The organism is Comamonas terrae, assembly GCF_001544075.1.
GTDB classification, from domain to species: Bacteria; Pseudomonadota; Gammaproteobacteria; order Burkholderiales; family Burkholderiaceae_C; genus Comamonas; species Comamonas terrae.
Genome location: NZ_BCNT01000011.1, coordinates 56,788 through 114,004, shown reverse-complemented (window position 1 = coordinate 114,004; position 57,217 = coordinate 56,788). Strand labels below are relative to the sequence as shown.

The window sequence follows — 57,217 nt, the reverse complement described above, 5'->3', positions numbered from 1 at the left end:
CTGGGCCTGAAGGAAGCCAAGGATCTGGTGGACGGCGCTCCCAAGACCGTGAAGGAAGCCGCTCCCAAGGCTGACGCTGAAGCCGCTGTGAAGAAGCTGGTCGAAGCCGGTGCCAAGGCTGAACTGAAGTAATTCAGTTGTTTCAAGGGCTGGAGACTCTTTCGGGGTCTCCAGCCTTTGGCGCTTGTGGGACGCGCTGAAAGAACACACCAAAAAGCAGGTTTCCAAGGGAGTCTGCTTTTTAGTGTCTTCTGACAATCCGACAGCAGAAGATGCCTTGGTTCGGGCGATGTGCAACGCATCGCCGTCAGCCATGGTTGGTAGTGGCCAACCGCCAAGCCCGCAGGGAGCTTCCCATGTGGGGCAGTCGTCGCAGACCCAGGACTCATGTCTTTGCCCGGAGATCTCATGGCCTATTCTTACACCGAACGCAAGCGAATCCGCAAAAGCTTCGGGAGCCGCGAAAGCGTGCTCGAAGTGCCTTATCTGCTGCAGATGCAAAAAGATGCCTACACAGCATTCTTGCAGGCAGATGTACCCCCCAAAAAACGCACCAATGACGGCCTGCAAGCGGCCTTCAATTCCGCTTTCCCCATCGTCTCGCACAATGGCTTTGTGGAGATGAAGTTTGTCGAGTACAACCTCGCCAAGCCTGCTTTCGACGTCCGTGAATGCCAGACCCGTGGCCTGACCTTTGCCTCGGCCGTGCGCGCCAAGGTCCAGCTGATCATCTACGACCGTGAATCGTCCACGGCGCAGTCCAAGGTGGTCAAGGAAGTCAAGGAGCAAGAGGTCTACATGGGCGAAGTGCCCCTGATGACCGACAAGGGCTCGTTCATCATCAACGGTACCGAGCGCGTGATCGTGTCTCAGCTGCATCGTTCGCCCGGCGTGTTCTTCGAGCACGACAAGGGCAAGACCCACAGCTCGGGCAAGCTGCTGTTCTCGGCGCGCATCATTCCCTACCGCGGCTCCTGGCTGGACTTCGAGTTCGACCCCAAGGACCTGCTGTTCTTCCGTGTCGACCGCCGCCGCAAGATGCCGGTCACGATTCTGCTGAAGGCCATCGGCCTGACGCCCGAGTCCATCCTGGCCAACTTCTTCGTCAACGACAATTTCCGCCTGATGGACAGCGGCGCCCAGATGGAATTCGTGGGCGAACGCCTGAAGGGCGAAGTGGCACGCTTCGACATCACCGACAAGGCCGGCAAGGTCGTGGTGGCCAAGGACAAGCGCGTCACGGCCCGCCACACCCGCGAACTCGAGCAATCGGGCACCAAGTACATCAGCGTGCCGGAAGACTTCCTGATCGGCCGCGTAGTGGCCAAGAACATCGTTGATCCCGACACCGGCGAAATCATCGCCAAGGCCAACGACGAACTGACCGAAGCCCTGCTCAAGAAGCTGCGCAGCGCCGGCGTGCAAGAGCTGCAGTGCATCTACACCAACGAGCTCGACCAGGGCGCCTATATCTCGCAGACCCTGCGCACCGATGAAACCGTGGACGAGTTCGCCGCCCGCGTGGCCATCTACCGCATGATGCGCCCCGGCGAGCCGCCGACCGAAGATGCCGTGCAGGCCCTGTTCCAGCGCCTGTTCTACAACCCGGACACGTACGACCTGTCGCGCGTGGGCCGCATGAAGTTCAACGCCAAGGTCGGCCGCGACGAGCCTACGGGCCCGATGGTGCTGTCCAACGAAGACATTCTGGCCGTGGTCAAGATCCTCGTGGACCTGCGCAACGGCAAGGGCGAGGTGGACGACATCGACCACCTGGGCAACCGCCGCGTGCGCTGCGTGGGCGAGCTGGCCGAGAACCAGTACCGCACCGGTCTGGCGCGTATCGAAAAGGCTGTGAAGGAGCGTCTGGGCCAGGCCGAGCAAGAGCCGCTGATGCCCCATGACCTGATCAACTCCAAGCCGATCTCGGCTGCCCTGAAGGAGTTCTTCGGTGCCTCGCAGCTGTCGCAGTTCATGGACCAGACCAACCCCCTGGCCGAGATCACGCACAAGCGCCGCGTCTCGGCCCTGGGCCCGGGCGGTCTGACCCGCGAACGCGCCGGCTTCGAAGTGCGCGACGTGCACGTGACCCACTACGGCCGCGTCTGCCCCATCGAAACGCCTGAAGGCCCGAACATCGGCCTGATCAACTCGCTGGCCCTGTATGCCCGCCTGAACGAGTACGGCTTCATCGAAACCCCGTACCGCCGCGTGGTGGACGGCAAGGTGACCGACCAGATCGACTACCTGTCCGCCATCGAGGAAGGCAAGTACGTGATCGCCCAGGCCAACGCCGAGCTGGATGCCGAAGGCCGCCTGACCGGCGATCTGGTGTCGGCCCGTGAAGCCGGTGAATCGACCCTGGTGTCGGCCGAGCGCATCCAGTACATGGACGTGTCGCCTGCGCAGATCGTGTCGGTGGCCGCTTCGCTGATTCCGTTCCTGGAACACGACGACGCGAACCGCGCGCTGATGGGCGCCAACATGTCGCGCCAGGCCGTGCCTGTGCTGCGTCCTGAAAAGCCCATGGTCGGTACCGGCATCGAGCGCGTGGCCGCCGTCGACTCCGGCACCGTGGTGACGGCCAAGCGCGGCGGTATCGTCGACTATGTCGACGCGACCCGCATCGTGGTGCGCGTGAACGACGACGAGGCCGTGGCCGGCGAAGTCGGCGTGGACATCTACAACCTCATCAAGTACCAGCGTTCCAACCAGAACACCAACATCCACCAGCGTCCCATCGTCAAGCGCGGCGACAAGCTGGCCAAGGGTGACGTGGTGGCCGACGGTGCGTCGACCGACCTGGGTGAAATCGCCATCGGCCAGAACATGCTGATCGCGTTCATGCCCTGGAACGGCTACAACTTCGAGGACTCGATCCTGATCAACGAACGTGTGGTGGCCGAAGACCGCTACACCTCGATCCACATCGAGGAACTCGTGGTCATGGCCCGCGACACCAAGCTGGGCCCCGAGGAAATCACGCGCGACATCCCGAACCTGTCCGAGCAGCAGCTCAACCGCCTGGACGAATCCGGCATCATCTACGTGGGCGCCGAAGTGCAACCCGGCGACGTGCTGGTGGGCAAGGTCACGCCCAAGGGCGAGACCACGCTGACACCTGAAGAGAAGCTGCTGCGCGCCATCTTCGGCGAGAAGGCTTCCGACGTGAAGGACACCTCGCTGCGCGTGGACCAGGGCTCGCAAGGTACCGTGATCGACGTGCAGGTCTTCACGCGCGAAGGCATCCAGCGCGACAAGCGCGCCCAGCAGATCATCGACGATGAACTCAAGCGCTTCCGCCTGGACCTGAACGACCAGCTGCGTATCGTGGAGGCCGACGCCTTCGACCGTATCGAGAAGCTGCTGACCGGCCGCGTGGCCAACGGTGGCCCGCAAAAGCTCGCCAAGGGCGCCAAGATCGACAAGGCCTATCTGGACGGCGTGGAGAAGTTCCACTGGTTCGATATCCGCCCCGCCGAAGACGACGTGGCAGCGCAGCTGGAGTCCATCAAGAACTCCATCGAGCAGCAGCGCCACAACTTCGATCTGGCCTTCGAGGAAAAGCGCAAGAAGCTCACGCAGGGCGACGAGCTGCCCGCCGGCGTGCTCAAGATGGTCAAGGTTTACCTGGCCGTCAAGCGCCGCCTGCAGCCCGGCGACAAGATGGCCGGCCGCCACGGCAACAAGGGCGTGGTCTCCAAGATCACGCCCGTGGAAGACATGCCTTTCCTGGCCGACGGCACCACTGCCGACATCGTGCTGAACCCGCTGGGCGTGCCTTCGCGCATGAACATCGGCCAGGTGCTGGAAGTCCACCTGGGCTGGGCCGGCAAGGGCCTGGGCCAGCGCATCGGCGACATGCTGCAAAAGGAAGCCCGTGCTGCCGAAGTGCGCGCCTTCCTGGAGGAGATCTACAACTCGCGTGGCCGCAAGGAGGATCTGCAGCAGCTGGACGACAGCGAAGTCATGTTCATGGCCAAGGAACTGACCACCGGCGTGCCTTTTGCAACGCCCGTGTTCGACGGCGCTTCCGAAGCCGAGATCAAGGACATGCTGAAGCTGGCCTATCCGGACGAGGTCGCCCAGGCCAAGGGCCTGACCGAAAGCCGCACGCAGGCCTACCTGTATGACGGCCGTACCGGCGAGCGCTTCGAGCGCCCGACCACCATCGGCTACATGCACTACCTGAAGCTGCACCACCTGGTCGACGACAAGATGCACGCCCGCTCCACCGGTCCGTACTCGCTGGTGACGCAGCAGCCGCTGGGCGGCAAGGCCCAGTTCGGCGGCCAGCGTTTCGGCGAGATGGAAGTGTGGGCGCTGGAAGCCTATGGCGCCGCCTACGTGCTGCAGGAAATGCTGACCGTGAAGTCCGACGACGTGCAGGGCCGTACCAAGGTGTACGAGTCCATCGTCAAGGGTGAGCATTCCATCGAGGCAGGCATGCCCGAGTCGTTCAACGTGCTGGTCAAGGAAATCCGTTCCCTGGGCCTGGACATCGAACTCGAACGTTCTTAATTTGAAAAGGGAAAGAGTCCATGAAATCGCTACTCGACCTGTTCAAGCAATTCACGCCTGATGAGCATTTCGATGCCATCAAGATCGGTCTGGCCTCTCCCGAAAAGATCCGTTCGTGGTCTTTTGGTGAGGTCAAGAAGCCCGAAACCATCAACTACCGCACGTTCAAGCCCGAGCGCGACGGCCTGTTCTGCGCCAAGATCTTCGGTCCGATCAAGGACTACGAGTGCCTGTGCGGCAAGTACAAGCGCCTCAAGCACCGCGGCGTGATCTGCGAGAAGTGCGGCGTCGAAGTCACGCAGACCAAGGTGCGCCGCGAGCGCATGGGCCACATCGACCTGGCCGCGCCCTGCGCCCACATCTGGTTCCTGAAGTCCCTGCCTTCGCGCCTGGGCCTGGTGCTGGACATGACGCTGCGCGACATCGAGCGCGTGCTGTACTTCGAAGCCTATGTGGTGACCGATCCCGGCATGACTCCGCTGAAGAAGTTCAGCATCATGAGCGAGGACGACTACGACGCCAAGTGCGCCGAATACGGCTATGACGAGTTCACGGCCAAGATGGGCGCCGAAGGCATCAAGGACCTGCTGGAAGGCATCGACATCGATGTCGAGATCGAGCGCCTGCGCAACGATCTGACCGGCTCCGAAGTCAAGGTCAAGAAGAACGCCAAGCGCCTGAAGCTGCTGGAAGCATTCAAGAAGTCGGGCATCAAGCCCGAGTGGATGGTCATGGAAGTGCTGCCCGTGCTGCCTCCGGACCTGCGTCCCCTGGTGCCCCTGGACGGCGGCCGCTTCGCGACCTCCGACCTCAACGACCTGTACCGCCGCGTCATCAACCGCAACTCGCGCCTGCGCCGCCTGCTGGAGCTGAAGGCTCCCGAGATCATCGCGCGCAACGAAAAGCGCATGCTGCAGGAAGCCGTGGACTCGCTGCTGGACAACGGCCGCCGCGGCAAGGCCATGACCGGCGCCAACAAGCGCGCGCTGAAGTCGCTGGCCGACATGATCAAGGGCAAGAGCGGCCGCTTCCGCCAGAATCTGCTGGGCAAGCGCGTGGACTACTCCGGTCGTTCCGTGATTACCGTGGGTCCTTACCTCAAGCTGCACCAGTGCGGCCTGCCCAAGCTGATGGCGCTGGAGCTGTTCAAGCCCTTCATCTTCGCCCAGCTCGAGCAGCGCGGCATTGCCACGACCATCAAGGCGGCCAAGAAGGAAGTGGAATCCGGCACGCCCGTGGTGTGGGACATCCTGGAAGAGGTGATCAAGGAACACCCGATCATGCTCAACCGTGCGCCTACGCTGCACCGTCTGGGCATCCAGGCCTTCGAGCCCATCCTGATCGAAGGCAAGGCGCTGCAGCTGCACCCGCTGGTCTGCGCGGCCTTCAACGCCGACTTCGACGGTGACCAGATGGCCGTTCACGTGCCTCTGTCCGTGGAAGCGCAGATGGAAGCCCGCACGCTGATGCTGGCCTCCAACAACGTGCTGTTCCCGGCATCGGGCGAACCCTCCATCGTGCCTTCGCAGGACGTGGTGCTGGGTCTGTACCATGCGACCCGCGAGCGCATCAATGGCAAGGGCGAAGGCATGGTGTTTGCCGACCTGGCGGAAGTGCAGCGCGCACTGGACGCCGGCGAGGCCGAGCTGCAAGCCAAGATCAGCGTGCGCCTGACCGAGTGGAACAAGAACAAGGAAACGGGTGAATTCGAGCCCGAGACCAAGCTCGTGGAAACCACCGTCGGCCGTGCGCTGCTGTCCGAGATCCTGCCCAAGGGCCTGCCGTTCAGCAACATGAACAAGGCGCTGAAGAAGAAGGAAATCTCCAAGCTGATCAATGCCTCGTTCCGCCGCTGCGGCCTGAAGGCCACCGTGGTGTTTGCCGACAAGCTGCTGCAGAACGGCTTCCGCCTGTCGACGCACGCCGGTATCTCCATCGCCATCGGCGACATGCTGGTGCCGCCGCAGAAGGCCGAGATCATCGGCCGCGCCGAAGCCGAAGTGAAGGAGATCGAGCAGCAGTACGTCTCCGGTCTGGTGACGGCTGGCGAGCGCTACAACAAGGTGGTGGACATCTGGGGCAAGGCCGGTGACGAAGTCTCCAAGGTCATGATGGCCCAGCTGGCCAAGGAAAAGGTCGTCGACCGCCACGGCAAGGAAGTCGAGCAGGAATCGTTCAACGCGATTTACATGATGGCCGACTCCGGCGCCCGCGGCTCCGCAGCCCAGATCCGCCAGCTGGCCGGCATGCGCGGCCTGATGGCCAAGCCCGACGGCTCCATCATCGAGACGCCCATCACCGCGAACTTCCGCGAAGGCCTCAACGTGCTGCAGTACTTCATCTCCACGCACGGTGCCCGAAAGGGTCTGGCCGACACGGCGCTGAAGACGGCCAACTCGGGTTACCTGACCCGTCGTCTGGTGGACGTGACGCAGGACCTCGTGGTGAACGAGGAAGACTGCGGCACCTCCAACGGCACGGTGATGCGCGCCATCGTCGAAGGCGGTGAAGTGATCGAGTCCCTGCGCGACCGCGTGCTGGGCCGCACGACCGCCGAGGAAGTGCTGCATCCCGAAACCCGCGACGTGCTGCTCGAAGCCGGTGCCCTGCTCAACGAAGACACGATCGAAGAGCTGGAAGCCCAGGGCGTGGACGAGATCAAGGTGCGTACGGCCCTGACCTGCGAAACCCGCTTCGGCCTGTGCGCCAAGTGCTACGGCCGCGACCTGGGGCGCGGCGGCCTGATCAACCTCGGCGAGGCCGTGGGTGTGATCGCCGCCCAGTCCATCGGCGAACCCGGCACGCAGCTGACCATGCGTACCTTCCACATCGGTGGCGCCGCTTCGCGCGCCGCCGTGGCCTCGAGCGTGGAAGCCAAGTCCAACGGCAGCATCAGCTTCAACAGCACGATGCGCTATGTGACCAACACCAAGGGCGAGCTGGTCGTGATTTCCCGTTCCGGCGAAATCATCATCAGCGACAACGGCCGCGAGCGCGAGCGCCACAAGGTGCCTTACGGCGCCGTGCTGACGATCAAGCCCGACGAAGCCATCAAGGCCGGCAAGATCCTGGCCAACTGGGACCCGCTGACCCGACCCATCATTACCGAATACGCCGGCCGGGTGTCGTTCGAGAACGTGGAAGAGGGCCTGACGGTGGCCAAGCAGGTCGACGAAGTGACCGGCCTGTCCACGCTGGTGGTGATCGACCCCAAGCGCCGCGGTTCCGCCAAGGTCGTGCGCCCGCAGGTCAAGCTGATCGACGCCAACAACCAGGAAGTCAAGATCCCCGGCACCGACCACTCGGTGACCATCGGCTTCCAGGTGGGCGCGCTGATCCAGGTGCGCGACGGCCAGGACGTGGGCCCCGGCGAAGTGCTGGCCCGTATCCCCGTGGAAGGCCAGAAGACCCGCGACATTACCGGCGGTCTGCCGCGTGTGGCCGAGCTGTTCGAAGCCCGTACGCCCAAGGACAAGGGCACGCTGGCCGAGATGACCGGCACCATCTCCTTCGGCAAGGAAACCAAGGGCAAGGTGCGCCTGCAGATCACCGATCTGGAAGGCAAGGTCTGGGAAGAGCTGGTGCCCAAGGAGCGCAACATCCTGGTGCACGAAGGCCAGGTGGTGAACAAGGGCGAACTGATCGTCGACGGCCCGGCCGACCCGCAGGACATCCTGCGTCTGCTGGGCATCGAGGAACTGTCGCGCTACATCGTCGATGAAGTGCAGGACGTGTACCGCCTGCAGGGCGTGAAGATCAACGACAAGCACATCGAGGTGATCGTTCGCCAGATGCTGCGCCGCGTCGTGGTCGAGAATCCTGGCGATACCACCTACATCCAGGGCGAGCAGGTGGAGCGCTCGGAGATCCTCAACACCAACGAAGCCGTGCAGAAGGAAGGCAAGATTCCTGCCACCTACTCGAACGTGCTGCTGGGCATCACCAAGGCTTCGCTGTCGACCGACTCCTTCATCTCGGCCGCTTCCTTCCAGGAAACGACCCGCGTGCTGACCGAGGCTGCCATCATGGGCAAGCGCGACGAGCTGCGCGGCCTGAAGGAGAACGTGATCGTGGGTCGCCTGATCCCCGCCGGTACCGGTCTGGCCTACCACCAGGCGCGCAAGGCCAAGGATGCGATGGACGAGGCCGAGCGCCGCGCCATTGCCGAGGCCGAAGCTGCCGAGCTGGCCGGCGTGACTGCCGACGACGAAGTCGAAGCCGCTGCCGGCGACGCTTCTGCCGACTAAGCTGCACATTCTTCCGGGGCGGGTCACCGCTCCGGAGCGAAAACAGCTCCACGCTCCCGCTCTGCCCAGCGCAGACGGGAGCGTTTTTCTTTTCCTGCGACTTGCGCAAACCGGTTCGGGCATAGCCCTTGCCCTTCGCCAAGGCTCTTGGCACTTTCCTGTTTGCGTCCGTCCTGTTTCTGTTTTTTCGAGATCGCCTTTATTCCAGAGGCCTGCCGCCCATGAGCCAACCGTCCGAGAAAAAATCGTCGCCAGCCGCCGCTGCGCATTCCGCTGCCGCGCCTGCCCTATGGCAGCAGCTGGAGGCCGCGGCCCAGGCCTTGCACGGCATCCTGGGCGGACAGTCCAGCAAGGCGGTGCTGGCCCAGGTGCCGCAGCGCCTGCGCCCCGGCGTGCAGGCCCTGCTGTTCCAGGTGCTGCGCCAGCTGGGGCGCGCGCAGGCGCTGCAAAAGCAGCTGGCGCCGCGTGCGCCTGCGCCCAGGGTCAGTGCCTTGCTGTGCACGGCGCTGGCGCTGGCCTGGGACGAGGCGCAGGCGCCTTATCCGCCTTTCACCTTGGTCAACCAGGCCGTGGAGGCCGCCAAGCGCGGCGCGGCACGAGCCCAGTCCGGCTTCATCAATGCCTGCCTGCGCCGCTTTCTGCGCGAGCGCGATGCATTGGTGGCCGCCACCGAAGCCGACCCCGTGGCCGTCTGGAACCATCCGGCCTGGTGGATTGAGCGCCTGAAGAAGGACCATCCGCAGGACTGGCAGCGCATTCTCGCGGCCAACAATGCCCAGCCGCCCATGACCTTGCGCGTGAATCGGCAAAAAGCGACGCAAACCCAATATCAATCGGCGCTGGCTGCTATCGAATTGAATTCCCTGACGGTGGCCGACATGGGGTTGCAGCTGGAGCGGGCCGTGGCGGTACAGGCCTTGCCGCATTTCGGGCAGGGCTGGGCCTCGGTGCAGGATGCCGCAGCGCAGGCCGCGGCGCCGCTGCTGCTGGACGGGTTGGCGCCGGCCACGCAGCCCTTGCGCGTGCTGGACGCCTGCGCGGCGCCGGGCGGCAAGACGGCCCATCTGCTCGAATACGCGCAGCCGGGTGCGCTGCAGGTCACGGCGCTGGAGATCGATGCCGAGCGCGCGGAGCGCATCAAGGACACGCTGGGCCGCCTGGGCCTGCAGGCCCAGGTGCTGGTGGCCGATGCGTCCCGGCCCGAGGACTGGTTCGCGCAGCAATGCGGCGGGCAGCCGTTCGACGCCATCTTGCTCGATGCGCCCTGCACGGCTTCGGGCATTGTGCGGCGCCAGCCCGATGTGCGCTGGCTGCGCCGCGAAAGCGATGTGGCCCAGCTGGCCGGGATCCAGTCGCGCCTGCTCGACACGCTGTGGCCGCTGCTCAAGCCCGGCGGCCGCATGGTGTACTGCACCTGCTCGGTCTTCAAGGCCGAGGGCGATGCCCAGGTGCAAGCGTTTCTTGCACGCAACACTACGGCCCGAAGCTTGCCCGCACCGGGCCATTTAATTCCCGGCAAAGCCGATAAACCGGGTTGCGTGGCCGACAATGCTCTGGGTGACCACGACGGCTTTTTTTACGCTCTGCTGGAAAAAACGCGCTAACGCCCTGGCGTCGGGCCTGTGGCGTGTGGTTCTGCTGTGGGGCCTGGTGTCGGGCTTGTGCGGCATGGTCCCCATGCCGGCCCATGCCGATATCGCGCCGCCCGATATCAGCAGCATGCAGGTGGAGCGCACGGACGAGGGCGTCTTTCTCTCGGCCAACCTGCAGTTCGAGCTGCCTGCGCAGGTCGACGACGCCCTGCGCCAGGGCATTCCCATGTATTTCGTGGCCGAGGCCCAGGTGCAGCGCGAGCGCTGGTACTGGTCCGACCAGCATCTGGGCACGGCCAGCCGTTATTACCGCCTGAGCCACCAGCCCTTGACGCGGCGCTGGCGCCTGCATATTTCCAACACCTCCTTCACCAGTGCCGGGCTGGGCCTGGCCCTGGGCCAGACCTATGAGCACCTGGAGGACGCGATGGCCGCCATCCAGCGCATATCGCGCTGGAAGATCCTGGAGCCCGGCCAGCTGAGCTCGACCTCGGGTGTCTCGGTGCAACTGCGCTTTCGCATGGACCTGTCCGCGCTGCCCCGCCCCCTGCAGATCGGCGCGCTGGGGCGCTCGGGCTGGAACCTGCAGCTGTCGCGCACCCAGAATCTGGAGCCTGCGCCCTGATGCCCGAATTCAAGGACCTGGACGGCGAAGCCTCGATTCCCAGCGCGGAGCGCTGGTCGCGGTCCACGCGCTGGGCCGTGGGCACCGGCGTGGCGCTGATGGCCGTGGTCGGCGTACTGCTGCTGTTCATGCTCACGCTGGCCACCAACAACCGCCTGGCCTATGAACGCAACTACAACTGGCTGCTGGCGGCCAACATCCTGGTTTCGGGCATGCTGCTGTGCGTTCTGGTCTGGGGCGGGCTGCGCCTTGCGCTGCGCCTCAAGCGCGGGCGCTTCGGCAGCAAGCTGCTGCTCAAGCTGGCCGGTATCTTCACGCTGGTGGGCCTGGTGCCGGGGCTGCTGATCTATGTGGTGTCCTACCAGTTCGTCTCGCGCTCGATCGAGAGCTGGTTCGACGTCAAGGTGGAGGGCGCGCTGTCGGCCGGCGTGAGCCTGGCCAGCGCCACGCTGGACACCGTGGCCAACGACATGGCCAACAACACGCGCACGGCCGGGGCGCAGCTGTCCCAGGTTTCCGAAGCCGGCGCGGCGCTGATGCTGGAGCGCATACGCGATCAGCTCGGGGCCACCGATGCCGTGCTGTGGAGCGCTGCCGGGCGTGCCATTGCCAGCGTGGGCAAATCCCAGTTCGACCTCAAGCCCGAAAAGCCCGGTGCCCAGATGCTGCGCAACCTGCGCGAACAGGGCGAGCCGCGGGCTGTGGCCAGCATCGAAGGGCTGGACGACGACAGCAGCGATGCCCAGCCTGCCGATGCAGCCGCCAATGCACGTGTGCGCATACTCGCGCTGATACCGAATCCCACGGTGGGGCTGCTGGCAGAGCCGCGCTACCTGCAGGTCACGATTCCGCTGCCGACCACCCTGGTGACCAATGCGCTGGCAGTGCAGGCCGCCAACCGCGAATACCAGGAGCGGGCGCTGGCGCGCGGTGGCCTGCAGCGCATGTACATCGGCACGCTGACGCTGGCGCTGTTCCTAGCCGTCTTCGGCGCCGTGGTGCTGGCCGTGGTGCTGGGCAACCAGCTGGCCAAGCCCCTGCTGCTGCTGGCGCAGGGCATGCGCGATGTGGCGCGCGGCGACCTGCGGCCCAAGCCGGCCCTGCAGAGCAAGGACGAGATCGGCGGCCTCACGCGCTCCTTCGCCCTCATGACCCAGCAGCTGGCCGATGCGCGCGCCGATGCCAACCGCAACCTGCTGCAGCTCGACGCAGCCCGCGGCAATCTGCAGACCATCCTGGACAACCTGACCTCGGGCGTGATCGTGCTCGACAAGAACGGCCGCATCGTGCTCAGCAACCCGGGCGCGACGCGCATTCTGCGCGCGCCCATGGCGGTGTTCCGCGGCAAGAAGCTGGCCGATGTCTCGGGCCTGCAGGATTTCGGCCGCGTGGTGCAGGAGCAGTTCGAGCTGTTCCTCGGCGACCAGGCGGCCACCCAGGGGCGTGACCGCTGGCAGCAGGTATACGAGCTCGATGCCGGCGACGGCGGCGTGGTGCAAAACACCACCAGCCTCGTCATGCGCGGCGCGGAGCTGCCCGACGCCCAGCGGCTGCTGGTGTTCGACGATATTTCCGAGATCGTCTCGGCCCAGCGTGCCCAGGCCTGGGGCGAGGTGGCGCGGCGCGTGGCCCACGAGATCAAGAATCCGCTCACCCCCATCCAGCTGTCGGCCGAGCGCCTGGCCATGAAGCTGACCGACAAGCTGCAGCCCGCGGAACAGGCGCTGCTGGCCAAATCGGTCAAGACCATCGTCGACCAGGTCGGCGCCATGAAGCGCCTGGTCGAAGAGTTCCGCGAATATGCGCGCCTGCCGGCGGCCAATCTGCAGCCGCTGGACCTCAATGCCCTGATCACCGAAGTGCTGCAGCTGTATGGCGAGGAGAACGCGACCGTGGTCGTCAACGCCTCGCTGGACCCCGAGTGCCCGCAGATCCGCGGCGACAGCCAGCAGCTGCGCCAGGTCATCCACAATCTTTTGCAAAATGCCCAGGATGCCACGGCCCAGAAGGCCCAGGAAACAGGGCAGACTCCGGGGCCGGTATTCATCGAAACCCGCTGGAATGCCGCAGCGCAGCGCGTGCGCATGAACATCTGCGACAGCGGCACGGGCTTTGCCCCCAATATCCTGCAACGGGCGTTCGAGCCCTATGTCACCACCAAGGCCCGAGGCACGGGATTGGGGCTGGCCGTGGTGAAAAAGATTGCCGACGAGCACCATGCTCGGGTTGATCTGGGCAATCGAGAGGAAGACGGGGTGGTTCAAGGCGCGCAAGTGTCGCTATCATTTGCGCCTAATGACCGTGCATAACGGCCTGGCAACGTTTTGCACTCAGTACAGCAATAGGCTTTTAGACACATGGCAAACATACTGGTGGTCGACGACGAACTGGGGATCAGGGATCTGTTGTCGGAAATCCTCAACGACGAAGGTCATAGTGTGGACCTGGCCGAGAACGCCAACCAGGCACGTATTGCCCGTGGCTCCAGCAACTACGACCTGGTGCTGCTGGACATCTGGATGCCCGACACCGACGGCGTGACCTTGCTCAAGGAATGGGCCTCGGCCGGGCAGCTGACCATGCCCGTCATCATGATGAGCGGCCATGCCACCATCGAGACCGCGGTGGAGGCCACGCGCATCGGCGCGCTGTCCTTTCTCGAAAAGCCCATCACCATGCAGAAGCTGCTCAAGGCCGTGGAACAGGGCCTGAGCCGCAACGCCTCCAGCTCCTCGTCCGAGTCGCCGGCTGCCGCTGCGGAAGGTGGCTCCGCCCCCGCGCCTGCCGCAAGCATCACCGCGCAGTCGGCCGAAGACAGCCTGCCGCATTCGCACCAGGGCTTCGACCTGGACCGTCCGCTGCGCGAGGCGCGCGACGGCTTCGAGAAAGCCTATTTCGAATTCCACCTGGCCCGCGAAGGCGGTTCCATGACCCGCGTGGCCGAGAAGACCGGCCTGGAGCGCACCCACCTGTACCGCAAGCTGCGCCAGCTGGGCGTGGACCTCGGACGCAATCGCCGCGGCTGATTTCGCAAAAAATTTGCGAATTTCCATTTGAGGTCGAAAAGTATGCCTATAATCACGGCTTCAGCGCAACAACGCTAGGCCCGGTAGCTCAGTCGGTAGAGCAGAGGATTGAAAATCCTTGTGTCGGCGGTTCGATTCCGTCCCAGGCCACCAGATTCAAAACCCCAGCACTGCAAGGTGCCGGGGTTTTTTGTTTTGCCTACCGGCTCATGCGGCTGCTGGTGGGGGCATTGCCACTGCCACGGGCCTCGGCTCATGCCCCTTGTGTTTCATGGGATGCTCGCCAGATACATTCTGGGCGGAAGCAGGCGCAGGAAGGAGTCGCGATGGGCACCGATGAACTATGTACCGAGGAAGAAGTGGTCCGCCTGGTGCATGCGTTCTATGCGCGTGTGCGCCAGGACGAGATCCTGGGGCCCATCTGCGATGCGCACATCGACGACTGGGACCGCCATCTGGCCAGGCTGGTGGATTTCTGGTCGGCCATCTTGCGGCGCACGGCGCGCTTTTCGGGTGCGCCCATGCCCAGGCATGCGGCACTGCCGGGGCTGAGCATGGAATTGTTCGAGCGCTGGCTGGGCCTGTTCGAGGCCACGCTGGCCGATCAGCCCAACCGCGCCCTGGCCGAGCAGGCGGGGCGGGCTGCCCGCCGCATTGCGCAAAGCCTGTGGTCGGGCTACCAGATGAGCCGAGACCCGAAGGCGCTGCCGCCGCTGGTGGGGCGTGCCTGAGCTGCCGCAGACACGAGCACGGACACGGGTCATGGCCAGCGGATCACGCTGCACCTGCGCGTGTTCCTCCATGTGCCGGCCGGCGCCCAAGGCCATGTTCTGCTGCATGCTGCAGAGTTCATAGCTGCCTGCGCTTGAAGGATGGTGGTTTTGATGGTTTTCCTTTTTGAATCCATTGTCTGGAAGGCGCTGAAAGCTACCAATATGGAAGCGACAGGGTTTGCGCAGCCGCGCGCCCTAGTCGCGTTAAGCTCGCCGCTGGCGTGGCATGCAATACAGGAGGGCGCGGGTGGCAGCGCATTGGCAACCGGGGCTGATCGCCCTGCACGGAAACCGCACGGAAGTGCTGGCCGATACGGTGCTGGCCTGGCTGGCCGCGCACCCGCTGGATGCGCTGGAGCCCGAGACCGTGCTCGTGCAGAGCAACGGCATGGCCGAGTGGTTCAAGATGCGCATGGCCGAGCGCCAGGGCGTGTGCGCGGCCGCGCGCGTGGAACTGCCGGCGCGCTTCGTCTGGCGCAGCTACCGCCACATCCTCGGCAAGAGCGAGGTGCCTCGCGCATCGCCGCTGGACAAGACGCCCATGATCTGGCGCCTCATGCGCCTGCTGCCGCAGTGCCTGGCCGAGCCCGCGCTGGCGCAGCGGTTCGCGCCGATCGCCAGCTTTCTGCGCCCCGGCGAGCCCCAGCGTCTGCTGCAGCTGGCCGAGCGCCTGGCCGACCTGTTCGACCAGTACCAGATCTACCGCGCCGACTGGCTGGGGGCCTGGGCGCGCGGCGAGGATGTGCTGCGCACGCCAGGCCGGCCCGATGTGCCCGTGCCCGAAGGGCAGCTGTGGCAGCCCGCGCTGTGGCGCCGGGTGCTGGCCGAGCTCGATGAACAGGAGCGCGCGGCCACGCGCCCGGCGCTGCTGGAGCGCGTGCTGGCGGCGCTGCAGTCGGGCCAGCCGCCCGTGAGCCCTCTGGCGCGCCGCGTGGTGGTGTTCGGCATGAGCCAGATGCCGCTGTCGCTGATGCAGTTTCTGAGCGGCATTGCACGCCACAGCCAGGTGCTGATCGCCGTGCCCAACCCCTGCCGCTTCCACTGGGCCGATGCCATCGACGGACGCGAGCTGCTGCGCCAGCAGCGCCGCCGCCATCCGCTCAAGGGCGGGCGGGACCTGGCGCAGGTTCCGCTCGAAGCCATGCATGCCCATGCCCATCCGCTGCTGGCGGCCTGGGGCCGGCAAAGCCGCGACTATGTGCGCCAGCTCGATGCCTTCGACACCACGGACGAGACGGCGGCCCAGTGGCGCTGGCCGCGTGTCGATGTGTACGAGGAAGCCGATGCCGGGGAGCTGGCCGAGGCACCGCTGCTGGCGCAGGTCCAGCAGCGCATCCGCGACCTGGTGCCGCTGGCCGAGCATCCGCGGCTGCAGGTGCCGGCCCGCGACCGCTCCATCGTCTTCCACAAGGCGCACAGCCTGGTGCGCGAGCTCGAAGTGCTGCACGACCAGCTGCTGCAGCTGCTGGCCCAGCCCGTGGCGCCCGGCGAAGCGGCACTGGCGCCGCGCGACATCGTGGTCATGCTGCCGGCCATCGAGGAGGCCGCGCCATCGATACGCGCCGTGTTCGGCCAGTACGGCCGCCATGATGCGCGCCACATCCCGTTCGACATTGCCGACCTGGGCGCGCGCACCAGCAGTCCGCTGGTGGCCGCGCTGCAATGGCTGCTCAAGCTGCCGCAGCAGCGCTGCCGGCTCAGCGAGCTGTGCGACCTGCTCGACGTGCCGGCCGTGGCCGCGCGCGTGGGGCTGGCGGCCGAGGACCTGCCCCAGCTCACGCGCTGGATGGCGGGCGCCGGCATACGCTGGGGCCTGAGCGGCGCGCAGCGCGCCCAGCTGGGACTGGCGGCCTGCGGCGACCCCAACAGCGCCTGGTTCGGCCTGCAGCGCATGCTGCTCGGCTATGCCAGCGGACCCCTGTCCGACCTGCATGCCGATGCGCGCGCGTTTGCCGACATCGAACCCTACGACGAAGTGGGCGGCCTGGGCGCCGAGCTGGCCGGCAGCCTGGCCAGCCTGCTGCAGTGCATGCTGCAGTGGTGGCAGACCGCCAACGGCCCGGCCACGCCCGATGTGTGGGCCCAGCGCTTTCGCGGACTGCTCGATGATTTCTTCGCCAGCCAGGGCGACGAGGACCAGGCGCTGCTGTCGGCGCTCGACGCGGCGCTGGACCTGTGGCAAAGCGCTTGCGAACAGGCCGGTTTCGCCGCCAACCTGCCGCTGGAGGTGGCGCAGGAGGCCTGGCTGCAGGCGCTCAGCGAGCCGGCGCTGAACCAGCGCTTTCGCGCGGGCGGCGTGACCTTCTGCACGCTCATGCCCATGCGCGCGATTCCGTTCGAGGTGGTGTGCCTGCTGGGCATGAACGACGGCGACTATCCGCGCCGCGCCAGCCGCTCCGACTTCGACCTGATGGCTTGGCCCGGCCAGCAGCGCCCGGGCGACCGCGCGCGCCGCGACGACGACCGCCAGCTCATGCTCGATGCCCTGCTGTCGGCCCGGCGCCAGCTCTACATCAGCTGGGCGGGCCGCCATGTGCGCGACAACAGCGAGCAGCCGCCCTCGGTGCTGGTTTCGCAGCTGCGCGACTATCTGGCGGCAGGCTGGATGGGCGAGGATGGCGCAGACCTGCTGGCCCAGCGCACGCAGCAGCATCCGCTGCAGCCCTTCAGCCGGCGCTATTTCGAGCCGCAGTCCGGGCTGCAAACCTATGCGCGCGAATGGCGTGCGGCCCATGAGGAGGAGGCGGCCGGCCTGCCGGCCGTGCCTGCCGCCGCGCCCTTCGAACCCGATCCCGCCGCGCCGCTGACGCTGGCGCGGCTCACCGACTTCTGGCGCCATCCGGCGCGCGCCTATCTGCGCAACCGGCTGCTGGTGCGCCTCGAGCAGGACCGCGAGATCCTGGCCGACGACGAGCTGTTCCAGGTCGACGGCCTGGTGGCCTACGGCCTGGTGCAGCAGCTGCAGCAGGATGTGGCCGCGCGGCTGGCGCAGTCCGCCACGGCCGGTGTGGCGCAGCAGGTGGACCAGCAGGTGCGCCGCCTGGCGCGCGCGGGCATGCTGCCGCTGGCCGGACTGGGCCGGCGCGAGGCGCAGGGCCTGCAGCGCCAGGTGGCGCCTTCGCTGCTGGCCTGGCAGCAGCTGATGCAGGACTGGCCGCAGAGCGCGCCGCGCGAGCGCCTGCTGTTGACAAGCGGCGCGTTGCTGCTGGACGACTGGATCGACGGGCTGCGCGAGCGCTTCGATGCCGTGACGGTTGGCGAGAGTGACGAAGGCGAGGGAGCCGGCCGCTACACGCGCAGCTGGTTCGCCATGGACCCGCGCACGCTGCTGGACCGCGAAGGGCAGCTGCGGGCCGACAAGCTGCTGTCCGCCTATGTGCGCAGCCTGGCGCTGTCGGCCACGGGTGCCCGGGCCCTGGGCTGCGTGGTGGCGCGCGACATCCAGCTCTGGATCCTGCCCATGGCGCAGGCCGAGGCGAGGGAGCGCCTGCAGGTGCTGATGCAGGGCTGGCTGGCGGGGCAGGATGCGCCGCTGCCCGTGCCGCTGTGCACCGCGGTGGCCGCGGCCGAAGGCGACCTGCGCGCGGCGGTGACGGCCTATGAAGGCGGGCATCTGCGCTCCGGCGAATGCGAGGATGCCAGCTGGGCGCGCTGCTATCCGGACTGGAATGCCCTGGTGGCCGGCGGCCATTTCGAGCGCTGGGCACAGTCCGTGTACGGGCCCTTGCTGGACTGGAAGAACCATTACCTGCGGCCTGAGTCCCTGCCGGCCCTGCAAGAGGTGAACGAATGACGGCAGCGCTGCCAGGAACTTCCGCTGCCAGCCATGTGCTGGACGCGCTGCATTTCCCGCTGTGGGGCTCGCGCCTGATCGAGGCCAGCGCCGGCACGGGCAAGACCTGGACGATCGCGGCCCTGTACCTGCGCCTGGTGCTCGGCCATGGCGGCGAAGAAGGCTTCGCGCGGCCCCTGATGCCGCCCGACATCCTGGTCATGACCTTCACGCGCGCCGCCACGCGCGAGCTGTCGGACCGCATCCGCGCGCGGCTTATCGAGGCCAGGCAGTGCTTTCGCGGCGAGGCCGAGCCCGCGGCGCACGACGGCTTTCTGCGCGCGCTGCGCGATGCCTATCCCGAAGGCGCGGCGCGCGAGCAGGCCGCATGGCGGCTGGACATGGCGGCGCAGTGCATGGACGACGCGGCCATCCACACCATCGACGCCTGGTGCCAGCGCATGCTGCGCGAGCATGCGTTCGACAGCGGCAACCTGTTCGACGAAACCCTGGAGCCCGACGAAAGCCAGCGCCAGATCGAGGCCGCGCAGGATTACTGGCGCCAGCAGTGCTACCCGCTGTCGGGCGAGGTGCTGGAGCAGGTGCTGGGCATCTGGCCCCATGTGGGCGCGCTGGTGGCCGACATGCAGTCGCTGCTGCGCGAAAGCGTGCCGGCCGCGGCCGGGGAAGGCACGCTGGGTGAATGCGTGCAGCAGGCGCTGCAGCAGCAGGCCGGCATGCTGCAAGGCCTGGCCCGGGGCTGGCTGGACAAGGCGCAGCGCCTGGAAGACTGGCTGGACGGGCAACTGGCCCACAACAAGTCCGCGTGGAACGGCGCCAAGCTCAAGCCGGCCCATTACAAGAGCTGGCTGGCGGCCCTGCGCGGATGGGCGGCCGCTCCGCACCCCGACCTGGCGGCCATGCTCAAGACCGGCGCCACCCGCTTGACGCCCGCGGGGCTGGACGATGCGCGCAAGGGCGATGTTCCGGTGGCGCTGCCGCCCGAATCGCAGGCGCTGGAGGGCGTGCTGCAGCAGCTGGCGCAGCTGCCCAGCTTTGCGAGCCGGCTGCGTTTGCATGCGGCGGCCCGGGTGCAGCAGCGCCTGCAGTGGCTCAAGCGCCAGGCCGGCACCTTCGGCTTTGCCGACATGCTGCAGCGCCTGGATGCCGCGCTGGCCGGCGAGAACAGCGAGGCGCTGCGCGCCAGCATCCTGGCCCAGTACCCGGTGGCGCTGATCGACGAGTTCCAGGACACCTCGCCGCTGCAGTACCGCCTGTTCGACCGGATCTACCGCACGGCCGACAACGCCGCGGACAGCGCCCTGCTGCTGATCGGCGACCCTAAGCAGTCCATCTACGGTTTCCGCGGCGCCGACATCTACAGTTATCTGCAGGCGCGCGCGGCCACCGAGGGGCGCCACTATGTGCTGGGCACCAATTACCGCTCCACCGGAGCGCTGGTGAGCGCCGTCAACCACTGGTTCGACACGGCCGAAAAGCGGCCGGGCGAGGGGGCCTTCATGTTCCGCCAGGGCTCGGGCAACCCGCTGCCGTTCGAGCCCGTGGCCGCCCAGGGCCGCAGCGAGGTGCTGATGGACGGCGGCGCGGCCATGCCGGCGCTGACCATTGCCTGGGATGGGAGCTGGGGTGCAGAGGGCGGCGACGAGCCGCTGAGCAGCGAGGTGATCCGCAGCCGCTGTGCCGAGCACTGCGCAAGCCAGATCGTGCAATGGCTGATGGATGAAGGCACCGGCTTTGCCAGCGCGGACGGGCCGCTGCAGCGCCTGCGCCCGGCTGACATTGCCGTGCTGGTGCGCACGGGCAGGGAGGCCGCGGCCGTGCGCCAGGCACTGGCCCGGCGCGCCGTGGCTTCGGTGTATCTGTCCGACCAGGATTCGGTGTTTGCCAGCGCCGAGGCGCAGGACCTGCTGTACTGGCTGCGCGCCGTGGCAGCGCCGCTGGATGCGCTGGCCGTGCGCGCCGGGCTGGCGACGCGGCTCATGGGCCTGTCGTTCGACGAGCTGGCCTGGCTGGCCAGCGACGAGGAGGCGTTCGACGCCCGCAGCGAGCAGCTGCGCGAGCTGCACGGCATCTGGCTGCGCCAGGGCGTGCTGGCCATGCTGCGCCAGACGCTGTACCGCTTCAACCTGCCCACGCGCTGGCTGGCCGGGATCGGCGGCGAGCGCCGGCTGACCAACTATCTGCACCTGGCCGAGCTGCTGCAGACGGCCAGCGCCCAGGTCGAAGGCGAGCAGGCGCTGATCCGCTGGCTGGCCATGCAGATCGAGGCACCGGGAAGCGGCAGCGGCGGGGGCGAGGCGCAGATCGTGCGGCTGGAGTCCGATGCCGACCTGGTCAAGGTCGTGACCGTCCACAAGAGCAAGGGCCTGGAATATCCGGTGGTCTGCCTGCCGTTCGCGGGCAGCTTCCGCGCCCTGGAGCGGCGCACGACGGCCTATCTGTCGCTGCCGGCCCATGCGGGCGAAGGCCTGGCGGAGGGGCGCGAACTGCTGCTGGACTATGATAACGCGCAGCTGGAGCAGGCCGACCGCGAGCGCCTGCGCGAGGACCTGCGCCTGTTCTATGTGGCCCTCACCCGCGCGCGCCATGCGCTGTGGATGGCACTGGCGCCCATGAAGCGCGGCAACAGCAAGGCCTGCGTGAACGAGCAGGGCGCGGCCGGCTATCTGCTGGCCGGGCCCGAGAGGCAGTCTGCCGCCCAGTGGCGTGCCAGCGTGGCGGCGCTGGCGGCGGGCTGTGCCCATATCCATGTGAAGGACCTGCCGGCCGAGCTGCCCGAATTGCGGCTGTGGACGGCCCCCGAGGCGCCGCCCGCCTTGGGGCCGGCACCCGGCTATGCGGCCGACTTCGACCGGCGCTGGGGCATAGGCAGCTTTTCCTCGCTGACGCGGGCCATGGCCGCGCCCAGCCTGCCGGTGCTGCCCGTGGCGGCGCTGTGGCCGGCCGGCGACGAAGTCCAGGCGGCCCTGCCGGCAAACCCGGAGCTGCCTGCCCTGCCGGACATGCTTTCCCTGCCGGCCGGTGCTGCCGGTCCGGTCTGGCACCGCTTCATGCGCGGGCCGGTGGTGGGCAATTTCCTGCACGACCAGCTGGAATGGCTGTCGGGCGAAGGCTTTGCCCTGCCGGAACAGGAGTCCGGCGAGCCCACGAGCCTGGAAGCGCGGCTGCTGCGCCGCTGCGAGCGCGCGGGCCGCAAGGAGCAGGCCGGCGACGTGCTGCGCTGGCTGCGCGCCGTGGTGCACCAGCCGCTGCCGCCGCTGGACGTGAGCCTGGCGCAGCTGGGCGAGCGCGCTGCGCTGCTGGCCGAGATGGAGTTCTGGCTGCCCGCGCAAAAGCTGTCGGCGCCCCGCATCGATGCGCTGTGCCGCCAGTACCTGCTGCCGGGGCAGGAGCGCCCGGTGCTGCCGCAGCGCGAGCTGCACGGCATGCTCATGGGCTTTGCCGACCTGGTGTTCTGCCATGCGGGCCGCTACTGGGTGCTCGATTACAAGACCAACCACCTGGGCTCGGACGGCGGCGCCTACACGGCCGAGGCGCTGGCCGCGGCCATGCTGCACCACCGTTACGACGTGCAGGCGGCGCTGTACCTGCTGGCGCTGCACCGGCTGCTGAAAAGCCGGCTGGGCGAGGCCTACGAGCCCGGGCAGCACCTGGGCGGGGCGCTGTATTTCTTTGTGCGCGGCCTGGATGGCGAGGCGCGGGGCATGCTGGAGCTGCCTTCTTCGCAGCAGATGCTGGCGCTGCTGGAGGCGCTTGATGCGCTGTTGAATGAGTCGGAGGCGTTGGCATGAGAACTGGTGGGTTGTGGTTTTTGTCCGATGCATGCTTTTCCTGTCGGCAGGAGCCGGGTTTCGTCCCGGCAGGCGAGTTCCTTTCTTGTTTCGCAACAAGAAAGGAACCAAAGAAATGCGCCCCACTGTCTGCGTCCCTTCGCTGCGCTACGGGCAAACCTGCGTCACCCGATTCAGTCTGCGGTGCGCCCCAACTCACTGCGCGTTGCGCGCTTCGTTCGAACAAACGGGCGCAAGTCAGATCACGAAGCAACGCTGTCCTGCGGCAGCGTTGCCCGCAGTCTGAACCGGGTGCCGCAGGCGCAGCCAAAAGGGGGGGGAGAGGGGGAGCCATACGGGCCATCGCCATGCTCGGCCTCTGTCCAAAAAACAAGCACGCCGCGCGCAAGCGAAGGAACGCAAAGCCATGAGAGGGCGCCGCAAGATCGATTTGCAGACGCTGGACCTGTTCGCCCAACCCCAGCTGTCCGCCCAGGACACGCTGGGGGCACTGGCGCGCCTGAGCGATGCGGGCCTGCTGCGCCGGCTGGACAGCGCCTTGGCGGCCTTCGTGCACGGCCAGGACCCGGGCGCCGAGCCCGCGCTGCTGGTGGCGGCTGCGGTGCTGGCGCAGATGGAAGGGCGCGGCCATAGCTGCCTGCCGCTGGCCGCGCTGGTGGCCCGGCCCAACGATGTGCTGGCCTGGCCCAGGGAGGCCCAGCCGCTGCTGGCCGCTCTCTGGGACCGGCTGCCGCCGCGACTGGAGGACTGGCTGGCCGCTCTGCAGCGCAGTCCCGTGGTGCGCACGGTGCAGGACGGGTCTGGAAAGGCTGTGTGCAACGGTGTTGATAACGCTGTGGATGACGGGTGCCCCTTGGTTTTGCGCACGGGCGCCGAGCCGCTGCTGTACCTGCGCCGCTATTGGGACTACGAGCGCGGCGTGGCGGCGCATATCGCCCGGCGCACGGAGGTCGATGCCGAGCCCGACACGGACCGGGTGCGCGGCTGGCTGGACAGGCTGTTCGGCCCATCCGGCGCCGATAAACCGGACTGGCAGAAACTGGCCTGCGCGCTGGCGCTGCGTGGGCGGCTGTCGGTGATCACGGGCGGGCCGGGCACGGGCAAGACCTATACGGCCGCGCGCCTGCTGGCCCTGCTGTTCGCCATGGCGCCCGATGCGCAGCAGTTGCGCGTGGCCCTGGCTGCGCCCACGGGCAAGGCGGCGGCGCGGCTCAAGCAGGCCATCGATGCCTCGCTCCTGGACCTCAAGGACAGCGTGCAGGGCGAACTCGACCTGGAGGCGCTGGTGCAGCGCATGGGCGCGGCGCGCACGCTGCATTCGCTGCTGGGCGCGCGGCCCGATACGCGCTACTTCCGCCACCATGCAGGCAACCCGCTGGACGTGGACGTGCTCATCGTGGACGAGGCCTCGATGATCCACCTGGAGATGATGGCCGCGCTGCTGCAGGCACTGCCGCCCACGGCGCGGCTGGTCCTGCTGGGCGACAAGGACCAGCTGGCCTCGGTGGAGGCCGGCGCCGTGCTCGGCGATCTGTGCCGCGACGCGCAGGCCGGCTGCTATCTGCCGGCCACCTGCGCCTATGCCGAAAGCGCCGCGGGCCAGCGCATTCCGGCCGAATTCATGGCTGCCGGCGCCGCGCTGCCGCTGGCCCAGCACACCGTCATGCTGCGCGAAAGCCGGCGCTTTGGCGGCCCCATAGGCCAGCTGGCGCTGGCGGTCAACCGCGGCGATGCGCCGGCCGCCCAGGCGCTGCTGGCCGAGCACACGCGCCTGGGTGTAGATGCCGTGCTGTGGGCCCGGCAGGGCGGTGCGGCGCAGCGCATTGCCGAGGACGCCGTGCACGGCCGCGGCCGCCAGGCCAGCTATGCGGCCTATGCCAGGCAGCTGGGGCTGTGGCGCAGCGACCGCCCGCAGACGCCGCAGGAGCACGAGGACTGGGTCTGCGGCGTGCTCAATGCCTTCGAGCGCTTTCGGCTGCTGTGCGCGGTGCGCGAGGGCGACTGGGGCGTGGCCGGGCTCAACCGCGCCGTGGAGGCCGTGCTGCAGGCGCAAGGCGCGATCCGCAAGGAAGGCGAGTGGTATGCGGGCCGGCCCGTGATGGTCACGCGCAACGATGCGCAGCTCAATGTGTTCAACGGCGACATCGGCATTGCCCTGCCCGGCTTTGCCGATCCGTCGCGGCTGCGCGTGTACTTCCTGCAGGGCGAGAAACTGCATGCCGTGAGCACCGCGCGCCTGGCCCAGGTGGAGACGGCCTTCGCCATGACCGTGCACAAGAGCCAGGGCTCGGAATTCGAGCACACGGCGCTGGTGCTCTCGGCCCAGGGCGGCAATGTGCTCAACCGCGAACTGGTCTATACCGGCATCACGCGCGCGCGCCAGGCCTTCACGCTGTGGGCCGAGGTGCCGGGGCTGCTGGCCTCGGCCATTGCCAGCCCCACGCAGCGTTCCAGCGGTTTGCTGCGATTTCTGGAGCATGGTGTGCGCTGCAGTGCCTGATTTCCGGGCCAAACAGCAGTGAAACGACGGAATTGCATGCGCTGGCAGCTATGGATTCCAGATAGACAAGCCGGCCCTGCGGCACTAGCCCTTGCCGTGCCGGCTCCAGAACAGGGCCCACAGCGAGACGGCCGCGGGCAGGCCCAGGCCCAGCCAGCAGGCGGGCTTGAGCCAGCCTTGGCCCAGCAGCCCTGCCAGCAGGCCGGCAGCGGTCAGCGCCGCCAGCAGCAGCGGCATGCGCCAGACAGGGTATGGCCTGGAGGCGCTCATGCGGCGGCCTTCCGGGCGGCTGCCATGGCGGCCGGCCGCATGGCGGGCTTGCGCAGCCACAGGTAGAGCCCGCTGCCCAGCACCGCGATGCACAGCACGTCGAGCACGGCCCATAGCAGCTTGAGCGGCATGCCTGCGTAGTCGCCGAAGTGCAGCGGCTGGGACAGGTACAGGGTCTTGAGATACCAGGGCGGTGCCACCGAGCCTTCGACCGCGCCGCTGCGCGCATTCACCAGCACGGGCTGGTAGAGCTTGGCCGTGAGCGCGCTGCTGCCGCGCATGTAGATGGTGTAGTGCATGGGCGTGCCGGCCAGCACGCCCGGAAAGGCCAGGTAGCTGAGCGTCATGCCGGGTTCGGTGGCCATGGCGGCGCGCACGGCGGCGTCCAGCGGGCTGCGCTCGGCGGCCGTGGGCGGCCGGCCTCCGGCATGCCGCGACAGCCAGGGCTTGAGGTGATGCTCCTGCCAGTAATTGAGCGCGGGCTGGGCCAGGGTGTTAACCACGCCCGTGGCGCCCACCACGAACAGCCAGGCCAGCGTGCAGATGCCCAGGGCGTTGTGCAGGTCCAGCCAGCGCAGGCGCGCGGAGCGGCCGCGCCGCACGGCACCGAAGGGCAGCTTGCCCATAAAGGGCGCGTAGAGCACCACGCCCGAGACCAGGGCCGCGAGCAGCAGCAGGCCCATGGCGCCCAGGAACAGCATGCCGGGCAGGCCGGCGAACAGGTCCACGTGCAGCCGTGTCATCCAGTACATGAAGCCCGAATAGAAATCGGGCGAAGGCAGGACTTGCGCCGTATAGGCGTCTATGGCCAGCACCTCGAATTTCTCGGTCTCTTCGAGGCGTGGAGCCAGGCTCACATACCAGAAGCTGTCGTCGTCCTCTTCGCGGCTGACATACATCGGAAACAGCCCCGGATGGCGTGCCTGGGCCGTGGCCAGCACGGCATCCAGGCTGGCGCGCTGCGCACCGGTCGGATGATGGCGCGCGGGCACGGCCGTGCTCGTGAGCTCCTGGATCTCATGGTGGAAGATCAGCGGCAGGCCGGTCAGGCACAGCAGCAGCATGAACGTGGTGCAGACCAGGCTGCTCCACTTGTGTATCCACGACCAGCGCCGAAGGGAAGTGTTTGTCATGGCCAGGGCGGTGCAGCGGTCAGGGCAGTTGCCGGGCCGCCGCGGCCGCGTCAGAAGCGCACGGTGGCGCTGAGGTTGATGCTGCGCGGATCGCCCGCCTTGATGTAGTTCGCGTACTGGTAGGCCCAGTATTTGCGGTTCGTGGCATTGCTCAGCATCACGCGCAGCGTGGTGGATTTGCCGGCAATCACGGTCTCGTAGTTGGCGCCCAGGTTCAGCAGACTGTAGCCGGCCACCTGCAGCTGGTTGGCCGCATCCAGCATGGTGTTTCCCGTGTGCTTGATGCCTGCCGTCAGCTGCAGGCCAGGCAGCTGAGGCACGTGGTAGCCCAGTTGGGCCGTGGCCACGTAGCGCGGCGCGCCGGCAATGCGGTTGCCGTCGATGGCCGCATTGCCGCGGCCGTATTCGCTGTCCAGCAGCATCAGGTTGCCGCCCAGGCTCCACTGCCGGGCCAGCTTCACGGCGCCCGCCAGCTCCAGGCCCTGGTAGGTGGACTGGCCGTCCTGGCGCATAGTTGTGCCGTCCGAATATTCGGACGGCTTCTCGATGCGGAACAGCGCCGCCGTGGCCGACCAGTTGGGCTGCACGGTCTTGATGCCCATTTCGTACTGGCGGGTCTTGAGCGGATTGAGCAGGGCGCGGTAGTTGCTCAGGCTTCGGTCGGCGACGATGGAGCCCGGCACCAGCGCTTCCATGTAGCTGGCATAGGCCATGCTCTGTGGGGCGAACCTGTACATCAGCGCCAGTGTGGGCGTGGCGGTGCCGGATTTCTCGTAGCGCGAGGTCTCGGCTCCCGTGGTGTCGTACTGGCGCTGCTGGTAGCTGTTGTAGCGGAGGCCGGCCAGCACCGACCACTGCTGCGAAAACTCCAGCGTGTCGCTGGCAAAGATGGCGCGCTGCGTGATGTCGGCCGCACGGTACAGGCCCAGGCCGTCCAGGCCCGTGGGGCTGTAGTAGGCGTAGCGGTTGGCCTGGTTCAGATTGCCCAGGCCCACTTCCTCATAGGTGCCTGCGGCGCTGTAGTCGTTGCGCTGCTGCTGCCAGGAAGCGCCGACCACGATCTGGTGCCGCACCGCGCCCGTTTGCAGCCTGCCCTGCAGCAGTGCCTCGAACTGGTTGGTCTGGTAGGCCTCGCCGTAGTCGGAGCGGAAATTGCGGTAGTTGCCCGCGGAGTCCAGCAGGCTGATCACGGATTCGTTGCGCTGCGTGCGTGTGCTGCTGTGGCTGTAGCTGCCGCTGAGCTGCCAGTCCTGCGCAAGCCGGTACTTGATTCCCGTGGAGACGTACTTGAATTCGTTGTCCGAGAAATTGCCCGGGCCGACCATGCGGCCGTCGTCGTTGGCGACAGGCTGCGGCAGATTGCGACCGGCCAGGCTGCTGGTGGTGATGGTGGGTTCCATGTCGCTGACGCGGCGCTTCTGGAACAGCGATTGCAGCTCCCAGCTCAGGTCGCTGGTCAGCTTGGCGTCGAGCGCCAGCGATACCGCGTTGCGGCGCTGGCGACTGGTGTTGGCCGCTTCGCCGCTTTCATGGCTGAGATTGAGGCGGTAGCCGAAGCGGCCGTCCTCGCCGGCGCGGCCGCCGATGTCGGCATTCGCGCGCCACAGGCTCTTGCCGGAAAAGCCCAGACCCACATTGCGCACGGGTTCGCCGGTGGGTTTCTTGGTGACGTAGTTGATCAGGCCGCCGGGGCTGCCGAAGCCGTAGAGAAAGCCGGTCGCGCCCTTGAGCAGGTCCACCTGCTCCATGTGCTCATAGGGCAGCAGCGTGGCATAGCTGATGAAGGGATGGCCGTCGATGCGGAAGGAGTTCTGCCAGTCCATGTCCAGGCCGCGCACGGACAGATAGCTGGCCCAGCCGCCCGAGGTAGAGCTGTTGTCGGACACCGAGGCATCGGCAAAGAACAGGTCGCCCAGCTTGCCCGGCGCAGTCTGCTCGATGATGTCGGCCGAGATATTGGCGCTGGAAAAAGGTGTCTCCAGCGCCGTGCGCTGGCCCAGGGCGCCGTTGTTGACCGGCCGGTCCAGCGCCAGGCCGGGCAGGTCGGCCATGCTCGATGCCTGGACCTGCACCTCGCCCAGCGTGGGAGCGTCGGTCCGTTCGGTCTGGGCCTGGACCGCACCGCAGGCCAGGCTGCACGCCAGCAGCAAAGGAGTATGGAGCGGCCTGGGCGCGGCGGTGCGAAGAGGGCATGCCGCGGAATGACGGGATTTCATATGAATAATTCTGAGAATGATTCTCAATTATATTAATTGCAGCATGAATCCAGGCAAGGCATCGATACGACGAAGTGATGCATCCGCGCTGTCGAAACGGATGATGGGCTGCTTCGAGCCGCAGCTGGCGGGCCGTGCTGTGGCAGGAAGCAGAAGTCCCAAGCTCCAGTGCTGCGGAGCATAGGCGAATGGCTGCGGACAGTTTGTCAGGGCTGGCGCAGGGCGGCTGTCAGTGCTCGTACACCGCTTCCCAACTGGTGAAACCCTTGACCTCGATCGGGTTGCCGCTGGGGTCGTGGAAGAACATGGTCCATTGCTCGCCGGGCTCTCCCTCGAAGCGTACCTGGGGTTCCAGCACGAAGCGGGTGCCGGCGGCCTTCAGGCGCTTGGCCAGCGCCAGCCAGTCGGGCTTGAGCAGGATCACGCCCAGGTGGGGCATGGGCACCATGTGGTTGCCCACCTTGCCGGTGTTGGCCACGGCGAAGGGCTGGCCCAGGTGCAGCGAGATCTGGTGGCCGAAGAAGTCGAAGTCGACCCAGGTCTCGGTGCTGCGGCCTTCGCGGCAGCCAAGCACGCCGCCGTAGAAACGGCGCGCCTCGTCGAGGTCGGTCACATGGTAGGCAAGATGGAACAGGCTTTGCATAGTGGCTCGACGATAACACCGCAGGCACGGCCTTCCGCCGCCGCAGCGCTCACTTGGTCTGGTAGCGCGCCATCATGGCCACGGTGCTGGCCTTGCGGTCGGCATTGACCTTCTGCACCGTGGGCCGCTCGCCCATGCGCGCCAGGTAGTCGCGCACCGGCAGCTCGGCCAGCACGTCCTTGCCGCAGACGCTCTTGGTCGCGGCGCTGACCAGCGGCAGGTGGACGATGGCGCTGCAGTCGGCCAGCGTGAAGCTGTCGCCCGCGATGAAGGGCGCATCGAAGCGCGCGATCCTCGCGAAGGCCGCCACGTTCTTCTCCAGCTGGGCCAGCGCCTTGTCGCGCGCGGCATCGCTGACCTTGCCGCCGAAGAAGGCCTGCGGATAGAGATTGCGCGCCACCAGCTCCAGGTGCAGGTTCAGGTACACGCACAGCTCGCGCACCTTGGCGGCGGCAAACGGGTCGGCCGGCAGCAGCCGCACCTCGGAGGGCAGCGCCTCCACGTATTCGATGATGGCATCCGACTCGCTGATGGCGCCATGCGCCGTGCGCAGATACGGCACCTTGCCCAGCGGCGATTCGTCGGTGTTGGTCTCGCCTATCCATGCCAGCTCTTCCTCGAAGGGCAGGTTCTTCTCCATCAGGGCCAGCTTGACCTTGTTGTAGTAGTTGCTGGCCGAGAATCCGCACAAAGAAAGCATTCTTGTCTCCTGGTTGTGATGGGCTCGAGGGTCGGCAGCGGGCGCCGGCCTTGGCCGTCCCTCCCGAGACCTGCATGGTAGGGCCGCTGGAGGATGCGGGGCGTCGCCGACCGGATAGCGCGTGGCTGCTCCTACAATGGCCGGCATGCCCATGCCGTCCCCTCGTCTGCAGCTTCCCGCGCCCGGTCCGCTGGCGCGCTGGGTGCTGCTGGCATGGGTTTGCGTGATGCTCACCGGCGTGGCGGCACCCTGGGCGCGGGCCGCCGCCATGGGGCGTCTGGAGCCCGCATGCAGCGCCTCGGGAGAGATCCGCTGGGTGCCGAGCCCGGTGGCGCAGGACGATGCCGTGCCTGCTGTGCACGGTATCGACTGCCCGCTGTGCCTGCCGCTGCTGGCCCCGCCTCCGGCCGGTACGCACAACGCATGCCGGGCGGCGCCCGAGATGGCCTTCGTCGTTGCCGGCTATGTGGGGCCCTGGAACCGCACGGCCCAGGTCCTGCCCCAGCCGCGCGCTCCGCCCCTCGAAGTCTTCAACAAACATGGCTGATGGCGCTTGAACACCAGGGTTTCAGGCGTTTTCGATGAGTGAGTCCGGCCCCTGGCCGGTTGTCTGGAGAAGATTTCATGAACTTGCAACGTTTCACCACCGCCATGCGCATGTCCGTGTGCATCCCCGCGATTGCCATGTGCTCTGCGCTGTTTGCAGGGGCCGCGCTGGCCCATCCCGATGCGGCCCATGTGGAGGCGCAGAACGCCTGGGCGCGCGCCAGCGTGCCGGGCCAGCAGGCCTCGGGCGCCTTCATGCGCCTGACGGCCAAGGAGCCGCTGAAGCTCGTGGGCGTGGAAACGCCCGTGGCCGGCGTGGCCGAGGTGCACGAGATGAAGATGGAGGGCGACGTGATGCGCATGCGCGCCATCGACGCGCTGGACCTGCCCCAGGGCGTGCCCGTGGACCTCAAGCCCGGCGGCTATCACGTAATGCTGCAGCAGCTCAAGGCGCCGCTGGTCAAGGACACCCAGGTGCCCATCACCCTGGTGTTCAAGGATGCCAAGGGCGAACTCTCGCGCCTGCATCTGCAGGTGCCGGTGCGCACGGCGCCGCCGGCCGGCGGCGATGCCGCGGCCGCCCACCATGGGCATATGCACTGAAGCACGGCGGCCGGGCGGCCGCATTACGCTTGCTTGCAAGGCTTTCGATCCGAGATCGAAGGCCTTTTTTCATGGAAGGCCGGCCAGGAAAAGTGGCCGGAAGCTGACTGGGATTTGCACTGATGGCCCTGCATCCCGGTTGGGCGCGGGGATGCTCTGGGTTAAGCTGTGCTGCAACGGTGGGCCTGGATGCTTTCGAGAGCAAGGCGCGGGCCTGGTGCACATCACCTACTGCGAGACCAACCATGAGCGACGCATCCTCCTTCGGCTTTGGCAAGTTCATTCCCGGCTTCGATTTCCTGCAGGGCCTGGCCCAGAGCGCAGGCTCCGCGGCCAAGCCGCTGGGCGGCATGCCGCAATGGGTGGCGCCCACGGTCAGCATCGAGGAAGTGGAAAAGCGCATCACCGAACTCAAGGCCGTGCAGTTCTGGCTGGAGCAGAACGGCCGCGCGCTGGCCGCCACCATCCAGGCGCTGGAAGTGCAGCGCATGACGCTGTCCACCCTCAAGGGCATGAATGTCAGCATGGGCGAGCTGGCCAAGGCTTTCCAGTTCCCCGGCGGAGGGGAGGCTGGAGGCGCCAAGGCCCAGGATTTTTCCGAGTGGCCCATGAATGCGGCCGCGAACGCGGCGGCTGCTGGCGGCCAGGCGCAGGAGGCCGCCGCCCCTGCCGAGCCCCGCAAACCTGCCGCCGGGAGCGCCGGTACCGCGGCCGAAGCCACGGCCGAATCCAGGGCTGAAGGCGGCGAGCAGGCCGCGGAGCCCGCGCAGGCCGCACTGAACCAGGCCATGCAGTGGTGGGGATCGCTGACCCAGCAATTCCAGCAGATCGCGGCCAAGGCGCTGGCCGAGCCCGTGCCGCCCGAGACGCTGATGGCTGCGCAGCGCGCGACCGAGATGGCCAGCGGCTTGGCCAAGGCCACGATGGACCAGGTCATGTCCTTCGGCAAGGCCTCTGCAGAAGGCGCGGCCCAATCCGCCGCCGCATCCGCCAAGCCGGCCAAGGCCCCATCCGCAGCTTCTTCCAGGGCGGCAGCCGCCAAGAGCCCCGCCAAGCCTGCGGCGAAGAAGGCTCCGGCCGCGCCGGCGGCCAAGAAGGCTGCGGCCAAGACCGGCGGTTCGCGCGCCCGCTGACAGGCCCCGGCCCGCGCTGCTGCGCCGTGCGCCGGCGCGGCACGTTCCGCACAACACGAAAGGGGTGTCCATGTCGTTGTTTCCCATAGGCCATGCCAGCCACCCGGATTGGCGCGAGGCCGTGCAGTCCGTGGTGCGGCAGCTGTTCATGCAGATGGAGCAGCCCGGCCATGCCGGCCGTCCGCGCCTGGGCCTGATCTATGCCTCCCACGCCTATGCGCGTCACGCGCAGGACATGCTGATGCTGCTGGCCCAGTCGCTGCCGCGCGTCACCGACTGGGTGGGCTGCACGGCCAGCGGCGTGCTGGCCATGGCGCATGAGTACACCGATGCGCCGGGTCTGGCCGTGATGCTGCTGGACGTGCCGGCCGCGCATTACCGCGTGTATTCGGGCATTGCCCCGCTGGCCATGGGCGGCGGCGAGGCCGGCTTCGAGGCCGATGCCGCCCTGGTGCACTCCGACGCGGGCCAGCCCGAGCTGGCCGAGCTGCTGCAGGAGCTGTCGGAGCGCACGCAGACCGGCCATCTGTTCGGCGCCCTGGGCGGGCAGCAGGGCGAGGGCGTGCAGTTCGCCTGCCGGGCCGAGGATCTGCCGCTGCTGCGCACCGGCGGCGCGGTCGGCGTCTTTCGTGGCGGCTTCTCGGGCGTGGCCTTTGCGTCCGAAGTGCCCTGCATCTCGCGCATGGCCCATGGCTGCGCGCCGCTGGGCGAAGGCCTGGAGATCACCGAAACCAGCGGCTCCGTGCTGCTGTCGCTGCGCGGCCAGCCGGCCCTGCCCCAGCTGCTGCAACTGCTGGACGTGCAGGCCAGCCCCGACCAGGGCGGCGGCTGGCAGGCGGCGCTGGGGGCGCTGCGCAACACCCAGGCGGCGATTGCGCCCCTGGGCCGCGGGCTGGAGCGCGGGGCGCTGACCCCCGAGGCCCAGGTGCTCAACCTGGTGGGGCTGGACCCGCTGCGCCAGGGCGTGGCCCTGTCCTCGCCGGTGGAGGCCGGGCATACCGTGATCTTCTGCCAGCGCCAGGAACATGCGGCGCGGCACGAGCTCATGCAGATGGGGGCGGCCCTGCAGGATGCGCTGCTGCCCGACTTTGCCGACGGCGCGGGGGCTGCGGGCGGCGAGCCCGCGGCGCCGCAGATCCGCGGGGCCATCTATGTGAGCTGCAAGGGCCGCGGCAGCGAGCTGTTCGGCGCACCGGACACCGAACTCCGGATACTGCGCCACGCGCTGGGCTCGGTGCCGCTGATCGGCCTCATGGGCGAAGCCGAGATCATGGATGCGCGCCTGCACCATCTGGCCGGCGTGCTGACCGTCTTCACGGAGCCGGCGACGGCCAATTGAGGGTGTTTAAGGCTGTTTGCGCAGATGCAGATTGCGCAGGCAGATCTCAAAAAAGAAGCGGCCTGGGCCGCTTTGCTTTGACCGCAGAGGGCCGGCTTGCCGCTCAGGCGCGCTCGGGCCAGATCTCCACGCCCAGGTTGAGCATCAGCCGGTTGGCCCAGCCGAACAGGGCAGCCGAGTGCAGCATGTCCAGGATTTCCAGGTCCGACAGGCCTGCGTCGCGCAGCGGCTGCACGTGCTGCGCGCCGAAGCTGCCGGGCGTGCGCGTCAGGGCCAGGGAGGACTGGATGATGGCGCGCTCGCGCTCGTTGGTGCCGGCGGTGTCGGGATCGTCGAACATCTGCGCCATCACGTCGTTGCGCTTGGCCAGCTGCTCGAAGCGCTGGGCATGGACCGAGGCGCAGTACACGCAGCCGTTGGAGCGCGAAACGGCCGTGGCCGCGACTTCGCGCTCGGCACGCGACAGGCCGCCCGGCGCGTACATGATGGCGTTGAAGGCCTGGGAGCGCTCCAGCAGCACCTCGGGCTGGCGGCCCAGCAGCAGGTAGAAGTCCATGGTCTTGGCCTTGGGATGGCTGACCTCCAGCACCTTCTGCTGTTCGGGCGTGGCGGTTTCGGGGTCGAGCACGGGCAGCCAGGACTTCCAGTCCAGGGTTTCGCTGGTGAAGCCGTTGCGGCGCAGCGGCTCGCCAGGCGCGGGCAGGTTCGCCGGGTGCACAAACGGTGCCGCCGCCACGGGCTCGGCAGCCGGCGCATCCGCCTTGCCGCCCATGTCGGCCATGGCTTTGACGCCCACCAGCAGGCGGGCCTGGTAGGCGACGAAGCCGATCAGCTGGGCCAGCAGCACGGTGTCGTCTAGCGACAGGCCGGCGGCGGGTATGGCGAGCAGGGCCTTCTGGTCGCTCTCGGCGGGGTGCAGCGCCAGCGTGCGCACGAAGTGCAGCATGGCGTCCATGCGTGCATTGCCGGTCCGGGCGCCGCTCTGGTCGAGGACGGTACGCAGCTCGGCCGTGATGCCGTCGCCCAGTGTAGCGGCGCGCGCGCGGTATTCGGCCTCCAGCGCGGCCACGCCGCTCACGCGGGCCTGTTCGGCGGCCAGCACCAGGCGCTCGGCCTGGGTCAGGGCGCTGTCCAGCGTATTGCCCAGCAGCAGGTCTTCGCAGGCCTGGGTGGCGACGGCCACTTTCTCGCGTTCGTGGCGGGTGGCGAAGGTGGGCGTTTGGGCTTGCAGGCCGGCCAGGCGGTCGATGGTATCGGTCATGTCTTGTCTCTTGGAATCTCAGATGGCATTGCACAGCGCCTTCACGCGCGCGGCGGAATCGGCATGGGTCCATTCCGTGCCGTCGAGCTCGGGCTCGGCATAGGACTGCAGCCTGGCGAAATGCTGCTCGATGTCGTCGCGGTAGAACAGCGAGGCCAGGCCCTGGGCCAGCTTGCGCGCGCCGTCGCTGATGGCCGGGATGTCGCCCGACACCGTGCCGTGCGAGAGCGCTGCCGGATAGCAGAAGCAGTGGATGTGGTCCAGGCCCGGCTGCTCGCCCGGCGTCTTTTCCTGGAATTCGAACAGGGGCCCCAGGTCGGGCGAGGCCGACAGTTCGGTATCCTCCTGGCCGGCGGCGGGCGTGAAGCGCTGGTTCCACAGCCGCACATGGGGCGCGATGTCGGCGAATTCGGGGCGCAGGCTCCAGTCGATGGCAAAGCCCGTGGAGACGATCAGGAAATCGAGCACGAACATGCCGGCGCTGGTATGTACATGCAGCTTGCGGCCCTGCTGCTCGACCTTCTGCACCGCGCAGCCCAGGTTGAAGAAGGCATTGGCATGGCGCGACACGCGCAGCGTGCTGCCGTGCGGCGGCGGCACCTGCTGGGCGTTGATGTAATGGCGGATGCGCCATTTCCAGGCATCGGGCAGCAGGTACTGGCCATGGGTGAGGCCGGGCACGCCCGAACCCTTGGACTTGTTGATGCGCGGCAGTTCCTTGCGGCGCACCAGCAGGTCCACGCTGGCCGCGCCGCTTTCCAGCGCCGTGGCCGCGCTGTCCATGGCCGAGGCGCCGGCGCCCACCACGCCCACGTGCTTGCCGGCCAATCGGCCGTAGTCCATCTCGTCCGAGGAGTGGGCCCACAGGGCGCGGTCCACGCCTTGCAGAAAGTCCGGAATCTGCGCGCCGCCCAGTCCGTCGCGGCCCGTGGCCAGCACCAGGCGACGGGCCAGCCAGGTGGAGATCCGGCCGTCGGCCCTGACATCGACCTGTACCACGCCGTCGGCCTGCGGGCGCACGGCCACCACCTCGTGGCCGTTGCGCACGTCGGCACCGGTCACGCGGCGGTACCAGCGCAGATAGTCCATCCATTGCAGGCGGGGAATCTTGTCCAGCGCCGTCCAGGCATCGAGGCCGAACTGGGCGATGAACCAGGCGCGAAAGCTCAGCGAGGCAATGCCCATGGCCGGGCCCGTGAGTTCCTTGGGCGAGCGCAGGGTCTCCATGCGCGCGGTGGTGGCCCAGGGGCCTTCGAAGTCCTGCGGTGCCTTGTCCAGCAGCACGGGCTGGATGCCGACCATGCCCAGCGCCACATGCAGGGCCAGGCCAGCCTGGCCCGCGCCGATGACCAGCACGTCGTGCACGGGCCGGCCGTCGCGGGAGGTGGGGGGAATCCAGGCCTTGGCGGGCCAGCCCAGGGTGACGAAATCGTCACGCAGGCGTTCTTCAAGGGCAGCCAGGCCGGCAGAGGGCTGTTCAATCAGAGACATAAGCAAACCACAAAAGCGCCTGCAGCGGATCGCTGGCAGGCGCAAGGAAAAATCGGAGCGCGAAAAGCCCATTCTCCCACCGTCCGTGCTCCATGAGAGCGGGCGCTGCCTGGGCCGGGGCCGCCAGGCAAGGGCCTAAGCCGGCCGCGCCGCCCCGCAGCGCCGGCGTGGGGGAGGCGGCGTAGCCGCTCAGGGGATCAGTCAATACTTATCTTGGCATCCTTGACGACCTTGGCCCATTTCAGGCGGTCTTCATGCACGGTCTTCCTGAATTGCTCCGGCGTTTCGATGCGGATGGTATTGCCCTGGGAGACAAAGCGTTCGCGGATCTCGGGCAGTTCCAGCACCTCATTGACCGCCTGGTTGAGCTTCTTGACGATGGCCGGGTCCGTGCCCTTGGGCGCGAAGATGCCGAACCAGATGGCGCTGTTGAAGCCCTTGGTGCCGGGCAGGCCGCTGGCGGCGATGGTCGGCACTTCCTTGACGGCATCCACGGGCTTGGCCGTGGTCACGCCCAGCAGGCGCACCTTGCCGGCCTTGTAGTGGGACAGCACGGTCTGCACCTGGTTCATGATGCAGCAGGTCTCGCCGCGCAGCACCGAGGTGATGGCCTCGGGGCCGCCCTTGTAGGGCACGTGGACCATGTCCAGGCCCAGGCGCGAGTTGAACTCGGCAAAGGCCATGTGGGTGCCGGCGCCGTTGCCGGTGGAGGCGTAGTTGTACTTGCCCGGGTGGGCCTTGACCTCGTCGACGAACTCCTTGAGGTTCCTGACGTTGATCACGTTGGGATTGATGGTCAGCACGTTGGCCACGTCCACCAGCGGCGCCACGGGCACGAAGTCGGCTTCCACGTCGAAGGGCAGCTTCTTGTACAGCGCGGCATTGCTGCCATGGGTGGCGGCCGTGCCGAAGTACAGCGTGTAGCCGTCGGGCTTGGCGCGGGCCACGAACTCGCTGCCGATGTTGCCGGCCGCGCCGGTCTTGTAGTCGATGATGATGGGCTGGCCCAGGCGCTGGCCCAGCGGTTCCTGCACCACGCGGCCGATCACGTCCACGCCGGAGCCCGCATTGAAGCCCATGATCAGCGTGATGGGCTGGTGGGGATAGCTGGCCGCCGCGTCGGCCGCCATGGCCGGCGGCGCGAAGGCACCCGTGGCAGCCGTGAGAGTCAGGGCCGAAAGCGCCAGGGCGCGGTAACCGGAGGTGAGGCGGGGCAGCAGACGCATGGAATGACGTGTCCAACAGAAAAATGAATAGGCGTTATTTTGAACACAATTTGATTTCTTTGTTCTATATGCTTATTCCATATAAAGAGCCGATTGCCGCGCATATGCGCAGCCTGCCGCTTGCCGGTTCTTCATCGGGCGCACTTCGTTTCGAGGCGGGTTGGCGAAGCGTAAAAAAGCCCTGCGCCGCAGGGCGCAGGGCTTGAAGGCTGCTGGCGGGCGATAGAAAACCAGCAGCCGGAGCAGAGATGGGGTCGGTTTGCTCAATGGCGGTACGGGCGACCGGGGCCGTAGTCCCAGCGGCCGGGCCTCCAGTCCCATCGGCCGCCATGCTGCACCCATTGGGGTTGGCGGTAGACATAGCCGGGGCGGGCCCTGACCCAGTGGCCCGGGCGCCACACATGGCGATGGCCGCGCGGCTCCCAGTAGCCGGACACCCATACATAGCCGTGGCGCGGGGCCGGCACCATTTCGCGGCGCATGGGCGGGGGAGCGCCGAATTGCACGCTCACGTAGGCGCCTGCGGGTTGAGCATGGGCCGGCATCGGCTGGGCCTGGGCGGTTCCGGCCAGGGTCAGCAGCGACAGAGCGCCTGCGCCCAGGGCGGTATGGAAAGCGGTGCGAAGCGACATCATGGCAGTCCTCCTGTTTCTATGTCGGTCGGGGATCGGCGCACTGCAAGCGGGCCGGTCCATGGCTTTCATGGTGCAGGGGCTGCGTCAACACATGGTTGCCGCAAGGCGAAGTCATGCAATGTTATGTGTCGCGTTGGTGAAGACCGGTTGCGAGCTGCTAACCAGCGTTAAGTATGGCTGTATGCAGCGTGCAATAGGCGCTGGCAGCTATGGATAAATGAGTGAGACGGGGGCCGCTTCCAGCAGGCCAGCCGCGCCGCGGCACAGCGGGCTACCTGCGCAGCGCAGCAAAGGTCGAGAACTCCCATTTGCGCATGCCCAGCACCAGCGTATAGCCTTCGAGCTTCTTGGCGGCCAGGCGCTGGTCCTGCAGGTGCTGCTGCGAGAAGTCGTGGGCGACGCGCTGGATGCGCTCCACGAAGCTGGGCGCCAGGTGCGGGGCGATGGAGCCGTGCACCAGCAGCATGGTCTCGTCGTCGCCGTCGAAGCTGCCGCCGAAATAGTCGAGCACGGCGTTCTCGCGGAAATACTCCATCACCGGGCCGCGCGCCTGCCAGCGGAAGGTCTTGGCCAGGCGCAGCCGGTAGCGGTTGCCGGGGCGCAGCTCGATGATGCCGATGCGGTCCAGCTGGGCCAGGTAGCCTATGCCCTCGGTCTCGGAGATGCGGTAGGTGCTGACGATCTGCTCCAGCGTCCACTGGCTGAGCACGCAGATCGCGGTCAGCAGCAGTTTGCGGTCCGCCACCACGGCGGCCTCCTGCTCGCGCGTCATCTGCTGCAGCAGCGGGCGGCTGTCGGCCACGCTGCGCGCCAGGTCGGCAAAGTCCAGATGCAGGGCGCGGCAGATCTCGTCCACGCGCGACAGCGGCATGTCCCCCTTGGCCAGCATGCGCTTGACGCTGGACTCGGCCATGCCGATGGCCTGGGCCAGATCGGCATAGGTCATCTGGGCGGCCTTGAGTTCCTTCTTGAGGGCGGTGACGAGGTCGGCGGTAGTGCTCATGGGTATCGATTATGAATACTGGCCGGCGCGCTCCGCGCAGCTTGCGGGTGGAGGCGATACCTGTGGCAAAGGTCTTGGCACAATCGCGGTCATTCACCCACTCCAAGGACCCAGGCATGAGCGAGCCGGCATCGACCCACCCCAACCAGTTTGCCTTGCTGGGCCAGCGGCGCTTTGCGCCGTTCTTCTGGACCCAGTTCTGCGGTGCGGCCAACGACAACCTGTTCAAGTTCGCCTTCACGGTGATGGTGACCTACCAGCTCGGCGTGTCCTGGCTGCCGCCCTCCATGGCCGGGCTGGTGATCGGCGCGCTGTTCATCCTGCCGTTCCTGCTGTTCTCGGCCACTTCGGGCCAACTGACGGACAAATGGGACAAGACGCGCATGTTCCGCCTCGTGAAGAACCTGGAAATCGCCATCATGCTGCTGGCGGCCTGGGGCTTTGTCTCTGCCAACGTGCCCGTGCTGCTGAGCTGCGTGTTCCTGATGGGCCTGCATTCCACGCTGTTCGGCCCGGTCAAGTTCGCCTACCTGCCCCAGGTGCTCAACGAGCGCGAACTCACGGGCGGCAACGGCATGGTGGAGATGGGCACCTTCGTGGCCATTTTGCTGGGCAATGTGGCCGGAGGCCTGCTAGTGGCCGTGCCCGAGGTCGGCCATGCCCAGGTGGCGCTGGCCTGCGTGGGGCTGGCCCTGGTCGGGCGGCTGTGCGCGCAGTTCATCACCCACGCGCCGGCCACCGATCCGGGCCTGGTCATCAACTGGAACCCGTTCACCGAGACCTGGCGCAATCTGCAGCTGGCGCGCGAGAAGCCCGTGGTGTTCCGCTCGCTGCTGGGCATCAGCTGGATGTGGTTCTTCGGCGCCGTGTTCCTGGCCCAGTTCCCGAGCTTTGCCAAGGAAGTGCTGCATGGCGACGAGCATGTGGCCTCGCTGCTGCTGGTGATTTTTTCGATCGGCATCGGCATCGGCTCGCTGCTGTGCGAGGTGTTCAGCCGCCGCCACGTGGAGATCGGCCTGGTGCCGCTGGGCGCCATCGGTATGAGCGTGTTCGCCATCGACCTGTACTTTGCCGCGCGGGCGCTGCCGGCCTCCGATCTCATGGGCGTGGGCGCCTTCTTCGCGCAGCACCGCCACTGGCGCGTGATGCTGGACCTGGGGCTGCTGGCGCTGTCGGCCGGCATCTACAGCGTGCCCATGTACGCGCTGATCCAGATGCGCAGCCAGCCCACGCACCGCGCGCGCATCATCGCGGCCAACAACATCCTCAACGCCTTGTTCATGATCGCCTCCAGCGTGCTGGCCGGCGCGCTGCTGTCCGCCGGCCTGAGCATTCCGCAGGTGTTCCTGGCCACCGGCATCGCCAATGCCGTGGTGGCGCTGTACGTGTTCCTGCTGGTGCCCGAATACCTGCTGCGCTTCGTGGCCTGGGTTGCCACCCACTTCATCTACCGCTTCAGGGTGCGCGGCGACGAGAACATTCCCGCCGACGGCCCGGCGGTGCTGGTCTGCAACCACGTGAGCTTTGTCGATGCCATCCTGCTCATGGCCGCCAGCCCACGGCCGATCCATTTCGTGATGGACTACCGCATCTTCCAGCGCCCGGTGCTGGGCTGGCTGTTCAGGCTGGCCAAGGCCATTCCCATCGCCCCCCACAAGGAAGATCCTGCGACCTACGAGGCGGCCTTCGCGCGCTCGGCCGAGGTGCTGCGCGAGGGCGACCTGCTGGCCATCTTCCCCGAGGGGGCGATCACCAGCGACGGCCGGCTGCAGCCGTTCAGGGCCGGCATCATGAAGATCCTGGAGCAGGCGCAGCGCGACGGCCTGGCCGTGCCCGTGGTCCCCATGGCGCTGACCAACCTCTGGGGCTCGTTCTTCAGCCGCATCGAAGTGCGCGGCGGCCGCAACGTGGCCATGGTCAAGCCGCTGCGCCGCGGCTGGCTCAACCCCGTGGGGCTGGAGGTGGGCACCGCCGTGCCGGCCCCGCAGGTCTCGCCCGAGCTGCTGCAGCAGCGCGTGGCCGGTCTGCTGCAGCAGCCGCAGTGAGCTTTACGGGCCGAGGTGGATATCGCCCATGTAGGCCAGGCCGCTGCCATGGGTGTTGTCCGAATCGGCCGAGACGGTGATGTCGATGACGGCCGGCATGCCGGCGGATTCGTCGCCAAAGGCCTGGGCATAGTCGGCGGCCAGGTCGCGGCTTTCGGACATCCATTGGCCCAGATGCGTGCTGCCGCTTTGCAGCACGATGAAGCGCATGCGGTGGGTGAAGGCGTTGTGCAGCTGCGTGCCCACGGGCAGCTGGTTGTCCCAGACGTAGCACAGGGTTTCGGCGGGAATGCGCTCGCCGGTATGGATCTGGCCCAGGCGCAGCCTGGCGCGCTCGCCAAAACCCAGCCGTGAGCGGTCGAAGTCGAAGGACACGCACAGCTTGAGCGCTGCATCGTCGCCGGAGCGGCTGCGGATGTCGGCCTTGGCGACCAGCTGATCCACGCGCCAGCGCCAGCTCAGCCGCAAGGCCGCCGCCGCGCCATTCACGGCCCCGGGCAGAGGATAGACCAGGTTGCCGTAGGCATCCGAAGTGCTCACGCGCAGCACATGCTCGCCGTCGAGACTGGCGATGCCGAACTGCGTGGGCGACTTGCCGGGCAGCGTGGCAAAGTGCCAGGGCGCCGGCAACGGCCCCTCGGGCAACTGCGAAAACGCGATCTGGCCGGCGCTTTGCGGGTGCTGGCCTTCGGCCCATGCCGGGGCGCCGGCCAGCAGCAGTGCAAGAGCGGCATGGCCGGGCAGGCGCTTCCAGGCGGGCAGGATGTTCGGCATGGTCAGGACAGGAAAGTATCAAAAACCGATACCCAAGGAGGATTGGCAAGCCAACTGAGACAATCTTCGCCGGGATCGGGCGCGGCAACGCGATGATTCGCAGCACCGCAGCCATGGCGCCGCGGCAAATTTCAACAACAGGAGCATTTTTGTGATCAACGCCTCGGCTTTCACCCGTTCTTTTCGCAACAGTTTGTGTGCCCTGGGCATGGCTTGCGCTTTGGGGGGGGCCGGTTCCGCACAGGCCCAGAGCGAGACCTCGCTGGCGCTGTCGGCCCTGCCAGTGGCCTCGGTGGTGACGGCAGCGGCCTCGGGAGGCAACTCGCAGGAGGCGGCCGCCGTGCCGCTGTTCCTGGCCGCAGGCGGCGTGTCGCTGGCCGTGGCGGGCGTGGAGGCCAGTGCCAAGGGCGTGAAATACGTGCTCAGGAACACGGCCGACGGCGTCTCCGCCGTGGTGGAAGTTTCGGGCAATGCCGCAGGCGCCCTGTCTGTCGGCGTGGGCACCGTGGTGGAGACCAGCGCCATCGGTGCCGGCGTGATCCTGTCGACGGCCGGCAAGGTGCTGGCCTTCATCCCCAACGAGATCGGCAAGGCCTTGCTGCACAGCGAGCGCCTGTAACACTTCAGAGGGAAACGACACCATGCATCACTCATGGATGACGACAGTTGCCGCCGCACTGCTGGCCTGCGCGGGCCTGGCCCATGCGGGCCGCAGCTGCGAGAACAAGCCCCTGACGCCGGAAACCATGGCCAGGGGCCTGGATCTGGCGCAGCGCACGGCCCAGGCGCTGGACGCCGAATACCGCAGGAACGGCACCCAGGTCGTGCTGCTGGCGCGCAAGGGCCAGGACCTGAGCAACTACAACCTCGTGTATTCGCACTACGGCTGGGTGTACCGCACGCCCGAGGGCCCCTGGCGCGTGGTCCACAAGCTCAATGAATGCGGCACGGCCGGCGGCCATGTGTACCGCCAGGGCCTGGGCGAGTTCTTCCTGGACGACCTGTGGCGCTACGAGGCCGGCCTGCAGATTCCCGCGCCGGCTGTGCAGCAGGCGCTGCTGCAGTTCCTGACCCGTCCGCAGACCGTGCTGCGCATGCAGAGCGAGCCCTACAGCATGGTCAGCTATGCCTGGGGCCAGCGCTACCAGCAGTCCAACCAGTGGGCCACGGAAACGCTGGCGGCAGCCATGGAGCCCGCCACCGTGCAGCGCCGCGACCAGGCCCAGGCCTGGCTGCAGTTCAAGGGCTATGAGCCGAGCACGCTCACCATCCGGGCCCTGACGCGCCTGGGCGGGCGCATGACGGCGGCCAACATCGCCTTCGACGACCACCCCAACGACAAGCGCTATGCCAGCCGCATCGAGACCGTGACCGTGGATTCCGTCACCCAGTGGCTGGAGCGCACGCAGATGGCGCAGCCGGTGCGCGTGCTGCAGTAATCCTATAAAAACAGGATCGAGCGCTTGTCCGTCAAGCGCCAGCAGTTATCACAAAAGGAGTTCTGGGTATGAGCAAATCCCTGCGTCTGCCGGAAAAATGGTTCCGCCGCGGCCTCTGGCTGGTGGCCGTGGCCTTTGCCTTTTTCCTCATCGGCCTGGGCGGCCTGGTGGTGGGCAACCTGCCCCGGGTGGAGCATACGCAAAGCGTGGAGGACTTCATTCCTGCGGCCGATGCCCAGCGCGTCAAGGCGCAGCGGGCGCAGGCGCAGGCCGCGCAGCGCCAGGCCGACAAGGCCCGCGACACGGCGCAGCTGCAGTTCGATGCGCAAAGGGCGCGCTACCAGTCGGCGCGCGAGACCTTCGACAACTGGGTGGCCACGCGCCGCGCCACCGCGCGCCCCGAACAGGATGCGGAACTGATGGCGCGCACCCAGGCGCTGGACGCGCTCAAGCAGGCGGAGAACCAGGCCCGCCAGGCACTGGAGGCGCAGGAACAGGCCAGCCTGGCGGCTTCGCAGGCCGTGGCCCATGCCGAAGCCGAGCAAAGTGCGCTGCGCGATGCGGCCCAACCCCAGTGGCAGTCGGCCATGCGCGCCATCGAGCTGCGCGTCTTCCTCTACCGCCTGGCCATCACGCTGCCCCTGCTGGTGGTGGCGGGCTGGCTGTTCTCCAGAAAGCGCAGGAGCACCTGGTGGCCTTTTGTCTGGGGCTTCATCTTCTTTGCGCTGTTTGCCTTCTTCGTGGAGCTCGTGCCCTATCTGCCCGACTACGGCGGCTATGTGCGCTACATCGTGGGCATCGTGGTCACGGTGCTGCTGGGGCGCTATGCCATCCTGGCGCTGAACCGCTACCTGGAGCGGCAGAAGCTGCAGGAAGCCCTGCCCGAGGTGCAGCGCCGCGAGGAGCTGAGCTACGACGTGGCGCTGGAGCGGCTGTCCAAGAGCGTGTGCCCGGGCTGCGAGCGACCCGTGGACCTCAAGAACACCGAGATCGACTTCTGCCCGCACTGCGGCATCGGCCTGTTCGACCGCTGCGGCCATTGCCATACGCGCAAGAGCGCCTTTTCGCGCTTTTGCCATGCCTGCGGCACGCCGGCCGTCAAGGCGGTGCACACGGGCCCCGCCGCCGTCGATGCCTCAGCGGGCCAGGTGGAGCCGCCCGGCCAGGCCGTGTAGCTCGCGGGCCGCAGCCCGGGCCACGCTGGCCAGGACCGGGTTGCCCTGCAGGGCCTGCGGCGCGGCCAGCACGGCCAGCCGGCTGCTGTGGCGCGCTGCCTGCAGCGGCCTGAACACCACCTGCCCCCGGTACAGCGTGGCAAATGATGAAGGCACGATGGCCACACCCAGGCCGCAGGCCACCAGGGCCAGCACATTGACGAGCTGGCCAGCCTCGTGGCGTATCAGCGGCGTGAACCCGGCTTCCGCGCACAGCGCCACCGTGCGGTCGAAGTAATCGGCGTCCTGGTAGCGGGCAAAGCCCACAAAGGGCAGGCGGGCGGCGGCCTGCAGGTCGAGAGGCTCATCGCCCGAGGCCAGCGCATGCGATGGCGGCACGGCCAGGCAGTAGGGGTCCTCGATGCTGGCGACCTCCAGCGCGTCGGCATCCTGGTTGCCGGGGCGGGCAAACCCCAGTTCCAGCTCGCCCTGGCGCAGGGCCTGCTGCTGGCGCGACGAAATCATTTCCCGTGCCTCGATCTGCACCTCCCACCCGGCCTGCTCAACGGCCCGCAGCAGGCCTGGCAGCAGCGACTGCATGGCCGATGGCACCAGGCCCAGGCGCAGCACGGCCTGGCCGTGGCGTTCGCGCTCGCGGGCGCGCAGCGGCGCCTGCTGGGCGCGGGCCAGGATGGCGCGCGCGTCCTCCAGCAGCGATTCGCCCGCCGCGGTCAGCTGCATGCCGCGCGGCAGGCGCGTGAACAGCGGGGTGCCGACCTCGTCCTCCAGCTGCTTGAGCTGCTGCGACAGCGGGGGCTGGGCGATGAAGAGCTTGCGCGCGGCCCGGCTGACATTGCCTTGCTCGGCCACGGCCACGAAATAGCGCAGATGCCGGAGTTCCACGATGCGGATATTTCCATATTCAAGAGGTATGGAATCGATATTAATTCGGTGTTGGACGTATGGATAGGCCGGACGCACACTGCAAGCCCTGTTTTTATGGATGCGCATGCAGGACATGCGCCGTGCACCATGCAAGCTCTGCAGAAAACCGAGGCCGGCCAGGGCCTGCATCTCAACGACGTGCCAATGCCCGAACCCGGTGCGGGCGAAGTGCTGGTACGCGTGCATTCCACCGGGGTGTGCGGCACGGACCTGCACATCGATGCGTGGACGGCCAGCTACCACTTCCTCGCGGCGGCGCTGCCGGTCACCGTGGGGCATGAGTTCAGCGGCACGGTCGTGGCGCAGGGCGAAGGCGCCGACAGCCTGCCCGTGGGCCAGCTGGTGGCCGTGCGTCCTTCGGTGACCTGCGGACGCTGCGACCGCTGCCGGGCTGGCGATTTCGATGCCTGCACCACGCGCTGCGGCATCGGCGTCATGCGCGACGGCGGCTTTGCCGAATATGTGGCCGTGCCGCTGCGCAACTGCGTGGCGATTCCGCAAGGGGTGGACCCCGAGGTCGCGGCGCTGGCCGAACCGCTGACGGTGAGCTACGAGGCCGTGCGCACGGGCGGCGTGGCGCCCGGCGACAGGGTGCTGGTGCTGGGGCCGGGCAATATCGGCCAGGGCGTTGCCCTGTTCGCACGCGCCGCCGGCGCCGCCCGGGTGGTGGTGGCCGGCCATGGCGATGCGGCGCGGCTCGATGTGCTGCGTTCCATGGGTTTTGACGAGGTGCTCGATCTTGAGGGGAAAAACATCGATGAAACCCTTGATGCGTATGCGAAGAGTGCTCTCTTTGATGTAGTGATCGAAGCCACGGGCGCCGCGGCGGTGCTGGCGCCGGCCATGCGCGTGCTCAAGACCCATGGCGTGCTGGTGATCGCCGGCATCCATGCCGCGCCCGTGCCCATAGACCTCACCGCCCTGGTGCGCCGCCATCAGCAGCTGCGCGGCTCGTATCGCGCTCCCGAGCGCTGCTGGGGCGAGGTGGTGGCCTTCATGCAGGCCCATCAGGAGCAACTGCGCCGCATGATTACCCACCGCATGCCGCTGGACCGCGCCGCGGACGGCTTTGCGCTCGCGCGCGCGCGCCAGGCCAGCAAGGTGCTGGTGCAGCCATGAGTGCGGACAGGGGCAGCGCCTTTCTGGCCCTGTGGAACGGCATAGACCATGGAGCGGCGCGTGCCGAATACGAAGCCTGGCACACCTTCGAGCATGTGCCGGAGCGCGTGGGCCTGCCCGGCTTTGTCTACGGCCGCCGCTATGCGGGGGAGGATGGCTATTTCACGCTGTACGGGCTCCAGTCCCTGGCCGCGCTGGATTCGCCGGCCTATGCCGATGTGATTGCCAATCCCACGCCCTGGTCCGAGCGCATGCGGCCCCGGCTCAGCGCCTTTGTGCGCCGGCCCTGCGTGCTGCAGGCGCAGGCCGGCTCGTCCTGGGGCACGGCGCTGACCACGGTGATGGCCACCACGGCCGACCCCGAAGCCTGGAGTCTGCTTGCCGCGCAGGCGCTGGAGCAGGCCGTGCAGCAAGGGCGGCTGCTGCGCGCCATGGCCGGCGTGGTGCCTGCCGAGCGTTCGCTGTGCTACCCCGTGGGCGGGGAGCGCATTGCCAAGCCCGTGGCCGGCGAGACCACGGTGGTCCTGCTGGCCGAGCACATCGATGAAGAGGCTTGCACGCAGGGGGGGCAATGGTGGTCCGGGCGCATGCAGGGCCTGCATCTGGGCGAACCCCGCAAGGCCTTGTTCCGGCTGCAGAGCCATGTGGAGCGCGCGCAACTGCCGGTGCCAGCAGCCGGGCGCAGGGCGCCGCTGCCGGATTTGATGGCACGCTACGCTATTCGATGAAGATTTTTCCGGAGACATTGCAATGAAAACCAAACCCGCATCCCCTTTGCTGCGCCGCACGGCCTTGCTGCTGTGCGCGGCAGCGGCCTTGCCTTGGGGCGCGCTGGCGCAAGCCAGGAGCGACAGCAAGGGCGACTGGCCCATGCGCCCGCTGCGCCTGATCGTGGGCTATGCCAGCGGTTCCTCGCCAGACGTGCAGGCGCGGCTGCTGGCCGAGCCCCTGGGCAAGGCGCTGGGCCAGCCCGTGGTGGTGGAGAACAAGGGCGGTGCCAGCGGCAACATCGGCGCGGATGCCGTGGCCAAGGCCACGGACGGCCACACCATCGGGGTGATCGGCAACGGTCCGCTGACCAGCTCCAAATACCTCTATCCCAAGCTGCCCTACGACCCGATCAAGGACCTGGCGCCTCTGGCCATGATCGGCTCGGCGCCGCTGGTACTGGTGGCGCCGCATGCGGCGGCTGCCGATGTGCCGGGCTATTTCAAGGCGCTCAAGGGTGGTGGGGGCGGCGGCCAGGGCAACTATGGCTCGGTGGGCACGGGCTCGGGCGGCCATCTGGGCGTGGAGCTGATCAAGGAGGCCATGGGGCTGGACATGCTCCACGTGCCCTATAACGGCGGCCCGGCCGTGGTGAATGCGCTGCTCGGCGGGCAGGTGCAGATGGCGCTGCTGCCGGCATCCACCGTGATGCCGCTGGTGCAGTCGGGCAAGCTGGCCGCGCTGGCTGTCAGCTCCAGCAAGCGCAGCCCGCTGGCACCCGGTGTGCCGGCCATGCCCGAGGTGGGCGCCGGTCAGGTGGATATCGAGGTGTGGAATGCCGTCATGGCGCCGGCTTCCATGCCTGCCGACCACCGCGCCAGGCTGGCACAGGCGCTGGAGAAAATTCTTCATTCGCCCGAAATCCGAAGCAAGCTGCTGGCCCAGGGCTGGCGCATCGACGATACCAGCGCCGCGTCCCTGGAGCGGCGCATCCGGAGCGATTCCAAGGTCTACGGCGACCTCATCGCGCAAAAGCACATCCGGATCGAATGATGTGAATCGAAGCCGGGCCAGCCTGCGACTCAGTCCATGCGTATGCGCGCCTTGCGGATGGTGCTCTCGAGCACTGTCTTCTCCTGCTCCAGGTAGGCGGCGAACTGCGGCTGGGTCATGCGCAGGGGCTTGAAGCCGGCTTCAGCCAGCTTTCTGCCCATGTCCGCCTCGGCCAGCACGGCGGTGGTTTCCCGGGCCAGGCGCTCGACGATGCGGGCATCGGTATGGGCCGGCACCAGCAGGCCCTGCCAGGCTTCGACGTCCAGCGCCTGCAGCGCCGGCGTCTCCGACAGGCTGGGTGTCTGCGGCAGCGTGGCCACGCGCTGGCGCGAGGTCACGCCCAGGCCCCTGACCTTGCCCTCCAGGACAAAGGGCTGGACCAGGGCCACGGGCAGCACGGCCAGGTCGATCTGGCCGCCGGCCAGCTCGGTGAGCACCTGGGGGCCGGACTTGTAGGGCACATGCACCAGTTCGATGCCGGCCAGTTGCTGGATCAGCTCGCCGGTCAGGTGCAGGCTGGTGCCGATGCCGTCGGTGCCGAAGGTCAGCCGCCCCGGATGCTGGCGAGCCAGTTGCAGCAGATCGTCCGCGCTGCCGGCCGCGAGGCCGGGGCGTGCGACCAGGGCAAAGACCGAGGAGGCCACGGGCGCCACGGGCAGCAGCTCGCGCAGGCCGTCGTAGCGGAACCTGCTTGGCGATACCAGCGGCGCGATGATCACCGGGCTGGCCACGCCGAACAGCAGCGTGTAGCCGTCGGGCCTGGCCCTGATCACACGCTGCGTGGCGATGGTGCCCGAGGCGCCGACGGTGTTCTCGATGACCACGGGCTGGCCCAGGCGCTCGGCCAGGCGCGGCATCACCAGGCGGGCGGCCACGTCCACGCTGCCGCCGGGTGCAAAGGGCACCACCACGGTCAGGGGCTGTGCCGGCCAGGCCGGTGTGGCCGCTCCGGCTGCCCGGACCACGACCGGCGCGGTCGCCAGCAGCGGAGCGCCCAGCGCCAGCGCGGTGAATTGTCTGCGTCGTAAAGGCATGATGGCTCCTGCTCTGCGGTGTTTCAACGGGCCAGCCAGGGCAGTTGTTCGGCACTGTAGCGCCAGGTCTGGAACACGGTGTTCAGGCGTCCGGGCCCGGTGCGGCGCGCGGCGGCGTCGGGGTATTCGCCGAACCAGGGCAGGATGAACTCCCAGACCACCTCGCCCTGGGGCGTGACTTCGAACAGGCGGCCGGTGGCCGATTCGGTGATGTGGGTGTTGCCGTTCCACAGCCGCTGGGCATTGCCCATGAAGGCGGTGTAGAAGGCATTGACCATCTCGTCCTGGTAGCTCCAGGCCACTTCGTGCGTGGCCGGGTCGATCTCCAGCACCCGCGAGAAGGCCACATGGGCGCCTTCGCGGAAGTTGCCGTTGTCGAAGGTCAGAATGCGGCCGTTGGGAAGCGGCACGGGCGCGTGCTGGTGCGAGACCACCGAGGGCGGGATGTGCAGTGTCACGGCGCCGCTGGCCTTGTCCACGCCGATGATGCCCGAGGTGGTGCGCAGGCTCATGAGCACGCTGCCGTCGCCCGCCACGGCCAGGCCGTTGACCAGCGGCCAGTGGTAGCGGCCGAAGCCCGGATGGATGGGAAAGTCCTCGGGATCGAGGTGTTCCCAGGCCTTCCATTCCCAGACCAGGCGGCCCGAGCGGTCCACCTCGCGGATCACGTCCGCATACATCACTTCATCGGGGCCGTGGGCCGTGCCCCCGGGCACGCGCTCGGCAAAGCCGGGCGGCACGGGCGCGCAGGCCGCGTACAGCAGATGGCCGTTGGGCAGCCACTGCGCATCGTGGTGGTGGGCCGGGTCCTGGTAGCGCCAGACCACTTCGCCGCCGGGCGTGACCTCGTAGAAATCGCCGCCATGCCACATGGACCAGGGCGCATAGAGATCGGGAGAGTCGGGATGGTTTCCGTTGTAGCCCAGATTGCCGTTGGGCAGGATGACCGCATGGCGGCCAGCGCGCACGGGCAGCTGCCATTCATGGGCCACGCGGCCCTCGATGTCGATCAGGTAGACACGGCCGTTGGCGGTCTGGGGGGCGATCAGCGTATAGCCACCGGCGCTGAGGGCGGGATCGTGGGCGATGAGACCCGTGCCGCGGCGGCGCTGGGTGACTTGGTCGACAGTGGTGGCCATGCAGTTCTTTCAGGGACAGGAAACGGTGACAGGCGCCACTCTAGAAGTTCGCTAGCGTCAGGAATAGCTGTTTGTTTTTGAAGAGGCGTAAAGAAAAAATTTACACTCGGCCCATGCCCGCAATTTCCCAGGCCTTTCGGTGCTTTGACGAGGTGGCGCGCCGCGGCTCGGTGCGCAAGGCCTCGGCCACGCTGCATCTGACGGCGGCGGCCGTCAACCAGCAGATCCTCAACCTCGAGGCCCAGGTGGGCCTGCCGCTGTTCGACCGCCTGCCGCGGGGCATGCAGCTGACGGCGGCGGGCGAGATCGTGCTGGCGGCCGTGCGCCGCAGCCAGCGTGACTTCGACAATGCGCTGGCCCAGGTCGAGGACCTACAGGCCCTGCGCCGCGGCCATGTAAGCGTGGGCGTCTCGCATGCCACGGCCGAATACCTCGTACCCCAGGTGATCGCGGCCATGCACGGCCGCTATCCGGACATCAGCTTCAGCGTGCGCGCGGGCATAGGCGAGGAACTGCTGCGCGGCGTGGCCCAGGGCGAGATCGACGTGGCCTACTGCCTGCGGCGCACGCCGCCGGCGGGCGTGGAGGAGATGCGCTCCTGGCCGCTGCCGCTGGGCGTGGTGATGGCGCCGGACCATCCGCTGCGCACGCGGCCGCGCCTGTTGCGCCTGCGCGACTGCCTGGCCTACCCGCTGATCCTGATGGCGCCCGACATGGAGCTGCGCAGCATGCTGGAGCGCCTGGACGGCGGTGCGCTGGGGCAGACGCGGCCGCTGGTGGAGACCAGCTCCGTGCCCATGGCGCGCCGGCTGGTGGCGCGCAGCGGGGCGCTGGGCTTCATGGTGCCCGACAACGTGGCCGAGGATGTGGCGGCCGGCCGCCTGGTCTGGCGCGCGCTGCACGACGCGGGCGCGCAGCTGCACAGCTGCGCCTACCAGCGCACGGGCTATGCCATGGCTGCAGCCATGGAGATGTTCCTGGCGGAACTGGAGCGTGCGGCGGACGAGCTCAAGGCGCGCTTCGACACCGGGGTGTCATGGTCGCTGGGCGACCTGGCTGTCTGATCCCGCCTCAGACGCCGCGCGCGCGGTCCGCCTTGAAGCGGGCGCGGAACTCGGCAAAGGTGCCGGCGTCCAGCGCGTCGCGGATTTCCTGCATCAGGTTCAGGTAGTAGTGCAGGTTGTGGATGGTGGTGAGCATGGGGCCCAGCATCTCGCCGCAGCGGTCCAGGTGGTGCAGGTAGGCGCGGCTGAAGCCCTCGCGGCCGCCCTGGTCCCAGCTCACGCCGCTGCTGCCCGCGCAGGCATGGCAGGTGCAGGTGGTGTCGATGGGCTGATGGTCCGTCTTGTGGCGTGCGTTGCGGATCTTCAGGTCGCCATAGCGCGTGAAGATGGTGCCGTTGCGCGCATTGCGCGTGGGCATCACGCAGTCGAACATGTCCACGCCGTCGGCCACGCCCTGCACCAGATCCTCGGGCGTGCCCACGCCCATCAGGTAGCGCGGCTTGTGCGCGGGCAGCAGGTGCGGCGTGTGCGCCATGATGTCCAGCATCTCGTCCTTGGGCTCGCCCACCGAGACGCCGCCCACGGCGTAGCCGGGGAAATCCATCTCGACCAGGGCCTGCAGCGATTCCTCGCGCAGGTTCTTGAACATGCCGCCCTGCACGATGCCGAAGAGGGCGTTGGGATTTTCCAGGCGCTCGAATTCGTCCTTGGAGCGCCGGGCCCAGCGGCGGCTCATCTCCATGCTCTTGCGCGCCTCGGCCTCGGTGGTCTTCTTGCCGTTGGTCTCGTAGGGCGTGCATTCGTCGAGCTGCATGACGATGTCCGAGTTCAGGATCGTCTGGATCTGCATGCTGACCTCGGGCGACATGAACAGCTTGTCGCCGTTGACGGGGCTGGCGAAGTGCACGCCTTCCTCGGTGATCTTGCGCATGGCGCCCAGGCTCCAGACCTGGAAACCGCCCGAGTCGGTGAGGATGGGCTTGTCCCACTTCTCGAAGCCGTGCAGGCCGCCGAAGCTTTTCATGATGTCCAGGCCCGGGCGCATCCACAGGTGGAAGGTGTTGCCCAGGATGATCTGCGCGCCCATCTCGTGCAGGCTGCGCGGCATCACGCCCTTGACGGTGCCGTAGGTGCCCACGGGCATGAAGATGGGAGTCTGCACCACGCCGTGGTTGAGCGTGAGCGTGCCACGGCGGGCGTGGCTGGTCGGATCGGTCTTGAGCAGGTCGAATTGCAGCATAGCCCTCCATTGTCCCAGATACCCGCCGCGGCCTGCCGGGGCGGCCCTGCTTGGCCTGGATGGCTGTCCGTTTTTGCATGGGGGCTCTACACTGCAAGCACAGTCAGACAAGGAGGTTCAAATGCTCAAGATCATGATCGCCGTGGATGGATCCCAGGCATCCCTGGAAGCGGTGCGGCACGGCATCCGGTTGGTGGAGCATGGACTGAAGGCGCACTTCGTCATCGCCCATGTGCAGAAAGAAGCCACGCTGCTGGAGCTGGCGACACAGGATTCGGACCTGATCGCCAATGCCAGCATCGAGGCCGGCATGGATCTGGTGGCGGCGGCGCAGGAACTGCTCAAGGCGGCGAACCTGACCTATGAGGTGGAGATCAGCCTGGGAGAGGCATCGAGCACACTGATCGACATCGCGGAAAGCACGGAGTGCGACCACATCCTGATCGGCGCCACGGGCCAGAGCGCGCTGGGCAGCATCCTGATCGGCTCCGTCTCGCGCGAGGTGGCGCGGCACAGCCGCCTGCCGGTCACCATCGTCAAGCTGCCGGACATGCCCGAGATGGCCGATCCCGATGAAGCTCCGGAAAAGGACAGCGCAGCGGAAGACCCCGACAGCACGGAGACCCTGGCCTAGTTTTGACGGCGGCCGGCGCAGGCGGTGAAAGCGCAGGCGGCCGTTCTGGCGTTTTTCAGGCAGCCCGGCGCTGGCGGGCCGCATCGCCATGGGCGCGCTGCCAGGCGGAACGCCCCTGATGCGCGTGGAGCTTGCCGTGGGGCAGCGTGGCCAGGCGCTGGAACATCCAGCGGCAGTAGCCGCGTATGCGCAGGCACTTGTTGATCTCGTCCTCGGGCAGGGGGCCGGAGACCACGATCAGGCTGTCGGCGGCTTCCCAGTCGCCGGCCGTGCGCAGCTTGCGCCGCACGCCCAGCGCCCAGGCATGGATGCGTGTGGGATGGCCGTGCTGGCAGACCTGGCCCGTGGCGAGGTCGAAGGCAATGGCGACCAGCTCCGTCTTCAGGCGAAAGCGCCGCTCCCCCGTGATGGCGCTAGGCTCGTCCCGCATGTCATAGAGGTAGTAGTGCCCGGCCCTGAGCTGATACCGCAGATGTTGTGAATCCATGAGTGTGCTCCCTGGCGCATGCCTGCGACCTCTTCCCGCCGCACAGGACGATGTTGGAGGATTCTCTATGAAAAGCGCTGGCGCGGTTCGGCCTCGATCGGCCTATATGCGCCGCTTTCCCGGGGCATTTTGCCATTTGCGTCCGAGAGAACCTGGCGCAGCAGTCCCAGCCGGTCATACAGCTCGCGCGACTGCTTGATCCCCAGGGGGGCCAGCAGCTGCTCCAGCCATTGCTCGTGTGCCTCGGCCATGGTGCCGAACTGTTTTTTGCCGCTGCGCGTCAGGCGCACGATCATGGAGCGGCGGTCCTCGTCGTCCACGATGCGCTCCACCCAGCCTTCGGCCACGAGCTGGTCGGTCAGGCCCGTCACATTGCCGCCCGTCACCATCAGGTACTCGGACAGCGTCTTCATGCGCAGCCCCTGCGGAAAGCGGCTGAGCTGGGCCAGGTAGTCGAAACGCGGCAGCGTGGTGCCGAACTGGGTGCGCAGCTGGGTGCGTATGACCTGCTCGATCTGGGTGCTGCAGGTCAGCAGGCGCAGCCACAGGCGCACGGCCTGGTGGTCGTCATGCGACAGGCCGGCTTCGCGGCCGGGCAGGTCCGTGGCTGCGGTGGCGGGAGTGTTGTCTTTGGCTGCCATAGGTGTGCATCGTGCAGGCGCACGGCGGACATGGGTTCAGGGTTAGTTCCGATTCTAGTGAAAAATTCATGCATTAATAATTTAGACATAAAGTAATTTTCAGGACGGATCCTGGCCATGAAAATCGTCTGCATAGGTGGCGGCCCCGCCGGTCTGTATTTCGCGCTGCTGATGAAGCAGCTGAACGCGGCGCACGATGTCACCGTCGTCGAGCGCAACAAGCCCTACGACACCTTCGGCTGGGGCGTGGTGTTCTCCGACGCGACCATGGACAACATGCGCGAATGGGATCCGGTGACGGCCGCGCAGATCGAGGAGGCCTTCAACCACTGGGACGACATCGAGCTGCTGTTCAAGGGCCGCAGGATCCGCTCCGGCGGCCACGGCTTCGTGGGCATAGGCCGCAAGCACCTGCTCAACATCCTGCAGGCGCGCTGCGAGCAGCTGGGTGTGAAGCTGGTGTTCGAGACCGAGGTGCAGTCCGACGAGGACTATCCCGACGCCGACCTCGTCATCGCCAGCGACGGCGTGAACTCTCGCATCCGCACCAAGTACGCCGACACCTTCAGGCCCGACATCGTCACGCGCCCCAACCGCTTCATCTGGCTGGGCACGAACAAGGTCTACGACGCTTTCACCTTCGACTTCGTGCGCACCGAGCACGGCTGGTTCCAGGCCCACATCTACAAGTTCGACGACAAGACCTCGACCTTCATCGTCGAGACCACCGAGGACACCTGGAAGGCCAGCGGCCTGGACACGGCCGACCAGCAGCAGTCCATAGACTTCTGCGAAAAGCTCTTCGCGGGCAACCTGCAGGGCGAGAAGCTCATGACCAATGCGCGCCACCTGCGCGGCTCGGCCTGGATCAACTTCCAGCGCGTGGTCTGCGACCAGTGGTGGCTGAAGAACGCCAAGGGCAGCCATGTGGTGCTGATGGGCGACGCCGTGCACACCGCGCATTTCGCGATTGGCTCGGGCACCAAGCTGGCTATCGAGGATGCTATCGAGCTGACCCGCCAGTTCAAGCTTCTGGGCGACAGCCAGGAACACATTCCCGAGGTGTTGGCCGCCTACCAGGAGGCGCGCCGCGTGGAGACGCTGCGCATCCAGAACGCGGCCTGGAACGCCATGGAATGGTTCGAGGCCTGCGGCCGGCGCTATTGCGACCAGTTCGAGCCCGAGCAGTTCATGTACTCCATGCTCACGCGCAGCCAGCGCATCAGCCACGAGAACCTGCGCCTGCGCGACGCGGCCTGGCTGGGTGGCTACGAGCGCTGGCTGGCCGAGAGGAACGGCATGCAGGTCGAGGGCAAGGCGCCGCCGCCCATGTTCCTGCCCTACCGGCTGCGCGGCCTCACGCTCAAGAACCGCATCGTGGTCTCGCCCATGGCCCAGTACTCGGCCGTGGACGGCGTGCCCGGCGACTACCACCTGGTGCACCTGGGTGCCCGCGCCCTGGGCGGCGCGGGCCTGGTGTTCGCCGAGATGGCTTGCGTCAGCCCCGAGGGCCGCATCACTCCCGGCTGCCCGGGTACCTACAGCGAGGCGCAGAAGGTGGCCTGGAAGCGCATCGCCGACTGGATCCACGCCCACACTGACGCCAAGTTCGCCATGCAGATCGGCCATGCGGGCGCCAAGGCCTCGACGCGCGTGGCCTGGGAGGGCACCGACCTGCCGCTAGAGGAGGGCAACTGGCCCATCATCTCGGCCTCGCCCCAGCAATACCTGGAGGGCGTGAGCCAGATCTCCAGGCAGATGACGCGCGCCGACATGGACCTGGTCTTGGCCCAGTTCGTGCATGGCGCGCGGATGGCTGCCGACATCGGCGCCGACTGGCTGGAGCTGCATTGCGCCCACGGCTATCTGCTGTCGGGCTTCATCTCGCCGCTGACCAACCACCGCGACGACGAATACGGCGGCAGCCTGGAAAACCGCCTGCGCTACCCGCTGGAAGTGTTCCGGGCCGTGCGCGCCGCCTGGCCCGAGGACAAGCCCATGTCCGTGCGTATCTCGGCCCACGACTGGGTGCCGGGCGGCATCACGCCGGAAGACGCGGTGCAGATCGCCAGGGCCTTCAAGGCCGCGGGCGCCGACCTGATCGACTGCTCGTCGGGCCAGGTCAGCAAGCGGGAAAAGCCGGTCTACGGCCGCATGTTCCAGACACCGTTTGCCGACCGCATACGCCAGGAGGCCGGCATCGCCACCATGGCCGTGGGCGCGATCAGCGAGGCCGACCATGCCAACTCCATCATCGCGGCCGGCCGCGCCGACCTGTGCGCCGTGGCGCGCCCGCATCTGGCCAACCCGAACTGGACGCTGGCCGAAGCCGCCAAGATCGGCTATACGCCCATCGCCTGGCCCAAGCAGCTGTTCCAGGGCAAGCGCCAGATGGAAACCCTGTTCGAGCGTGAAAAAGCTCAACAGGCCGTGAAATGAAACACTCCCTGAGTCGCTGCGCGCCTTCCCCCTCTCTCGCTTCGCGGGAGGGGGACGATACCTTCGCTGCGAGGCGGCTCTTGCTCGGTATCTCTGGCTTGGAGCGCGCCAGTTTCATGCGCTATGGAGAACTCGATGACGCGCGATTTGAATAACCAACATGCGTTGGTGACCGGCGCGGGCCAGGGCATAGGCGAGGCCATTGCGCGCCAGCTGCTGGCGCACGGCGCCAGGGTCACGGTGCTGGGGCGCAGGGCCGAGCCGCTGCGCAAGCTGGTGGACGAGTTTGCTGGCC

44 protein-coding genes and 1 tRNA gene (2 of these 45 running past the window's edge) are annotated in these 57,217 nt (G+C 67.5%); 28 read left to right on the top strand and 17 right to left on the bottom strand.

The window, feature by feature from the left end; genetic code table 11:
• The 12 genes from rplL to recD form a co-directional block, all read left to right on the top strand.
• On the top strand, positions 1–132 hold the 3' end of the coding sequence (gene rplL, locus Cte04_RS15685; protein ID WP_003065690.1) for a 50S ribosomal protein L7/L12. The gene continues 246 nt to the left of window position 1, outside the view; 132 of the gene's 378 nt are visible here — the last part of the coding sequence; its start codon lies off the left edge, out of view; its stop codon occupies positions 130–132.
• Positions 133–408: 276 nt separating this feature from the next.
• On the top strand, positions 409–4,521 hold the full coding sequence (gene rpoB, locus Cte04_RS15680; protein ID WP_066480242.1) for a DNA-directed RNA polymerase subunit beta: 4,113 nt from the start codon (positions 409–411) through the stop codon (positions 4,519–4,521).
• A 20-nt stretch (positions 4,522–4,541) separates the two neighbouring features.
• Positions 4,542–8,768, top strand: coding sequence for a DNA-directed RNA polymerase subunit beta' (gene rpoC, locus Cte04_RS15675; protein ID WP_066480229.1), 4,227 nt, complete (start codon positions 4,542–4,544; stop codon positions 8,766–8,768).
• A 221-nt stretch (positions 8,769–8,989) separates the two neighbouring features.
• Positions 8,990–10,372 (top strand): 16S rRNA (cytosine(967)-C(5))-methyltransferase RsmB, encoded by a 1,383-nt coding sequence (gene rsmB / locus Cte04_RS15670; RefSeq protein ID WP_066480227.1) that lies wholly within the window; start codon positions 8,990–8,992, stop codon positions 10,370–10,372.
• 64 nt (positions 10,373–10,436) lie between these two features.
• Positions 10,437–10,985 carry a DUF4390 domain-containing protein gene (locus Cte04_RS15665; protein ID WP_245633406.1) on the top strand — a complete coding sequence of 183 codons (549 nt, stop codon included), beginning with the start codon at positions 10,437–10,439 and terminating at the stop codon, positions 10,983–10,985.
• Positions 10,985–13,294 (top strand): ATP-binding protein, encoded by a 2,310-nt coding sequence (locus Cte04_RS15660; protein ID WP_066480225.1) that lies wholly within the window; start codon positions 10,985–10,987, stop codon positions 13,292–13,294. Before Cte04_RS15665 ends, Cte04_RS15660 begins: the two co-directional genes overlap by 1 nt.
• A 48-nt stretch (positions 13,295–13,342) precedes the next feature.
• Entirely contained in the window at positions 13,343–14,011 is a 669-nt protein-coding gene (locus Cte04_RS15655) for a response regulator (protein WP_066480221.1), read from the top strand.
• 77 nt (positions 14,012–14,088) lie between these two features.
• Positions 14,089–14,164, top strand: a tRNA-Phe gene (locus Cte04_RS15650).
• Between the two features lie 173 nt (positions 14,165–14,337).
• On the top strand, positions 14,338–14,742 hold the full coding sequence (locus tag Cte04_RS15645) for a group III truncated hemoglobin (RefSeq protein WP_066480199.1): 405 nt from the start codon (positions 14,338–14,340) through the stop codon (positions 14,740–14,742).
• Positions 14,743–15,010: 268 nt separating this feature from the next.
• Entirely contained in the window at positions 15,011–18,577 is a 3,567-nt protein-coding gene (gene recC / locus Cte04_RS15640) for an exodeoxyribonuclease V subunit gamma (protein WP_066480196.1), read from the top strand.
• On the top strand, positions 18,574–22,368 hold the full coding sequence (gene recB / locus Cte04_RS15635) for an exodeoxyribonuclease V subunit beta (RefSeq protein WP_066480188.1): 3,795 nt from the start codon (positions 18,574–18,576) through the stop codon (positions 22,366–22,368). The genes recC and recB overlap by 4 nt, the downstream gene beginning before the upstream one ends.
• A gap of 406 nt (positions 22,369–22,774) precedes the next feature.
• Complete coding sequence (gene recD / locus Cte04_RS15630; RefSeq protein ID WP_066480187.1) at positions 22,775–24,868, top strand: exodeoxyribonuclease V subunit alpha; 2,094 nt, start codon at positions 22,775–22,777, stop codon at positions 24,866–24,868.
• 84 nt (positions 24,869–24,952) lie between these two features.
• Here the strand turns inward: recD and Cte04_RS15625 are convergent, their stop codons facing one another.
• From Cte04_RS15625 to Cte04_RS15605, 5 genes are all read right to left on the bottom strand, one after another.
• Positions 24,953–25,138 carry a hypothetical protein gene (locus tag Cte04_RS15625; protein ID WP_083526696.1) on the bottom strand — a complete coding sequence of 62 codons (186 nt, stop codon included), beginning with the start codon at positions 25,136–25,138 and terminating at the stop codon, positions 24,953–24,955.
• Positions 25,135–26,271: a PepSY-associated TM helix domain-containing protein gene (locus Cte04_RS15620; RefSeq protein ID WP_066480186.1), complete on the bottom strand. Its 1,137-nt coding sequence runs from the start codon at positions 26,269–26,271 to the stop codon at positions 25,135–25,137. Before Cte04_RS15620 ends, Cte04_RS15625 begins: the two co-directional genes overlap by 4 nt.
• Before the next feature lie 50 nt (positions 26,272–26,321).
• Positions 26,322–28,487, bottom strand: a complete 2,166-nt coding sequence (locus Cte04_RS15615; protein ID WP_066480184.1) for a TonB-dependent siderophore receptor — start codon at positions 28,485–28,487, stop codon at positions 26,322–26,324.
• A gap of 229 nt (positions 28,488–28,716) precedes the next feature.
• Positions 28,717–29,130 carry a VOC family protein gene (locus Cte04_RS15610; RefSeq protein ID WP_066480182.1) on the bottom strand — a complete coding sequence of 138 codons (414 nt, stop codon included), beginning with the start codon at positions 29,128–29,130 and terminating at the stop codon, positions 28,717–28,719.
• Positions 29,131–29,179: 49 nt separating this feature from the next.
• Entirely contained in the window at positions 29,180–29,830 is a 651-nt protein-coding gene (locus Cte04_RS15605) for a glutathione S-transferase (RefSeq protein WP_066480179.1), read from the bottom strand.
• Between the two features lie 145 nt (positions 29,831–29,975).
• Here Cte04_RS15605 and Cte04_RS15600 point away from each other — a divergent pair, with 145 nt between their 5' ends.
• From Cte04_RS15600 to Cte04_RS15585, 4 genes are all read left to right on the top strand, one after another.
• The gene (locus tag Cte04_RS15600; protein ID WP_245633401.1) at positions 29,976–30,377 is read left to right on the top strand and encodes a hypothetical protein; all 402 of its coding nucleotides are present in this window, start codon (positions 29,976–29,978) and stop codon (positions 30,375–30,377) included.
• A gap of 77 nt (positions 30,378–30,454) precedes the next feature.
• A complete protein-coding gene (locus Cte04_RS15595; RefSeq protein WP_066480172.1) occupies positions 30,455–30,979 on the top strand; it encodes a copper chaperone PCu(A)C in 525 nt (174 codons plus the stop codon).
• Positions 30,980–31,224: 245 nt separating this feature from the next.
• Entirely contained in the window at positions 31,225–32,112 is an 888-nt protein-coding gene (locus tag Cte04_RS15590; protein ID WP_066480170.1) for a PhaM family polyhydroxyalkanoate granule multifunctional regulatory protein, read from the top strand.
• Between the two features lie 70 nt (positions 32,113–32,182).
• A complete protein-coding gene (locus tag Cte04_RS15585; protein WP_066480169.1) occupies positions 32,183–33,451 on the top strand; it encodes an FIST signal transduction protein in 1,269 nt (422 codons plus the stop codon).
• Positions 33,452–33,554: 103 nt separating this feature from the next.
• Here the strand turns inward: Cte04_RS15585 and Cte04_RS15580 are convergent, their stop codons facing one another.
• The 3 genes from Cte04_RS15580 to Cte04_RS15570 all read right to left on the bottom strand — a co-directional run bounded on the left by Cte04_RS15580 (position 33,555) and on the right by Cte04_RS15570 (position 37,333).
• Positions 33,555–34,712 carry a CMD domain-containing protein gene (locus Cte04_RS15580; protein WP_083526695.1) on the bottom strand — a complete coding sequence of 386 codons (1,158 nt, stop codon included), beginning with the start codon at positions 34,710–34,712 and terminating at the stop codon, positions 33,555–33,557.
• An 18-nt stretch (positions 34,713–34,730) separates the two neighbouring features.
• Positions 34,731–36,203, bottom strand: a complete 1,473-nt coding sequence (locus tag Cte04_RS15575; protein ID WP_066480168.1) for a SidA/IucD/PvdA family monooxygenase — start codon at positions 36,201–36,203, stop codon at positions 34,731–34,733.
• 197 nt (positions 36,204–36,400) lie between these two features.
• Positions 36,401–37,333, bottom strand: a complete 933-nt coding sequence (locus Cte04_RS15570) for a Bug family tripartite tricarboxylate transporter substrate binding protein (protein ID WP_245633404.1) — start codon at positions 37,331–37,333, stop codon at positions 36,401–36,403.
• Positions 37,334–37,437: 104 nt separating this feature from the next.
• Between Cte04_RS15570 and Cte04_RS15565 the strand changes: the two genes are divergently transcribed.
• The gene (locus Cte04_RS15565; RefSeq protein ID WP_157082049.1) at positions 37,438–37,635 is read left to right on the top strand and encodes a hypothetical protein; all 198 of its coding nucleotides are present in this window, start codon (positions 37,438–37,440) and stop codon (positions 37,633–37,635) included.
• A gap of 57 nt (positions 37,636–37,692) precedes the next feature.
• Here Cte04_RS15565 and Cte04_RS15560 read toward each other — a convergent pair whose 3' ends face one another.
• Both Cte04_RS15560 and Cte04_RS15555 read right to left on the bottom strand, forming a co-directional pair.
• Positions 37,693–38,064: a YXWGXW repeat-containing protein gene (locus Cte04_RS15560; protein ID WP_066480159.1), complete on the bottom strand. Its 372-nt coding sequence runs from the start codon at positions 38,062–38,064 to the stop codon at positions 37,693–37,695.
• Between the two features lie 271 nt (positions 38,065–38,335).
• Positions 38,336–39,067 (bottom strand): helix-turn-helix domain-containing protein, encoded by a 732-nt coding sequence (locus tag Cte04_RS15555; protein ID WP_066480157.1) that lies wholly within the window; start codon positions 39,065–39,067, stop codon positions 38,336–38,338.
• Between the two features lie 116 nt (positions 39,068–39,183).
• On the opposite strand from Cte04_RS15555, the gene Cte04_RS15550 reads away from it, so the two are divergent.
• On the top strand, positions 39,184–41,112 hold the full coding sequence (locus Cte04_RS15550) for an MFS transporter (protein ID WP_066480155.1): 1,929 nt from the start codon (positions 39,184–39,186) through the stop codon (positions 41,110–41,112).
• 3 nt (positions 41,113–41,115) lie between these two features.
• On the opposite strand, the gene Cte04_RS15545 is transcribed toward Cte04_RS15550, so the two are convergent.
• Entirely contained in the window at positions 41,116–41,886 is a 771-nt protein-coding gene (locus tag Cte04_RS15545; protein WP_083526694.1) for a DUF3047 domain-containing protein, read from the bottom strand.
• A gap of 208 nt (positions 41,887–42,094) precedes the next feature.
• Here Cte04_RS15545 and Cte04_RS15540 point away from each other — a divergent pair, with 208 nt between their 5' ends.
• The 3 genes from Cte04_RS15540 to Cte04_RS15530 all read left to right on the top strand — a co-directional run bounded on the left by Cte04_RS15540 (position 42,095) and on the right by Cte04_RS15530 (position 44,500).
• Complete coding sequence (locus Cte04_RS15540; protein WP_169798058.1) at positions 42,095–42,505, top strand: hypothetical protein; 411 nt, start codon at positions 42,095–42,097, stop codon at positions 42,503–42,505.
• A 22-nt stretch (positions 42,506–42,527) separates the two neighbouring features.
• Entirely contained in the window at positions 42,528–43,325 is a 798-nt protein-coding gene (locus Cte04_RS15535) for a DUF2145 domain-containing protein (RefSeq protein WP_066480144.1), read from the top strand.
• Between the two features lie 68 nt (positions 43,326–43,393).
• On the top strand, positions 43,394–44,500 hold the full coding sequence (locus Cte04_RS15530) for a zinc ribbon domain-containing protein (RefSeq protein ID WP_066480140.1): 1,107 nt from the start codon (positions 43,394–43,396) through the stop codon (positions 44,498–44,500).
• Here the strand turns inward: Cte04_RS15530 and Cte04_RS15525 are convergent.
• Positions 44,462–45,382, bottom strand: a complete 921-nt coding sequence (locus tag Cte04_RS15525) for a LysR substrate-binding domain-containing protein (protein WP_066480134.1) — start codon at positions 45,380–45,382, stop codon at positions 44,462–44,464. The two genes, Cte04_RS15530 and Cte04_RS15525, sit on opposite strands and share 39 nt — an antisense overlap.
• Before the next feature lie 129 nt (positions 45,383–45,511).
• Between Cte04_RS15525 and Cte04_RS15520 the strand changes: the two genes are divergently transcribed.
• Genes Cte04_RS15520 through Cte04_RS15510 form a run of 3 tightly spaced genes read left to right on the top strand, consistent with a single transcriptional unit; the run spans position 45,512 to position 48,304 of the window.
• Entirely contained in the window at positions 45,512–46,543 is a 1,032-nt protein-coding gene (locus Cte04_RS15520; RefSeq protein ID WP_245633400.1) for a zinc-dependent alcohol dehydrogenase, read from the top strand.
• On the top strand, positions 46,540–47,271 hold the full coding sequence (locus Cte04_RS15515) for a DEAD/DEAH box helicase family protein (RefSeq protein ID WP_066480132.1): 732 nt from the start codon (positions 46,540–46,542) through the stop codon (positions 47,269–47,271). The genes Cte04_RS15520 and Cte04_RS15515 overlap by 4 nt, the downstream gene beginning before the upstream one ends.
• A 22-nt stretch (positions 47,272–47,293) precedes the next feature.
• On the top strand, positions 47,294–48,304 hold the full coding sequence (locus Cte04_RS15510; protein WP_066480131.1) for a Bug family tripartite tricarboxylate transporter substrate binding protein: 1,011 nt from the start codon (positions 47,294–47,296) through the stop codon (positions 48,302–48,304).
• Positions 48,305–48,333: 29 nt separating this feature from the next.
• Here Cte04_RS15510 and Cte04_RS15505 read toward each other — a convergent pair whose 3' ends face one another.
• Positions 48,334–49,338: a Bug family tripartite tricarboxylate transporter substrate binding protein gene (locus Cte04_RS15505; RefSeq protein ID WP_066480127.1), complete on the bottom strand. Its 1,005-nt coding sequence runs from the start codon at positions 49,336–49,338 to the stop codon at positions 48,334–48,336.
• Positions 49,339–49,361: 23 nt separating this feature from the next.
• A complete protein-coding gene (locus tag Cte04_RS15500) occupies positions 49,362–50,477 on the bottom strand; it encodes an aryl-sulfate sulfotransferase (RefSeq protein ID WP_066480124.1) in 1,116 nt (371 codons plus the stop codon).
• Between the two features lie 113 nt (positions 50,478–50,590).
• On the opposite strand from Cte04_RS15500, the gene Cte04_RS15495 reads away from it, so the two are divergent.
• Entirely contained in the window at positions 50,591–51,541 is a 951-nt protein-coding gene (locus Cte04_RS15495; RefSeq protein ID WP_066480119.1) for a LysR family transcriptional regulator, read from the top strand.
• Positions 51,542–51,548: 7 nt separating this feature from the next.
• Here the strand turns inward: Cte04_RS15495 and tgt are convergent, their stop codons facing one another.
• Positions 51,549–52,721, bottom strand: a complete 1,173-nt coding sequence (gene tgt, locus Cte04_RS15490; protein WP_066480113.1) for a tRNA guanosine(34) transglycosylase Tgt — start codon at positions 52,719–52,721, stop codon at positions 51,549–51,551.
• Positions 52,722–52,842: 121 nt separating this feature from the next.
• On the opposite strand from tgt, the gene Cte04_RS15485 reads away from it, so the two are divergent.
• Positions 52,843–53,355: a universal stress protein gene (locus tag Cte04_RS15485; RefSeq protein WP_066480108.1), complete on the top strand. Its 513-nt coding sequence runs from the start codon at positions 52,843–52,845 to the stop codon at positions 53,353–53,355.
• Positions 53,356–53,410: 55 nt separating this feature from the next.
• On the opposite strand, the gene Cte04_RS15480 is transcribed toward Cte04_RS15485, so the two are convergent.
• On the bottom strand, positions 53,411–53,842 hold the full coding sequence (locus tag Cte04_RS15480) for a hypothetical protein (protein WP_066480095.1): 432 nt from the start codon (positions 53,840–53,842) through the stop codon (positions 53,411–53,413).
• Positions 53,843–53,907: 65 nt separating this feature from the next.
• Positions 53,908–54,483: a MarR family winged helix-turn-helix transcriptional regulator gene (locus Cte04_RS15475; RefSeq protein ID WP_083526692.1), complete on the bottom strand. Its 576-nt coding sequence runs from the start codon at positions 54,481–54,483 to the stop codon at positions 53,908–53,910.
• A 117-nt stretch (positions 54,484–54,600) separates the two neighbouring features.
• Here Cte04_RS15475 and Cte04_RS15470 point away from each other — a divergent pair, with 117 nt between their 5' ends.
• The gene (locus Cte04_RS15470) at positions 54,601–56,922 is read left to right on the top strand and encodes a bifunctional salicylyl-CoA 5-hydroxylase/oxidoreductase (protein WP_066480086.1); all 2,322 of its coding nucleotides are present in this window, start codon (positions 54,601–54,603) and stop codon (positions 56,920–56,922) included.
• 135 nt (positions 56,923–57,057) lie between these two features.
• Positions 57,058–57,217 carry the beginning of an SDR family NAD(P)-dependent oxidoreductase gene (locus tag Cte04_RS15465; RefSeq protein WP_066480271.1) on the top strand. The gene runs 608 nt beyond the window's last position, so only the first 160 of its 768 coding nucleotides appear in the window; the start codon lies at positions 57,058–57,060; its stop codon lies off the right edge, out of view.

What these genes read in the sequence shown, in the direction of transcription:
- rpoB (WP_066480242.1), top strand. Translation starts at nt 409, where the DNA reads ATGGCCTATTCTTACACCGAACGCAAGCGAATCCGCAAAAGCTTCGGG.
- rpoC (WP_066480229.1), top strand. Translation starts at nt 4,542, where the DNA reads ATGAAATCGCTACTCGACCTGTTCAAGCAATTCACGCCTGATGAGCAT.
- rsmB (WP_066480227.1), top strand. Translation starts at nt 8,990, where the DNA reads ATGAGCCAACCGTCCGAGAAAAAATCGTCGCCAGCCGCCGCTGCGCAT.
- Cte04_RS15665 (WP_245633406.1), top strand. Translation starts at nt 10,437, where the DNA reads ATGGTCCCCATGCCGGCCCATGCCGATATCGCGCCGCCCGATATCAGC.
- Cte04_RS15660 (WP_066480225.1), top strand. Translation starts at nt 10,985, where the DNA reads ATGCCCGAATTCAAGGACCTGGACGGCGAAGCCTCGATTCCCAGCGCG.
- Cte04_RS15655 (WP_066480221.1), top strand. Translation starts at nt 13,343, where the DNA reads ATGGCAAACATACTGGTGGTCGACGACGAACTGGGGATCAGGGATCTG.
- Cte04_RS15645 (WP_066480199.1), top strand. Translation starts at nt 14,338, where the DNA reads ATGGGCACCGATGAACTATGTACCGAGGAAGAAGTGGTCCGCCTGGTG.
- recC (WP_066480196.1), top strand. Translation starts at nt 15,011, where the DNA reads ATGCAATACAGGAGGGCGCGGGTGGCAGCGCATTGGCAACCGGGGCTG.
- recB (WP_066480188.1), top strand. Translation starts at nt 18,574, where the DNA reads ATGACGGCAGCGCTGCCAGGAACTTCCGCTGCCAGCCATGTGCTGGAC.
- recD (WP_066480187.1), top strand. Translation starts at nt 22,775, where the DNA reads ATGAGAGGGCGCCGCAAGATCGATTTGCAGACGCTGGACCTGTTCGCC.
- Cte04_RS15625 (WP_083526696.1), bottom strand. Translation starts at nt 25,138, where the DNA reads ATGAGCGCCTCCAGGCCATACCCTGTCTGGCGCATGCCGCTGCTGCTG.
- Cte04_RS15620 (WP_066480186.1), bottom strand. Translation starts at nt 26,271, where the DNA reads ATGACAAACACTTCCCTTCGGCGCTGGTCGTGGATACACAAGTGGAGC.
- Cte04_RS15615 (WP_066480184.1), bottom strand. Translation starts at nt 28,487, where the DNA reads ATGAAATCCCGTCATTCCGCGGCATGCCCTCTTCGCACCGCCGCGCCC.
- Cte04_RS15610 (WP_066480182.1), bottom strand. Translation starts at nt 29,130, where the DNA reads ATGCAAAGCCTGTTCCATCTTGCCTACCATGTGACCGACCTCGACGAG.
- Cte04_RS15605 (WP_066480179.1), bottom strand. Translation starts at nt 29,830, where the DNA reads ATGCTTTCTTTGTGCGGATTCTCGGCCAGCAACTACTACAACAAGGTC.
- Cte04_RS15600 (WP_245633401.1), top strand. Translation starts at nt 29,976, where the DNA reads ATGCCCATGCCGTCCCCTCGTCTGCAGCTTCCCGCGCCCGGTCCGCTG.
- Cte04_RS15595 (WP_066480172.1), top strand. Translation starts at nt 30,455, where the DNA reads ATGAACTTGCAACGTTTCACCACCGCCATGCGCATGTCCGTGTGCATC.
- Cte04_RS15590 (WP_066480170.1), top strand. Translation starts at nt 31,225, where the DNA reads ATGAGCGACGCATCCTCCTTCGGCTTTGGCAAGTTCATTCCCGGCTTC.
- Cte04_RS15585 (WP_066480169.1), top strand. Translation starts at nt 32,183, where the DNA reads ATGTCGTTGTTTCCCATAGGCCATGCCAGCCACCCGGATTGGCGCGAG.
- Cte04_RS15580 (WP_083526695.1), bottom strand. Translation starts at nt 34,712, where the DNA reads ATGACCGATACCATCGACCGCCTGGCCGGCCTGCAAGCCCAAACGCCC.
- Cte04_RS15575 (WP_066480168.1), bottom strand. Translation starts at nt 36,203, where the DNA reads ATGTCTCTGATTGAACAGCCCTCTGCCGGCCTGGCTGCCCTTGAAGAA.
- Cte04_RS15570 (WP_245633404.1), bottom strand. Translation starts at nt 37,333, where the DNA reads ATGGCGGCCGACGCGGCGGCCAGCTATCCCCACCAGCCCATCACGCTG.
- Cte04_RS15560 (WP_066480159.1), bottom strand. Translation starts at nt 38,064, where the DNA reads ATGATGTCGCTTCGCACCGCTTTCCATACCGCCCTGGGCGCAGGCGCT.
- Cte04_RS15555 (WP_066480157.1), bottom strand. Translation starts at nt 39,067, where the DNA reads ATGAGCACTACCGCCGACCTCGTCACCGCCCTCAAGAAGGAACTCAAG.
- Cte04_RS15550 (WP_066480155.1), top strand. Translation starts at nt 39,184, where the DNA reads ATGAGCGAGCCGGCATCGACCCACCCCAACCAGTTTGCCTTGCTGGGC.
- Cte04_RS15545 (WP_083526694.1), bottom strand. Translation starts at nt 41,886, where the DNA reads ATGCCGAACATCCTGCCCGCCTGGAAGCGCCTGCCCGGCCATGCCGCT.
- Cte04_RS15540 (WP_169798058.1), top strand. Translation starts at nt 42,095, where the DNA reads ATGGCTTGCGCTTTGGGGGGGGCCGGTTCCGCACAGGCCCAGAGCGAG.
- Cte04_RS15535 (WP_066480144.1), top strand. Translation starts at nt 42,528, where the DNA reads ATGCATCACTCATGGATGACGACAGTTGCCGCCGCACTGCTGGCCTGC.
- Cte04_RS15530 (WP_066480140.1), top strand. Translation starts at nt 43,394, where the DNA reads ATGAGCAAATCCCTGCGTCTGCCGGAAAAATGGTTCCGCCGCGGCCTC.
- Cte04_RS15520 (WP_245633400.1), top strand. Translation starts at nt 45,512, where the DNA reads ATGCAAGCTCTGCAGAAAACCGAGGCCGGCCAGGGCCTGCATCTCAAC.
- Cte04_RS15515 (WP_066480132.1), top strand. Translation starts at nt 46,540, where the DNA reads ATGAGTGCGGACAGGGGCAGCGCCTTTCTGGCCCTGTGGAACGGCATA.
- Cte04_RS15510 (WP_066480131.1), top strand. Translation starts at nt 47,294, where the DNA reads ATGAAAACCAAACCCGCATCCCCTTTGCTGCGCCGCACGGCCTTGCTG.
- Cte04_RS15505 (WP_066480127.1), bottom strand. Translation starts at nt 49,338, where the DNA reads ATGCCTTTACGACGCAGACAATTCACCGCGCTGGCGCTGGGCGCTCCG.
- Cte04_RS15500 (WP_066480124.1), bottom strand. Translation starts at nt 50,477, where the DNA reads ATGGCCACCACTGTCGACCAAGTCACCCAGCGCCGCCGCGGCACGGGT.
- Cte04_RS15495 (WP_066480119.1), top strand. Translation starts at nt 50,591, where the DNA reads ATGCCCGCAATTTCCCAGGCCTTTCGGTGCTTTGACGAGGTGGCGCGC.
- tgt (WP_066480113.1), bottom strand. Translation starts at nt 52,721, where the DNA reads ATGCTGCAATTCGACCTGCTCAAGACCGATCCGACCAGCCACGCCCGC.
- Cte04_RS15485 (WP_066480108.1), top strand. Translation starts at nt 52,843, where the DNA reads ATGCTCAAGATCATGATCGCCGTGGATGGATCCCAGGCATCCCTGGAA.
- Cte04_RS15480 (WP_066480095.1), bottom strand. Translation starts at nt 53,842, where the DNA reads ATGGATTCACAACATCTGCGGTATCAGCTCAGGGCCGGGCACTACTAC.
- Cte04_RS15475 (WP_083526692.1), bottom strand. Translation starts at nt 54,483, where the DNA reads ATGGCAGCCAAAGACAACACTCCCGCCACCGCAGCCACGGACCTGCCC.
- Cte04_RS15470 (WP_066480086.1), top strand. Translation starts at nt 54,601, where the DNA reads ATGAAAATCGTCTGCATAGGTGGCGGCCCCGCCGGTCTGTATTTCGCG.